Raw genomic sequence first — 55,297 nt, forward strand, 5'->3', positions numbered from 1 at the left:
ACCGCGACCAGATCGGCGTCCAGTCGGTTGATCATGGCGACGATCCGCTCGGTGTGCGCCCGACCGCGCAACGGGCCGAGGTGGATGTCGGACACGGTGGCGATGCGCAGCCCGTCCATGCTGCGGGGGAGCTTCGCCAGCGGGATGCGTACCCGGTCGAGCTGTGGCGGACCCACCGCGGTGCGGACCCCGTACCCGGTGATGCCGGCGGCGGTGAGCCCGGCGAAGATGGCGGCCCCCCGGGCGAGCAGCAACCGCCGGGACTCGTCGTGGTCGGGGCGGTCCACCGCCTCGGCGGCCGGCGGGTCCGCGCTGCCGGCCGCGCCGACCAGCGCCGGTTCCGGGGCGGCGGTGGTCGCCTCGGCGGCGGCGCTGCGACGACGCAGCACCAGCCGGGCCACCGCCATCGGCACCTCCAGCACCAACAGCACGATCAGCAGGTAGAACATCACCGCGAGCCAGAGGTAACCGGGCCAGGCCAGCCAGAACGCCCCGGCGATCTGGGTGCCCGCCATCGTCGCGGGGACGAGCACCGCCAGCACCAGCGCGACGACAGTGCCGACCCGCCGCCACCGGCCCGGCCCGGTGGTGTCCTTGACCAGCCGCTTCCACAGGTAGAAGTGGATCAGGCCGGTGATCAGGCCGATCGTGCCCACGAACCCCAGAATCGCCAACACGGCAGCCCTTCCTCAGCCGCCCGCGAAGGGGGGCAGCACGTCGATCGTGGCCCCGGCCGGCAACGGTGTCTGACGATCATGGCAGGCCACGCCGTCGACCAGGAAACTCGCCACCTGGAGCACCGCGGCCAGCCGGGGGCCGTGCCGGTGTGCGAGTTCACCGAGCAGTTCGTCGAGCGGCCGGCCGGCGGATGCGGTCTCCTCGCTGCGGCCGGCGGCGGCCCGCGCCCCGGCGAAGTACCGGACGGTGAGGTCCACCTCAGCCTCCGATCGCCGACATGGGCCGGACGGGTTGCAGGAACGTCGGGTCGTCGATGCCGTGCCCGGCCCGTTTGACCACCGTGGCGGCCTGCCAGCGGCGGGCGATGTCGGCGTCGTCCGCGCCGGCCCGCAGCGCGCCACGCAGGTCGGACTCCTCGGTGGCGAACAGGCAGTTGCGGAGCTGACCGTCGGCGGTGAGCCGGGTCCGGTCGCAGTCGCCGCAGAACGGCCGGGTCACCGTGCCGATCACGCCGACCCGCGCCGGCCCGCCGCCGACCAGCCAGGTTTCGGCTGGTGCGGCGCCCCGGTGCGCCGGGTCGGGGGTGAGGGCGAACTCGGCGGCCAGCGACGTCAGGATCTCGTCGGCGGTGACCATGGTGGCCCGGTCCCAGCCGTGCTGGGCGTCCAACGGCATCTGCTCGATGAACCGCAGCTCGTAGCCGTGGTCGAGGGCGAACCGCAGCAACGCCGGTGCCTCGTCGTCGTTGACCCCGCGCATCAGCACCGCGTTGACCTTCACCGGGGCGAGCCCGGCGGCGGCGGCGCCGGCCAACCCGGCGAGCACGTCGCCGAGCCGGTCCCGCCGGGTCAACGCGGCGAACCGGGCCGCATCGAGGGTGTCCAGCGACACGTTCACCCGGTCCAGCCCGGCCTCGCGCAGCGCCGGGGCGAGCCGGTCCAGGCCGAGCCCGTTGGTGGTCACCGAGATCCGGGGGCGGGGGGTGAGCGCGGCCACGGCGGCGACGATGCCGACCAGCCCCGGCCGGATCAGCGGCTCGCCCCCGGTGAACCGCACCTCGGTCACCCCCAGCCGCTGCACCGCGACCCGGACCAGCCGCACGATCTCCGCGTCGGTGAGCAGTTGCGGCCCGGCCAGCCAGGGCAGCCCTTCGGCTGGCATGCAGTAGGTGCAGCGCAGGTTGCACTTGTCGGTCAGCGACACGCGTAGGTCCCGGGCGATCCGGCCGTACCGGTCGACGAGGACGCCGGCGGTCGTCGGGGCGGCGGTCATCCGTCGACCGTAGCGCGGCCGACACCCCGCAGCGCCGCTCGGGCGGCACCGACGACCGCATCGCGGTACGCCCCACCGAACAGGGCGGTGTGCACGAGCAGTAGGTGCAGCTGGTGCAGTGGCACCCGTTCCCGCCACCCGTCGGCCAGCGGCCACGCCTCCCGGTAGCCGGCCATGATCCGGTCGTGGTGCGGCGGGCCACCGAACAGCGCGAGCTGGGCCAGGTCGGTCTCCCGGTGCCCGCCGTGCGCCGCCGGGTCGACCAGCCACACCCGCCCGTCCGCGCCCCAGAGCAGGTTGCCCGGCCACAGGTCGCCGTGCAGCCGGGTCGGGGGCTCGTCGCCGCCGAACTCGCCGATCCGCGTCACCACCTGCTCGACCAGCGCGGCGTCCGGGCCGTCGAGGGCACCGCCGTCGACCGACATCCGCAGGTACGGCAGGAGCCGCCGCCGGGCGAACCACTCCGGCCACGGCCCGTCGTCCGGGGTGTTGTCCTGCGTGAGGGTGCCGATGAACCCGGGCCAGGCCGCCCCGAACCGGTCCGCGCCGGCCCGGTGCGTGCCGGCCAGCTCCCGGCCGAACCGCTCGGCCGCCCCGGGCGTCGGCTCGCCGGGGTCGACCCAGTCGAGCGCCAACAGCTCCGGCAGCGCCACCACCACCTCCGGTACGGCCACCGCGCCGGCCTCCCGCAGCCAGCGCAGCCCGGTGGCCTCGGTGTCGAAGAAGCCCGCCGGTACGGGTCGACCGGCCCGCTCCGGCCAGGTCTTGGTGAAGACCGAGTGGCCGTCGTCCAGGGTCAACCGGGAGGCCACGCAGCTGTCCCCGCCCGCCACCGGGGTCTCCCGGATGCGCTGGTGGGTCAGGAAGGTGGGCAGGTGCTCCGGGTGCGCCCGCAGGTACGCCAGGTCCATGAGCGCAAGGTAGCCGCTCGGACCGACCCCGGTGGGCCGCACAACCTTCGGAATCGCGGTGACCTGGGCAAATACTCTCCGTATCTGTGGATAACCCGTGTGTCGTCCACAGGGACTGTCGGCGCTGTGGCCGCCCGCCGCAGGCTGCCGGACATGAACGCGACCGACCGCCCCCGGCTCACCGTCCGCTCACCCGCCGACCTGATCACCGCCGTGCCGTACCTGATCGGCTTCCACCCCGTCGACAGCATCGTGGTGGTGGCGATGCGGGGCCGGCGGATCGTCTTCGCCGCCCGCGCCGACCTGCCCGGACCGGGCACCGACCCGGCCCTGCCGGCGCGACATCTCGGCGACGTGATCGGCCGGCAGGACGCCGAATCCACCACGGTCATCGGCTTCGGCCCGCCCGAACGGGTCACCCCGGCGGTGGACGCCGTCCGGTCGGCGCTGGTCGACCTCGGCCTGCCCGTGCTCGACGCGCTGCGGGTGACCGGTCGCCGCTACTGGTCCTACCTCTGCGAAGCGCCGGACTGCTGCCCACCCGACGGCACCCCGTACGACCCGGACGCCAGCCAGGTCGCTGCCGCCGCGGTCTACGCCGGTCAGGTGGCCCTCCCCGACCGGGCGGCACTCGCCGCGCAGGTCGCCCCTGCCGGGAGCGTCGACCCGGTCGCCCTGCGCCGGGCCGGTGACCGGGCCGAACGCCGCCTGCTGGGCCTGCTGGAGGCGGCCCCGGCCACTGACGAGTCCGGCGAGCGGGCCATCAGCAGGGCCGGCACCACAGCGGTACGCCAGGCGCAACGTCGGCACCGGCGCGGCGACCGGCTCACCGACGATGAGGTGGCCTGGCTGACCCTGCTCCTGACCCACCTGCCGGTACGCGACCACGCGTGGGAACGCACCGACGGCCGGGAGGAGGACATCGCCTTCTGGGGTGAGGTGCTGCGCCGTGCCGAGGAGGAGTTGGTCCCCGCCCCCGCCTGCCTGCTCGCCTTCGCCGCGTGGCGGGCCGGCCAGGGCGCGCTCGCCGCCGTGGCCCTGGAGCGGGCGCTGACCGTCCGCCCCGACTACACCCTCGCCCGGCTCCTCGACGATCTGCTGCGGCGTGGGGTGCCGCCGTCCGACCTGGACGGGTGGCCGGCCGTGACCGAGCCGGAGGTGCTGCGCCGCCGCCGTCGCCGGCCCCGCCGCCCCCGCTGACCAGCCGGCCTCGATGGCCCGGCCGGTAGCGGGGTCACTGCCGGTGAGGATGGTCGGGGCTAGGTGGTCTCGGGGAGAGATATGACTGGCAGTCATATTTATGCCTGACAGGAATACGGCTGTCAGTGGCATGGTGTTGGAGCGGAGACGGTCGACACCTGCTCGGAGTGATAGCCGCCCCATGCTCTCCACCGACCGGGTCGGGCAGTTCAGAGGCGGTATGCCGGGTCCTTCCCTGACGCGAGATGCCTGCCCCGGATCTCGGGGCAGGCATGTCACCGGGCAGGTCGGTCAGGCGCGATCGGCCAGCCCGGCGACGAACGTGCGCCACGAGGTGGGGGCGAACGTCAGGGCCGGCCCGTCCGGGTCCTTGGAGTCCCGTACGGCGACCGCGCCGGGAAGGTTGTCGGCAACCTCGACACAGTTCCCACCGCTGGTGCCACTTCGGGTGGACTTCCGCCACCGTGCATCAGTCAGGTTCATTGGCCTGTAACTCCCATGATCAGGTCTAACGACTGTCGTCGTGGTAGCGCCTCGTTCCGGATGCTCTCCCACCGCTCGAAGAGCGTAGCCAGGTCTGCCGGCTGGCTCAGGACATTGCCGCCCAACTGGCTTTCGAGGTGTCCAACCCAACCGCCATCACCCAGATGCGCGAGCGACAGTGGGCCGGAAAGCCCTGCATAGAAAACAACGTCGGCGGGCACGATGTGGATGCTGATATTCGGTCGTTCCGCACAAGCTACAAGGTGGTCGAGTTGCTCGGCCATCAGTTTCTCGAAGCCCTCACCGGCGCGCTGGACTGCACCTCCGTCGATCACCGCGACGAGCTGGGGTGGGTCAACCCGGTCCAGGACGTGCTGTCGTTCCAGGCGTGCCGCCACTCGACGATCCACTTCGCTGTCGGTCAGACGCGGATCGAGTCTCAGCACCGCGCGGGCGTAGGCCTCGGTTTGTAGTAGGCCGGGAATCAGGTTCGGCTCGAAATACCTGAGTTGGGTCGCGTTGCGTTCGGCGTCGAGCCACGGCAGGAACCACGATGGTGTGCCGAGCTTGCTCACCAGCCGCTCGAAGAGCCCACCGGTGCTGAGCGCCCGGTCAGCTCCCTTGACGAAGTCCAGGGTCAGCGCCCGGGTGCCCCCCTCGACGGCACTGACGTGCGATGCGCTGAATCCGGCGCCCCGCCCGAACGTCTCCTGCGTCATGCCGGCGGCACCCCGGGCACGGCGGATCTCGGCAACGACGAAGTCGGCGAGCGGATCTGGTACGTCAGCCATGCACGGCGCCCCAATCTGAAGATCGACTATTCATGCCGCCACCTGCTCGGCGGTTCCTCATCCGGCTCAGCCCGAACCCCCATCGCACCTTCCGAGACTAGTGGCCTCCACATCAGAGTGTCACCGGGGCGGCGCTGTCGGTAGTGGTCGAGGGCTGGCGGCGGCGTCTGCCGGAGGGGCCGTCCGTGGAAGGGCGGCCGGCCCCTCCTCCACCCGACGCGGACACACCGACGCAGAGGAGACGCCGTGCCCAGGGAGAAGCCGAAACCCGAGCAGAGGCCGAAGCCCGTACCCGACCCGACGCCCGCGCCCGAACCCGGGCCGCCCGCGCGCCCGATCGTGCCGGGACCGATCGGGCCGTTCGTCCCGCCGTACCGGGGGCCGGGGCGGATGACCGGCATCGTGCCGACGCACCGCTGGGCGTTCAGCCGGAACCAGGGGCCCAGGTGACCGCCCCGCAGCTCAGGCCGGGCGAGGTGCTGCACCTGTCGCGTACCGCCAGCGTGCAGTTCATCCGGCCGATCACGGTCCGGGTCATCCGGGTGCTGGCCGACTGGCACACGTACGACGGATGGGTGTGGATCGATGCATACCAGCTGAATGCTGTCGGCGACGCAGTGCGGCGGAGGACCCTGTTCCTGATGCCGGCGGGTGCGCGCCGGCCAGCCCCGCAGTCGGACCGCGCCCCCGCCCGGACTGTCCCGGCTCCCCCGGCCCGGCGGGGTGGGGCGACGGTCTCGCGGCGGGGGACGGCGGTCCCCCGGGACGCGCGGCCCGGTCGGGCACGGGCGTCCCGGTCGGCGGGGACACCGTGACCGGGCCGCTGCCCGGCCGGCACACGCCGCTGCGACCGATCTGGCTGTGCCGGGTCGACGCGAACCCGTGGCCGTGCGGGGAGGCGAAACTCGCTCTCCTCGCCAGGTACGACGGCGACCGGCCCGGACTGCTCGCCCTACTGGCCAGCCTGTCGGTGGAGGCGACCGAACACCTGACGCAGCTCGACAACGGTCGCCGGATCGACGTGACCGACCGCTTCCTCACCTGGGTCCGCCCGCCGGACCGCTGACCCCTTTCCCGGTCGCCGTGCCGCAGCCGGATCGCCGTGCCGCCGCTGGAACCGGCATCCGCCGACCCGTGTCTGAGCCGCCGACCGGGGCAGGAGCTGCGGGTTCAGGGGGTGACGCGGTGGCTGCCGGTGTAGACGTTCATGGTCCGGCCACGGAGGAAGCCGACCAGGGTCAGCCCCGCCTCGTCGGCCAGGTCGGCGGCGAGGGTGCTCGGCGCGGAGACCGCCGCCAGCAGCGGCAGCCCGGCCATCCACGCCTTCTGCGTCAGCTCGAAGCTCGCCCGGCCGGACACCATCAGCAGGTGCCCGGACAGCGGCAGCCGCCGCTGCCGGACCGCCCAGCCGACCACCTTGTCCACCGCGTTGTGCCGCCCGACGTCCTCGCGCAGCACCACCAGTTCGCCGTCGGGAGTGAACAGGCCCGCCGCGTGCAGGCCGCCGGTGCGGTCGAACGCGCGCTGCGCCGCGCGCAGCCGGTCGGGCAGCTCCGCCAGCAGCGTCGCCGGCACGGTGAGCGGGTCGTCGGCGACGGTGAACCGGGAGCGGGTGCGCACCGCGTCGATGCTGGCCTTTCCGCACACCCCGCAGGAGCTGGTGGTGTAGAAGTTGCGCGCCGGGTCCGTCGCCGGTGCCGGCACGCCGGGGGAGAGCACCACGTCGACCACGTTGTACGTGTTGGGTGTTGCCGCCCCGGAGCAGAGCTGGGCGGTGTGCACGTCGGCGTCGCTGCGGATCAGCCCCTCGGTCAGCAGGAAGCCGATGGCCAGGTCGAGGTCGTCACCGGGGGTACGCATGGTCACCGCCAGCGGGCGGCGTCGACCCGGCCCGCCGGGGCCGACCCGGATCTCCAGCGGTTCCTCCACGGCGAGCGTGTCCGGCCGGCGCAGCGCCACCCGGGCGTCGTCCGCCGCGTCGAGGTCGATCCGGAGCACGCTTCGCCGGTCAGTGGCCCGTCCCATCCCGCCATCCTGCCCCGCCCGCCCGGCCCCCCGCACGGTGACCACCCTGGCTGCGGTCCCCACCGCGCCCACCCGGCACTCCCCGGCCGCCGGCACCGCCCGGCAGTCCCCGGCCACCGACACCACCCGGTAGTCCCCGGCCGCCGGCAGCGGGCGTCGGCCCGGCAACCGGGGACGGGACGGAACCGGGAGGCCGCGCGAGCGGAGCACGAAGGCCGGGCCCGGCGGCTACCGTGGCCGGGTGACGGCGTACGCGGCGGTGGTGCTGGCCGGTGGGGCGGCCCGCCGGATGGGTGGGCGGGACAAGCCGGCGGTGCCGGTGCACGGCCGGCCGATGCGGGACCTGGTGCTCGCCGCCGTCGCCGACGCCGTACCCCGGGTGCTGGTCGGGCCGGGTGGTGCGCTGCCGGCCGACGTCCTGGTGACCCGGGAGGAACCGGCCGGTGGGGGGCCGGTGGCCGCCACGTCCGCCGGGCTGGCCCTGCTCGGTCCCGGTCCGGCGGTCGTCGCCCTGCTCGCCGCCGACCTGCCGCTGCTCACCCGCCCGGCCGTCGGCGCGCTGCTCGACACGCTCGCCGCCGAAGCCGGTCCGGCGGCGGCGGACGGTGTCTGCCTGGTCGACGACCGGGGGCGACGCCAGCCGCTGTGCGGGGTGTGGCGGGTGCCGACGCTACGCGCCGCGCTGGACCGGGTCGCCGCCCGCCGTTCCGAGCCCGTCCCCGGGCGGCCCCGGGGAGCCGCCGCGCTCGCCGGGGCGTCCATGCGGGAACTGCTGGGGGAGCTGACGGTACGCGAGTTGGCCTGGTCCGCTGCCGGCCCGCCACCGTGGTTCGACTGCGACACTGACTCCGACGTACGCCGGGCGGAGGAGTGGACGCGATGACCGTGCTGGACGACTGGGTGACGGCAGCCTGCGCCGAGCTGGGTCTCGACCCGGCCGAGGTGCCGGTGCCGACGGTGCTGGACCTGGCCAGGGACGTCGCGCACCAGGTGCTACGGCCGGGTGCGCCGGTCACCGCGTACCTGCTGGGGGTGGCGGTCGGACGCGGCGCGGACCCGGCAGCGGCGGCGGCCCGGCTCACCGGGCTGGCCGCCCAGTGGCCGGTGGAGCTGGGCGGCGAGCGCCCCGCCTCCTGACCGACCGGGCGGACCCCGGCGCACGATCCGGTCCGCCGTGCCTTGGCGAAGGGCGGCGGGCGGCGGTGTCCGATGCCGGTCGCGGTGGATTCGTTCTCCGGCCCGCCTGGGTAGGGTGACCTTGACGGATGGAGGCGATCATGACGGCGGACCACCCCTCGAAGCCGACCGGTGACCAGCCCGGCACCTCGCCGGCGCACCACGACCACCACGAGTCGGTCCTGCTGGACGAGCCGAGCACGGCCGACCTGCGGGCCAAGGTCACCGAGGCGTGGCGGGAGTTCGCCCGGGCGCTCGCCGAACGGCTGCGCGAACTGCCCACCGGGGCGCAGCTCGAAGTGACCCTGGACCCGACCGCCTCCGGCACCGGCGACGCCGTCTACTCGATCAGTGTGGCCGTAGGTGAGCAGGGACGGCTGTCCGCGCGGGCGGTCGGCAACGCCACCCTGCCGCAGGGCTTCCGGCTGGACCGTGCCGCGGTGGCCGACATGATCGCGCTCGGCTGGTCGCCGCCCGGCGTGGTGGCCGGCTCCGGCGAGCGCTTCGGCCTGGACGGGTCGACCGGGGACGCCAGCAAGCTGGCCGGGCTGCTCTCCCGCACCCTGCGCGACGTGTACGGCGCACCGCACCCGGCCTTCCTGGTCTATCTCAGCCAGGACGCCGAGGGGGAGCCGTTGCCGATCGAGGCGCTCGGCACCGCACGCAGCGAGTTCGGCCCCGACCGGGACGTCGAGGCCGACCTGGACGAGGCGCTGGCCGCCGCCGCGAACGCCCAGAGCGAAGATCAGGAGGTGCTGGACCTGCCCGAGCGGGTCCGGACGGTGGTGTCGACGATGCTCAAGTCGACCTCCGAGCACCTCCAGATCGACTCCGACGGGGACATCAACATCCGGGCCGGGTCGGCGATGGTCTTCGTCCGGGTGCGGGACAATCCACCGCTGGTGGACGTCTTCTCGCCGGTGCTGACCGAGGTCGAGCCGACGGAACGGTTGTACGTGAAGCTCTCCGAGCTGACCAACCGGATGCCGATCGGCCGGTTGTACTGCGCCGACGACACGGTGTGGGCGTCCATCCCGGTCTTCGGGCGCAACTTCCAGGCCACCCACCTGATGCTGGCCGTGCAGGTGATGACGGGGCTCGCCGACGAACTCGACGACCGGTTGCACGGCGAGTTCGGCGGCAAGCGGTTCTTCGGCGAGGGCGACAAAGCGAGCCGGGGCGACACCGGGCACCGCACCGGCATGTATCTCTGATCCACCGCCGCGCCGGGCCGCAGGCGCGCCGGTCCGCCGCGCCGGCCGGGTGTCAGGGGGTGGACGGGCCGACGCCTGGCGACTCGACCAGCCGGGACAGCACGATGGTGCTCCGGGTGGAGGTGACGAACGATTCCGCCCGCAGGCGTTCGAGCGCCTCCTCCAGGTGGGAGATGTCGGCGGCCCGCAGGTGCACGAGCGCGTCGGCCTCACCGGAGACGGTGTACGCGCCGACCACCTCGGGGTGCCGGCGGGCGGCCACCCCGAGCTGGGTGGGGGTGGTCCGGCCGGCGCAGAACAGCTCGACGAACGCCTCGGTGGTCCAGCCGACGGCCGCCGGGTCGACCACGGCGGTGAAGCCCCGGATCACCCCGGTGGCCCGCAGCCGGTCCACCCGTCGCTTGACCGCCGGAGCGGAGAGTGACACCCGGGCGCCGATGTCCGCGTACGAGGTTCGGGCGTCCGCCACGAGCAACGCAATGATTCGCTGGTCGACCGCGTCTATCTGCAACGTTCCGCCTCGGGGAAGCAATGGTTCTGGCTGTTACCAAAGTTCTACGCTACCTACCCTTGGTGACCGTGAACCAGCAGCGCGTCCCGCGAAAGCGGACATATCTCATGTGTGCCCCGGAGCACTTCGCGGTCGAGTACGCCATCAACCCGTGGATGGACCTCACCGTCGGCGTCGACGTGGCACTGGCGGTCGATCAGTGGGACCGGCTGCGGCACACCCTGGTGGACCTCGGTCACGACGTGCACGTGCTCACCCCGCAGGCGGGGCTGCCGGACATGGTCTTCGCGGCCAACGGCGCCTTCGTGGTGGACGGGACGGTCTACGGGGCGCAGTTCAAGCACGAGCAGCGGGCCGCCGAGGCCGCCGCGCACCGGGAGTTCTACCAGAAGCACGGCTGGCACTTCATCGCGCCGAGCGAGACCAACGAGGGTGAGGGCGACTTCGCCTACCTGCCCGAGGCGCACGGCGGGCTGATCCTCGCCGGGCACGGGTTCCGCACCGAGCTGCCGGCGCACGCCGAGGCACAGGAGGCGCTGGGGCGTCCGGTGGTGTCGCTGCGCCTGGTCGACCCGCGTTTCTACCACCTGGACGTGGCGCTCGCCTCGATCGACGACGGCAACGTCGCGTACTTCCCGGGGGCGTTCTCGGCGGCCAGCCAGCGGGTGCTCGCCCAGCTCTTCCCCGACGCGGTGCTCGCCGACGACGAGGACGCGCTGGCCTTCGGCCTGAACCTGGTCAGCGACGGGGCGAACGTGGTGCTCAACAGCGACGCGACCCGGCTGGCCGGCAAGCTCAAGGCGGCCGGCTACACCCCGGTCCCGGTGGAGCTGGCCGAGTTGAAGAAGGGCGGCGGCAGCGTCAAGTGCTGCATCGCCGAGCTGCGCCCCTGACCGGCTCCGGCACCACGAGGGGCCGGCCCGACCGGGGCCGGCCGGCTCAGCCCAGGGTGGCGATCTCGTTGATCAGGACGTTGGAGAGCAGCCGGCCGTCGAACTGCACCTTGCGCAGGTACCACTTCTGCTGCGGGGTGCGCGGCTGGTTGAACTGCCACGGGCCGCGCGGGCTGTCGATCTGACCGATCTTGCCCAGCGCCAGGTTGACCTGCTGCGCGGTCGGCTCGGCACCGGCCAGCCGGATCGCCTTGTCGAGCACCTGCGCGGCGTCGTACGAGGCCATCGCGTAGGTGGTGGGCGAGACGTTGTAGGTCTTCCGGTAGGCCGAGGCGAAGATCCGGTTGGCGTTGTTGTTCAGGTCGGCCGAGTAGTTCAGCGCGGTCTGGATGGTGCCGGCCTTGAGGCTCTCGTCCGCGTTGACCAGGGTCGACCGCAGGTCGGTGAGGATGTTGCCCTCGGTCAGGAAGCCGGGCGCGTAGATGTCACCGAACCAGCGGCTGCGACGCAGTTGCCTGATGAACTGCTCACCTGCGGTGCCGGAGTAGAAGCAGAAGATTCCGTCCGGCTGGCGGCTGAGCGCCTCGTCGATCTGCGCGCGGAACTCGTTGTCGCCGGGGGCGGGGTTGGCGGTGGTGAGGATGGGGTCACCGATGATCCGGGGGTCGTCGGTGCCGAAGCCGTCCCGGAAGCCGTTGATCACGTCCTGGCTGGCGGTGCCCTCGGGGGCGACGATGGCGAGCCGGCTTCCGGCGGGAAATGTTCGCCGCAGGTACGACCCGAGCGCCCGGCCGGGCTCGTCCAGCACGTACGACGTCCGCCAGATGTAGACGACGCTCTGCAGGCTGGGCGGGGAGGCGTTGGACCCGATGAGCGGCACCCGGGCCTTCTCCACCGCGTCCCTGATGCCGGACATCACTGTCGAGTTGACCACGCCGGTCATGGCGAGCACGTTCTGGGCGAGCAGGTTGTCGACGGCGGCCTGGCCGCTCTTGGCGTTGTCGCCCTCGTCGACGGCCACCACCGTCGTCGGGTGGCCGCCGAGCTGCTGCCCGTTCATCGCCAGGAAGAGCTGGAAGCCGTTCTCGATGTCGATGCCGATCGTCTTGCCGTCGCCGTTCTCCGGCCGGATCAGCCCGATCTTGATCGGCTTGCCCGGGGCCGGCGTCTCGGTGTCGTCCGTGCCGCAGGCGGCGACGAGTCCGGTCGTGCCGAGCGCGGCCAGCAGTTGAAGGGCCCGCCTGCGGTTCATCTGCGACACCGAAATCCTTCCGGGAGCATTGCCGGGCGTCACCGCCCCTCCGGCGTTCTACCTGGTGGGCGACCCTGCGTCAATGGATCTTGATCTTCAAGCAACGACTGCAACGCAGCCCTTACCTGGGGCCAGGCCGCCGAGAGCGGGTCGATCAACCCGAAGTGCTCGCATTCCGGCAGCTCAATGAGGGTGACCGGGGCGCCGGCGGCCCGTGCGGTGGCAGCATATGACCTGCTCAGGGCGGCCGGTACCTGGCGGTCCCCACCGCCGTGCAGGATCACCGTCCGTGTCCGTTGCGGCACCGAAAGGCAGGGGTCGGCCACCGCGTACCGCTGCGGGTGTTCGGCCGGGCCGCCGCCGAGCAGCGCGGCCACCGCCCCCGAATCCAACCCCAGCCGGTACGCCTCGGCGAGGTCGGCGACCGGGGCCAGCGCCAGCACCCCGGCCACGTCCTGCGGAGCGTGCGCCGCCACGTGCAGCGCGAGCTGCCCACCCGCCGAGTGCCCCAGCAGCAGCGGCGGCCCCGGCGCGACCAGCCCCGGCAGCGCCTGCGCCACCAACCCGGGCAGCGCCGCCACCCCGGCCCGGACGTCGGTCAGCGTGTTCGGCCAACCACCGCCCGGCTGGCCGGTGCGCCGGTACTCCAGCTGAGCCACCGGCCAACCCGCCTCAGCCAGGGCGGCGGCGAGCGGGCCGGTGTGGGTGCGGTCGTACTCGGCCCGCCAGAAGCCCCCGTGCACCACCGCCACCAGCGGCCGGACCGGACCACCACCGGCCGGCCGGCGCAGGTCGACGAGCTGCTCCGGCTGGTCGCCGTAGGCGACGGTCAGGTCCGGCGGCGGGGCGGGCCGGCTGAGCACCGCCCGGGGGTCGTGGGACATGCCGGCGACGGTAGCGCGGCTGGTGGCGGTCCGGGTGGGTGCGACGGGAGCGGGTGGGTAAGGATGGGGCCATGACCGAAGCGCACCCCACTGGACAAGCTGACGAGCCGGGCCGCCCCGACGGGCAGTCGGGCACCCTGGTCGTGGTCGGCCCGGACGGCCGCCCGGTCGGCACCATGCAGACCGACGAGGCCGGCGAGGACCCGACCCGCCTGGTCGAGCAGCCGGCCAAGGTGATGCGGATCGGCAGCATGATCAAGCAGCTGCTGGAGGAGGTCAAGGCCGCCCCGCTCGACGACGCCAGCCGGCACCGGCTGCGGGAGATCCACCAGCGGTCGATCGTCGAGCTGAAGGAGGGCCTCGCCCCCGAGCTGCGCGAGGAGCTGGAACGGCTCTCGCTGCCGTTCGCCGAGGACCAGGCGCCCAGCGAGGGCGAGCTGCGGATCGCCCACGCCCAGCTCGTCGGCTGGCTGGAAGGGCTCTTCCACGGCATCCAGGCCACCCTGGTGGCCCAGCAGATGGCCGCCCGGATGCAGCTTGAGCAGATGCGCTCCGGTGGCCGCCCCGCCCTGCCCAGCGGCCCCGGCGGCGGGATGATCCCCGGCATGCCCGGCATGGGCCAGCCCGGTGGCGAGGGCCACAACACCGGCCAGTACCTCTGAGCTCAGCCCACCCCGAAGACCTTCTCCAGGTACGCCGCCACACCGTCGGCGGTGTTCGCCCCGGTCACCTCGTCGGCGATCTCCAGCACGGCGGGGTGTGCGTTGGCCACCGCCACCGCGCGCCCCGCCCAGGTGAGCATCGGCACGTCGTTGGGCATGTCCCCGAAGGCGAGCACGTCGGCCTGCGCCACCCCGACCCGGGCCGCGTACCAGGCCAGCCCGGCGGCCTTGGTCACCCCGGCGGCGGAGATCTCCACCAGCCCGCTGTACGACGAGTGGGTCGCCTCGGCCAGCCCCTCCAGGGCCCCCGCCACCACCTGCACGAAGGCGTCCGGGTCCTGGGTGCCGGCGCGGGCCAGCAGCTTCACCGCCGGCACCGAGGCCAGCTCCTCCGGCGACTCGACCGCCCGGATGGCCTCGTGGTCGGCGTCCCAGCGCAGCGGGTAGTGCGCCTCGTGCCGCATCTCCCGGCTGTCCACGATCTCCACCGCGAAGCTGACCTCCGGCACCGCCGCCCGCAGCCGGCGGGCCACCTCGGCGAGCAGTTCCGGGGCCAGCGGGTCGGCCCGCAGCACCTGATCGGTGTCCGGGTCGTAGACCACCGCGCCGTTGGCACAGATCGCCGGCAGCGGGGCTGCGAGCTGGTCGTACACCAGTTGGAGCCAGCGGATCGGGCGGCCGGTGACCAGCACGACGGGGGTGCCCGCCGCGGCGATCCGCTCCAGCACCGCCGCCGTACGCGCGCTGAGCCGGCGCTCGTCGCCGAGCAGGGTGCCGTCGATGTCGCTGGCGACCAGCCGTGGTGTCTCTGCCATCACCGGGAGAGTAGCCGGTCGAGATAGACCGCCACCCCGTCGTCGTCGTTGCGCAGGGTCACCTCGTCGGCGGCGGCCCGCACCAGCGGATGCGCGTTGGACACGGCCACCCGGGACCAGCCGGCCCAGGCGAACATCGGCAGATCGTTGGGCATGTCCCCGAAGACCAGCACGTCCGCCGGGTCGACGCCGAGCCGCTCGGCGACCACGGTCAGCCCGCTGGCCTTGTCCACCCCGGCCGGGGTGATCTCGACGAAGCCGAGCCCGGCCTGGGTGAGGGTGGCGACCTGCGGCGGGACGATCCGGCGGGCGGTGGCCAGCAACTCGTCCACGTCATGGTCGGCGGTCCGGACGAACGCCTTGATCACGTCGAGGGCGAGACATTCCGCCCGAGTCCGCGCCTCGAACCGCTCCGGGTAGGGCCAGGCCGGGTGGTAGTCGCCCCAGAGCGGCGCGTCGTGCTCGTCGGACCCCTCGACCATGACGGTCAGCGGGCCGACGGCGGCCTCCAGGTCGGTCAGCAGACCGGCCAGCACCTCGGCGGAGAGGCGCTCGTCGCGCAGCACCACCGGGCCGGTCGGGTCGCTCTGGTCCACCACGCAGCCACCACCGGCCATCACCAGGAAGTCGGCGGCCCGGATGTCGTTGCGGGTGAGTTCCTTCAACCGGGGGCCGCGGCCGGTGGCGCCGACCACCGGGATACCGGCGGCCCGCACCCGGTCGAGCACCCCGTGGGTGTACGCCGAGACGGTGTCGTCGCTGCGCACGAGCGTGCCGTCGAGGTCGGTGGCGATGAGTTTGGGCAGTCCCGGGCGGGTCATCGTTCCTCCTTGCCCGCCGCCGTCCGTACCGGTCGTCCGACCCGGTGTGACGGCGGGCAGCAACCGTACCTCGCCGTCCGGGTCGCAACCATGGCTTCCGGGCGAATCAGCAGGCAACGCCCGGTGACCGCCGCGCGGCCCTCGGCCGGGACGCGGTCACGCTGACCGGATTCGGGCCCGGCGGGTTCAGGGGTGCGGTTCGCGGCGGGCGAACGGGACCGTCGGGGTGACGGTCAGGCCGGCGGGCGCGGCCGGCCGCTCGTCGTCCCCGTCCGGGTCGACCCCGTGCCGGTCCACCGCGTCCGGGTCGGCCCGCGGCCCGACGGCGTCGGCCGGCGGACCGTCCGGCTGCGCGACGGCGGTGAGCAGCGCCGCCCCGACCAGCGCGACCGCGACGAAGGCCATCACCAGGCCCCGGCCGTAGTCGACCCGGAACCCGTCCTCCGGGGAGTAGAACAGTGCCCGCTGGCCCGAGTCGTCCAACGAGAAGGCGGTGACGGTGAGCAGGACCGCCAGGGCGCCCGCCACCGCCAGCCCGGCCACCCGGGCGTCGTGCCGGACCGCCGGCCGCCCGCGCAGGGTCAGCGCCACCGCGACGCTGAGCAGCAGGAGCCCCACCAGGTAGGCGATCCCGAAGCCGCCCACCTCGGCCACGCCACCGGGCACCCGGATGGTGCCGCTGCCCTCCGGACCACCGTTCGGCACGGTCATCACCAGCCACTCCCCGGCCATCGACGCCGTGGCGGCGACCGCGCCGAGCAGTGCCAGCACCGGGGGCAGCCGCCGGTCCCGGCGCAGCGCGGCGGGCCAGTGCCCGAACCGTGCGCCGGCCGGTCGTGCGGGGTCACCCCACTCCAGCACGGGGGTGTCGTCCGAGCGGTCGTCCTGTCTCGGGATGGGGAGATCCTGGGACATCGGCCACCTTCCGCGTCGCGGGCCTGACCCGCATCATCCCACGCCGGTACGCCCCGACCCGGCAGCGCCGACGCCCCGAAACGCCGTACGTCGGCCGCCGCCGGGCCCGCCGGGTCGGTCGCCGCGGGCGGGGCTTTCGACTAGCGTTCGGGTATGCCTATCCGTACCGCATCCGCACGTTGGCAGGGCAACCTCACCGAGGGCGCCGGGACCGTCCGCACCGGCAAGGGTGGCCTGGAGGGGAACTACTCCTTCAAGTCGCGCTTCGAGGAGGGCGAGGGGACCAATCCGGAGGAGCTGATCGGGGCCGCCCACGCGGGCTGCTTCTCGATGGCGCTCTCCAAGCAGCTCGCCGACGCCGGGGTGTCCGGCACCTCGGTGGAGACCACCGCGAAGGTGCACTTCGACAAGACCGACGCGGGCATGACCGTCACCCGGATCGACCTGGAGACCGTCGGCCAGGCCCCGGGCCTGGACGAGGCCCAGTTCACCAAGCTGGCCGAGGCCGCCAAGGAGGGCTGCCCGATCTCCCGGCTGCTCTCCCCCGGCGCGCAGATCAGCCTCACCGCCCGCCTCGCCTGATCCGTCCCGTCCGCGTCCGGCCCGCGGGCCGGACGCGGACGGGGTACCGGCGGCGCGCTACGGGACCGGTGGGCGGCCGGCCGGTCGGGCACAATGGGTGAGGTGCCCGTGGAGATGAGCCGTGAACGCTTCGAGGAGCTGGTCGGCGAGGCCCTCGACGAGGTGCCCGAGGAACTGCTCCGGCTGATGAGCAACGTGGTCATCCTGGTCGAGGACGACCCGCCCCCCGGGGAGGACCTGCTCGGCCTCTACGAGGGGCACGCGCTCACCGAACGAGGCTGGAACTACTCGGGCGTGCTGCCCGACCGGATCTTCATCTACCGCCGGCCGATCCTGCGGATCTGCGCCACCGAGGACGACGTGGTCGACGAGGTGGCGGTGACCGTGGTGCACGAGATCGCCCACCACTTCGGCATCGACGACGAGCGGTTGCACGCGTTGGGCTGGGGCTGAGCCCGCCACTTGCCGCGTCCGGCCGGTCGTCTGCGCGCACCTGACCGGTTCCGTGCGCGGAGCCGGGCTTGCCCGCCGCTCGGCCGATGCAACGGGTTGCGGGGGCTGCCTACCGTGTGGTGAGCACACCCCCAATCAGGAGGAAGACCCAATGCGCAGCGCGCTGTTCTCCGCGGAGAACCTGGAGAAGGAGTCCGCCCAGCCCGGCATGCGGCTGCAGAACTCCAAGATGTTGAAGATCGAACTCAACGGCGAGGCGATGGCCCGGGTCGGGTCGATGGTCGCCTACCAGGGGCAGGTGCAGTTCCAGGCGTTGGGCTCGGGCGGCATCGGCAAGTTCATCAAGCAGCGGCTCACCGGCGAGGGCGTGCCGCTGATGAAGCTCAGCGGCCACGGCGACGTGTTCCTGGCCGAGCTGGCCAAGGACGTGCACATCATCGACCTGGAGCCGGGCGACGCGCTGTCGATCAACGGGTCCAGCGTGCTGGCCTTCGACTCCACCCTGTCGTACGACATCAAGATGGTCGGCGGCGCGGGAATGGCCTCGTCGGGCCTGTTCAACTGCGTGTTCAGCGGCTACGGCCGGATCGCCATCACCACCAAGGGCACCCCGGTCGTGCTCAACGTCGACGCGCCCACCTACGTCGACCCGCAGGCGGCGGTGTGCTGGTCGGCCAACCTCCAGACCGGCTACCACCGGGCCGAGCAGCTCGGCCTGGGCACCCTGCTCGGCCGCAGCACCGGTGAGGCGTTCACCATGAGCTTCGCCGGCCAGGGCTTCGTCGTGGTCCAGCCGTCCGAGGAGCCGCCGGTCCAGGGCAGCGGCGGCCAGCAGCAGCAACAGGGCCTGCTCGGCGGCCTGCTCAGCTGATCTTCGCGACGTGGGGCGGTCCCGGCCGGGACCGCCCCACGGTCGTCTGCGCGGCCGGACCGGTGCGGTCCGCACCCGGTGCCGCACCGCCGCCGGGGCCCCGGTCGCGCGGGCTCAGCTCAGCTCGCCGGCGCGCAGCCGGGCCAGCCAGGCCGCCGCGTCGGTGTAGTCGGTGTCCGAGAGCCCGGCCGGCGCGGGGACCGGCCGGTCACCCGCCGCGTCGGCCCACCGGTGCCGGGGGTACGACCCGAGGAACCGCACCTCGGCACAGACCCGCCGCAGCCCCTGCAACGCCTCACCGAGCCGGGCGTCGGCCACGTGACCGGTGCAGTCGAGGAAGAAGACGTACCGGCCCAGCGCCTCCCCGGTGGGGCGGGACTCGATCCGGGTCAGGTTGACCCCCCGCACGGCCAGCTCCATCAGCACCGACAGCAACGCGCCCACCCGGTCGTGGGCGATGGAGACGGCAAGCGACGTGACGTCGTCGCCGGTGGGCGGCGGGGGCGGGCCGGGGCGGGACAGCAGGGCGAACCGGGTCACCGCGTCCGGGTGATCGGCGATCTTGTCGGCGAGCAGGGTCAGCCGGTGCCGGGCCGCCCCGATCGGGGCGCAGATCGCCGCGTCGTACTCGCCGCCGGCCGCGCCGGCCGCCGCCGCGCCGTTGGACAGCACGTCGATCACGGTGGCGTCGGGCAGGTGCGCGCGCAGCCAGTTGCGGCACTGGGTGGACGCCTGCGGGTGGGCGGCCACGCTGCGCACCCCGACCAGGTCGGTGCCGGGGCGGGCGCCGAGCACGAACTCCACCGGCAGGATCACCTCGCGGGTGATCACCAGCGGGTCCCCCTCGGCCAGCTCGTCCAGGGTCACCCCGACCGCACCGCCGATCGAGTTCTCCATCGGCACCAGCGCCGCGTCCGCCTCACCGGCCCGTACGCTCTCCAGCGCCTCACCGACGCTGCGGGCGGGCGTACGACTGCCGCGCTCGGCGGCCGGGACGGTGCGCAACGCCTGCTCGGCGAAGGTGCCCTCGGGGCCCAGGTAGACGTAGCGGGTAGGCGGTGTTCCGGGCATGCCGCCCAGCCTACGCACCCGGCGGCAGCCCGGTCCCGGTGTCGCAGGCCAACGTCCGGATGGCGGGCGGCGCGACGGCCTTCACCTCGATCGAGCAGACGTCCGTACCGGCGGTGACCAGCCGCAGCGCGCCCGGCTCCCCCCGGCTGACCGCCTGGAGTTCCTCGTGCCCGCTGACCGACAGCACGGTGTACTGCCAGCCGTCGGCGCACAGCGGCCCGTCGACGGCCCGCACCGACACGTCGCGGGGCAGCACGTTCCCGCGGAGCAACCCGATCACCCGGTCGGCCGAGGGACGGCCGGCACAGGCCTCCGCGACCGTCGCGACGGTGGGGCTGGGCAGCGTCGTCGTCGGCGGCAGGGTGGGGGTCACCGGCAGGGCGGGGGGCGGCGTCGTCGGCGGCAGGGTCACGGCCGGCGTGGGTGGGGCGACCGGGGCCGGCAGTCGGGGTTCGGGCGGGGCCGCGCAGCCGGTGAACGGCGACACCGCGAGCAGGGCCACGGCGATCCGGGCGGCGACCGGCCGCCGGTACGGGGGACGGTGGGCGGGGTCAGGCGGCACGGGCCGGTCCTCGGGGGCTTCGGGCGCGGGGGGCGTCGCGACGGGGTCCGGCCTCACGGACCGTGGGAGGGGGCCGGTCGTGTGGCCGGTGGGGTGAGCCCATCGTAGGAAAAACCGCCCGCCCGGTGAAGGCCGGCGCGACGTCCGACGCGGGGCGGGCCGGCGTGGGGCGGTGCCGGTCAGATCGGGGAGAAGAAGGTGAGTGAACCGGTGACCGAGCCGCCGGTGAGCATCGGGGTGGAGACGGCGTCGACGGTGGCGTAGGTGCTGGCGTCGCCGGCGGGCTGCACCCGCAGCAGCCCCCGGGCGAGTCGACCGGAGTGCAGGGCGAGCAGCGGCGGGATCTTGTCGGTCTCCTGCTCGGGCAGCTCGTGCCGGGCGGCGGTGAAGTCGAGCAGCCGCAGCCCTCCTTCGAGCAGCGGCAGGCCGACCACGTCCTCGGGGGCGCCGAGGCAGAGCAGTTCGCAGCCGGCGGCGGAGATGGCCACCACGAGGGTGTCGGCGTCGATCAGCAGGCAGGGCTCCTCGGCGTGCGAGACGCTCGCCGACCACTTCCCGACGTTGTCGCACCCCGGCCCTGTCGGCGTCCGCGCCGCCGGCACGAACACGTCCGGGAGCGAGAGTTCGACGTGGGCCACCGCGCCTCCTAGGTACACCGACGGTCTGTCCACGCTAGCCGGTCTTCGTGACGGTCGCCGACCGCGCGGGAGCCACCGGCCGCCGGTGGATGGATCATGTGCCCTGGTGGGCGGCCGGCGACGGCGCGGACCGGCATGTCGGGGGGACCGGTACCGCGGGGCGTCGCCGGTGACGTTACCGGCGACCTGCCGGCTTGTCAGCGGCCGTTCGGCCCTCGTCGTACCACCGGTAGTCGCCGGTGGGACGGTAAGTGCCGTTGTGCCAGGTCTGCGGGGCCTGGGCGACCCGGGACAGCTTCTCGGCGGTGGCCGGGCTGATCCGGTTGCCTCCGGCGACGAGGAGCCGGTCGAGCTCCCGGTGGGTCGCCATCATGCAGTCCTTCGGCAGGCCGTAGACGCTGATGACGCCGGAGCCGACGAACGTCAGCACCGGCGTCACCGGGATCGGCAGCCCGACCGCCTGGGTGAGCGCCTTGCTGGCCCGCTTGGCGTCCCGCCGGGCCTCGGCCACGTACGGCGGGCGCTTGCCGTTGATCTGCACCACGTCCCCGGCGACCAGCACCCGGGCCCGGCCGTGGTCGGCGATGCTGACCGCGAAGAGCCCGCTGGGGCCGATGGCGAGGAACCCGGCGCGTTCGTCCTGACCGTGCTCGCGCAGGACGTCGGCGACGTCGGTGCGCGGCCACTCGATGACGTGCCAGGCGGGGCCCAGGTGGTCGAGCTGACCGAGCGCCCGCGCACCGGCGGCCTCCAGCCGGCGGGCGCCCCGCTCGGCCCGACGTCGACGTGCCCACTCCAGTGGGGTCGGACGTACCGGGTCGAGAGCCGCGGACCCGTCGGGACGGGGGTGCGGCACCGTCACGGGCGGCAGTGCCCGGGTGGGTACGGCTCGACGAGCGGGAAAGACAGTCATCGCGACCTCCGGCAAAAGGTCCCTCGAAAGTTATGTTCTCACTACCCTACGTCGCCACTGTGGGGGTACGGCAAGTTGGAACGCCGGAATGAGTGCGGATGAATGCCATATTCATCCGCAGTTCTTCCGCTGAAGATCGTTCATCACTGTCCTACGCTGCGGGGGTGACCCACTACGTGGACAGCGAGGTCGGTCGACTCGGCACGGTGCTGTTGCACCGACCGGGCCGGGAACTTGCCCGCCTCACCCCCCGCAACAACGACTCGTTGCTCTTCGACGCTATCCCATGGGTCGGCCGGGCCCAGGAGGAGCACGACGCCTTCGCCGCCGAGCTGCGCGGACGGGGCGTGGAGGTGCTCTACCTCGCCACCCTGCTCGCCGAGACGCTCGCCGTCGCCGAGGCCCGCACCGAACTCACCGAGCAGGTGCTCGCGTCGCCCCGGCTCGGCGACACCCTGCGCCGCCGGGTCGCCGACCACCTCACCTACCTCGACCCCGCCGCGCTCGCCGACGTGCTCATCGCCGGCCTCGCCCACGAGGAGGTGCGGATCAGCGCCGAGCGTCCCGGTGGTCTGGTCTGGACGATGATGGACCGCCACGAGTTCGTCATCGACCCGCTGCCCAACCTGCTCTTCACCCGGGACTCGTCACTGTGGATCGGCGACCGGGTCGGGGTCACCAGCCTCGCCATGCCGGCCCGCCGCCGGGAGACCACGCTGACCGACGCGATCTACCGGCACCATCCCCGTTTCGTCGGCACCAGAACCGTCTACCACCCGGGCCTGGAACACCTCGAAGGCGGCGACGTGCTGCTGCTCGCCCCCGGGGTGCTCGCCGTCGGGGTGGGCGAGCGGACCACCCCGGCCGGTGCCGAACGACTGGCCCGGCAGGTCTTCGCCGCCGGCCTGGCGCACACCATGCTGGTGGTGCCGATCGCCCAGGAACGGGCCACCATGCACCTCGACACCGTGTGCACCATGGTCGACGTCGACGCGGTGCTGATGTACCCCAACGTGGCCAGCACGCTGTCCGCGTACACGGTGATCGCCGGGCCGGACGGCGAGCCCCGGGTGGACGGCCCCGCGCCGTTCCTGCGCGCGGCGGCCGACGCGATGGACCTCGACCAGCTCCGGGTGATCGACACCGGCCTGGACCCGGTGACCGCCGAACGCGAACAGTGGGACGACGGCAACAACACCCTCGCCCTGGCCCCCCGGCTCTGCGTCGGCTACGAACGCAACGTGGAGACCAACGCCCAGCTGGAGCGCGCCGGCATCGAGGTCATCCCGATCGCCGGTTCGGAGCTGGGTTCCGGCCGGGGCGGCCCCCGCTGCATGTCCTGCCCGCTGGTCCGCGAGCCGCTGCACCCGACGGCCGGCTGAACCGCCCCACCCAGGGCGGCCCGGCCGGCGGGCTAGCGGAGGGTGAGCTGGCGGCCGAGCAGGCCCTGACGGGCCCGGCGGCCGGCGGCGTCCAACGGCTCCTTCTCGGCCAGCGCGTCGGCGTACCGCTTGGCGAACGCGGCCACCGGCTCCTCCCACTCGGCGGCCGGGACGTCCTCCGGCAGGTCCCACACGGGTGCCAGCCGGCCGTGCGCCCGGAACATGCCGGCGAACTTCGTGCCCTCGCCGAGGGTGAGCGCACCGGCGGCGGAGAGCCGGGAGAGCGCGTCCAGCGCGGCGTCCTCGTCGTCGCCGAGCACCCAGCGCACGTGCGCCTTCTCCGGCACCTGGCACCAGTAGGCGGCCCGCGCGGCGGCCAGCTTCACGGTCGGGTAGATCGCCGCGTTCGCCCGCTCCAGGGACGCCTGCACGGTCGGGTCGTCGGCCGCGCCCGGGTCGAGCCAGAACTCGAAGCCGTCGTGCATCGTGATCTCCAGCGGACCGTCCACCAGGATGTCCTGCAGGCGCGGGCCGGGACCCGGCAGCGGCGGCACCGTCACCGCCCCGCCCGGCTCGGTACGCAGCGCGCAGAGCAGCGCGTCGGCCAGGTCCCGGGAGACGTCGCCGGACTGCTGGTGCCGCTGCAGGCCGATGAACACCCGACCGTCCGGCTTGGTCATCGCCGGGGCGGCCATCGGCAGCACGGTCGCCAGGACGACCGGGCGGTCGCCGTGCTCCTCCACCAGGTCCGGGGTGAGCCGCAGCGGTGCCGAGGCGGCCGGTACGAGTTCGCGCAGGGCGATCCACTCCGGCTCGTCCACCAGCCCCTCGAACGGACGGGGGACGAAGACGTCCCGGATCTTCTCCCGGCGGGGAGCGGTCTCGGCGCGCTGGTTCTTTCGACGCTTGCTCACGGCGAGACAGCCTAGAGGCCGGCGGGCGGCGGTGGGGGAAGGACCCGCCCCGGTCAGCCGGCGGCGACCAGGTCCGGCCGGCAGTCGGCGGGGTCGAACTCGGCCCAGACGCTCTGCCCCAGACCGTCCCGGTCGACCCCCCAGCGGCTGGCCAGCCCGGCGACGATGTGCAGGCCCCGGCCGTCGACGGCGTCCGTGCCCGCGGACCGCATCCGGGGGCCGGCCCCGGCGCCGCCGTCGGTCACCCGGACGGACAGGCCCGGCCCGGTCCGGGTCGGGCGCAGCCGCCAGGCCACCCGGACCACCCCGCCGGGCAGCGGGTCGGCGTGCCTAACCGCGTTGCCGACCAGTTCGGCCAGGACAGCCACCAGGTCGGCGAGGAGCGGTGGGGGCACCAGGTCGGCGAGTTCGTCGGCGAGCCGGTGCCGGGCCAGCCGCGCGCCGGTGGCGTGGTGGGGGACCACCACACACCACGCACGCTCGGCTCGTCCCGTCGACACTCCGGCTCCTTCTCGGCCCGTGCCCGCGGTGGGTCGTCCGGCCCACCGGGCGGCTCACCCGCGGGGGAGCCGCACCTCTGCGACGGTACCGCCACCGTCGCGTGGACGTAGGGATACCCATCCATTCTGCTGTTCAACGATCCGGCGGACGAGATAGAGGCCGAGCCCGGCACCCGGATAGGCCCGCCGGTCGCCGGACTCGCCCTGCCAGAACCTGTCGAAGGCGCGTTCGACGTGCTCCGGCCGGATGCCCACCCCCCGGTCGGTCACCCGGAACGACACGGTCTGGTTGTCGGCCGACGCGAACACCTCGATCGGGGAGTCCGCCGGCGCCCACTTGCCCGCGTTGGTGCACAGTTCGGTCAGCACGGTGGTCAGGCTGCGTCGGTCCCCGAGGGCCTTGGGCAGGTCGGCCGGCGCGTGCAGGAACAGGCGTCGGCGCAGGTCGCCTGGGAGGTCCAGGACCGCCGCGCGCAGCGCCTCACCGAGGTCGAACGGGACGGCCGGCTCGCCGTCGGAGCGTACGTCGGTGGCCGAGGTGAGCAGCCGGTCGACCAGCCGGGCCAGTTCGTTGGCCCGTTGACCGATCACCCGGGCCGCCTGCCGCCGGTCGTGGTCGGTCAGCGACTCCCAGTGGTCGGTGAGGGTGTCGGCGTATCCCTTGATCACGGTGACCGGGGTGCGCAGCTCGTGGCTGGTGACCGCGACGAAGAGGTCCCGGTCGGACTCCCGGCGTCGCTGGTCGGTGATGTCGCGGAAGGTGATCACCCGCAGCGTGCCCGGCCCGACCAGCTCGCCGGTGGTGATCCGCAGCCACCGCCCGTCCGGGAGTTGGTGGTCGAGCACCTGGCCGGCGGGCGGGAGCGGGAACGGCAGCGGGCGGTTCATCGCGTCACCGGCGCTGCGCCCGGTGACCTGGGTGGCGGCCGGGTTCCACAGCCGGACCCGACCGTCCCGGTCGACCACGGCCAGGCCGTCGGCGAGGGCCGCGACGACCGGGCCGTCGCCGTGCACCGGCAGGCCGCTCTGGTCGCCGTACATGTGGGCGATGCAGGAGGCGAGGTAGCCGAGGGTGGCGTGCTGGACGCGGTCCTCGGTCTCGTCGTCGTCGGCGTAGAGGGCGTGCAGGGTGCCGACGGTGAGCCCGTTGAGTTCGGCGCGGGCGACGATCATGCGGCGCAGGCCGTTGCCGACCAGTTCCGCGGCGAGCGGACCGTCGAGGTGGTCCAGCCGGGCCTGCCGGACCCGGGGCCCGGTGAGCAGGCAGACGGTGGCCGGGTCGGAGGCGGGCAGCGGGCGGCCGACGCTCCACTCGGCGCAGCCGCTGGCGGCGATCACCCGGCCGCCGGTCGGGGCGAACTCGACGAAGGCCACGCAGTCCGCGCCGAGCGTGGGGCGGGCCGCCCGGAGCAGCGAGGTGAGCACCGGCAGTCCGGCCTCACCTGAGTTGATCATCTCGATCACCGCGCCGTGGTCGGCGATGAGGGTGGCGAGATCAGGGCGCTCCGGCATGCCCCGAGTCTGCCCCGTACCGGGCGGTTCGGGCACCCCCCGCAGGTCACCCGGCTCCGGCAGCCGGTGCCGGCCCGAACCACCGGCGTCGGCCGGGGACCGGTGTGAGCCGGGCGTCACCGGCCCAGCCGGGCCAGGGTGTGCGCGGGCCGGTCGGTGATCACCCCGTCCACCCCCGCGTCGAGGACCAGCTCCAGGTCGGTGGGCTCGTTGACCGTCCAGACGTACACCGGGTGGCCGGCGGCGCGCAGTGTGGGCACCAGCTCCGGGCGGGCTCGGACCAGGCCGATGCCCGGCCCGGCGATCCGCGCCCCGAACGGCAGCCGGCCGAGCCGCAGCCAGCGCGGCAGCACCTCCAGCAGCAGCACGGTCGGCAGCGCCGGGGCCAGTTCACGCATCCGGCGTACCGCCAGCGGGGAGAACGACATCACGGTGACCTGCACCGGGTCGTCCGGGCCCGGCTCGGCCAGCCCGTGCCTGCGCAGCATGGTCACCAGCCGGCGCTCGACGTCCCCCCGGTAGCGGGACGGGTGTTTGGTCTCCACCAGCAGCTTCACCGGGCGGCCGGAGTCGCGGACGGCGGTCAGCAGCCGGTCCAGGGTGAGCAGCCGGGTGTGCGTGTCGTCAAGCGCCTCGTCACCGTCGGCCGGGGCGCAGCCGGGATGCCAGGAGCCGAAGTCCAGCGTCTCCAGCTCGGCCAGGGTGCGGGCGCTGACCAGGCCGTCACCGTTGCTGGTCCGGTTCAACCGCCGGTCGTGTACGCAGACCAGGTGCCCGTCGCGGGTCAGCCGGACGTCGCACTCCAACCCGTCGGCGCCCTCGTCGAGGGCCCGCAGGTAGGCCGCCAGGGTGTGCTCGGGCAGGTCCGCCGACGCGCCCCGGTGCGCGAAGACCAGTGGATCAGCCATGCTGCGCCGCTCAGATGACCTGGCCGGGCTGCCCGTCCCCGGTGACGACCGGCCTGCCGACGGCCGCCCACTGCCGCATCCCGCCGTCGGCGTTGCGGACCTGCTCCCAGCCGTTGCCGAGCAGGTAGCCGACGACCTGGGCGGAGCGCCCGCCGGAGCGGCAGATCACCGCGACGTCGCGGTCGGTGGGCACCTCGGCGAGCCGGGCCGGCAGTTCCATCATCGGTACGTGGTGCGCGCCGGGCGCGTGGCCCGCCGCCCACTCGTCGTCCTCGCGGACGTCGAGCAGGTAGGTGTCGTCGTCGATCGCGGTCACGGGGACACTGGGAACCTGGGATCCGAACACGGTCGAAAGCCTAGATCCTCGGTGCCGGCGAGGGCACGTCGGCGCTCGGCGTGGCGACCTGTCGACGGCATGGGGGTCAGAGCCGGTTGACCCAGCGCGGGTTGGCCCGGGACCAGTCGGGCAGCCGGTGGGTGCGGACGGCCTCGAAGAGCCCGCCGCCGCCGTTGTCGAGCACCACGTACGAGACGCCGTCGATGGTCTGCGGGTAGGACGGGAGCTGCACCCCGCGCAGCGCGTCGGCGGGCAGCGACCGCAGGGCGAACAGCAGCTCGTCCAGGGGCACGCCGTTGGTGTCGACGGTGAGCGCGCTGCCGACCGCCCGCAGCACCCGGTCGAGTTGCACCGGGTCGGTGCGCAGGTGGGTCTCGCCGGCGCGGTCCATCATCGCCCGCAGCATCTGCTGCTGGTGGCGCTGCCGGTCGTAGTCGCCGTTGGGCAGGTCGTAGCGTTGCCGGGCGTAGTCCAGCGCCCGTGCGCCGTCCATCTGCTGGCAGCCGACCGGGAAGACGACGCCGGTGTGGATCGAGCGGACCTCGGTGTCGACGCACATCCGGATGCCGCCGAGCAGGTCGATGACGCGTCGGAAGCCGGCGAAGTCGACCAGGGCCGCCCCGTCGAAGCGGATGCCGGTGAGCCGGGTCAGGGTGGCCGAGAGCAGGCGGGTGCCGCCCTCGCCGCCGCCGCCGTGCTCGTACGCTGCGTTGATCTTGTCCTGGCCCCCGGCGTAGCCGGCGCCGTCGGGGGGGATGTCGACCAGCAGGTCCCGGGGGACGGAAATCAGGTACGCCTGCCGCAGGCCGGGCGGTACGTGCACGATCAGGATGGTGTCCGACCGCTGGTCCGGGCCGGGCGCGCCGGGGCGTCGGTCGGAGCCGACGATCAGGTAGTTGAGCCCGGTGTCCAGCTCGGTGCGGGCCTGCCGGGCGTCGGGGGAGAGCAGTTGCTCCTTGCTGACCGTGCGCTCGTAGCGGTGGGCGAGCAGCCGTACCCCGACCACGGCGAGCCCGGCGAGCAGCACCAGGGCGAGGCCGACGCCGAGCAGGGCCCGTGGCCAGTGTGCCCTGCGCCGGCCGGGAGGCGGTGTGCCCCGCCCCCGGTCGGATCGCGCTGACCTGGCCGTGACGTCCTCCCCGTGGCCGCAACGTGAATGTCTCTCACGTCAGGCTACGGTGGGCCGGCCGGCTCCCGGGCCGGTTCGCCGCGACTACCGACCGGTCACTTCCGGGTGGACAGCACGCTCGGGTTGGCGTACACGAACTCGCCGAGCTTGTCTTCCTTGATCGCCTGGAACATGTCCAGGGTCTGCTGGCTGAGCGCCTCGCGGTTGTTGGCGTTGCCGTTGAACGTGCCACCGTTGGTCCGCAGCATGGTCAGCTCGTTGGCGGTGACCCCGCGCATGGTGAAGACCAGGTCGGCCACCGGTACGCCGCCGGTGTCCAGGATGAACGCCTTGCCGGCCGCCTTGATCAGCTGGTTGACCTTGACCGGGTTGGTCATCATGCCCTTGTCGGTGGCCTTACGGGCCATCGCCTTGATCAGCTGCTGCTGGTTCTGCTGCCGGTCGTAGTCGCTGTTCGGCAGGCCGTAGCGCTGCCGCGAGTAGTCGAGCGCCTGGAGGCCGTTCATCTCCCGGCAGCCCTTCTTGTAGACCACCGGGGTCATCGGCCGGCCGGTCTTCTTGGCGTCGGCGTTCCACATCTGCTTGCCGTCGACCATCATCATGTGGTGCGACTTCACCTCGTGGCTGACGCAGATGCGCACCGTGCCGAGGGTGTCGATGACGTTCTTGAAGCCACCGAAGTTGATGATCGCGGCCCCGTCGAAGCTGACCCCGGTCATGTTCTTGATGGTCTGGGCCATCAGCTGGGCGCCGCCCTCCCAGCCGCCGCCGTTGCGCGCGCCGGCCTGGAACGCCGCGTTGATCTTGTCGGTGCCGCCCTTGAACCCGCTCTTCTTGAACGGCGGGATCTGCGCCTCGGTGTCCCGGGGGATCGAGACCAGGTACGCCTGGTCGTGGCTGGCCGGGATGTGCAGCACGATGATGCTGTCCGAGCGGACGTCGTCGGCGGCCCAGCGCTCCCGGGCGTCCACGCCGAGCAGCAGCATGTCGATCGGGCCGTCGAGGTTGGCGCCGCCCTCGGCCTCGGTCTTGCCCGCCCCGCCGAGCAGGTTGCGTTGGGCGATGTTGCCGGTCGCCTGACTGATCAGCGCCTTGCTGCCGACGATCGCCACACCGCTGGTCAGCATCAGCACCGCGCCGAAGACCACGGTCAGCCGCGCCCAGAGCGGGTCCTTGCGCCGGGCGCGCTTGCGGGCCGTGGCGGAGGGCCGACCGCCGCGACCGCCCGTTGACGGGACGGCGGCCGACGCCCGGTAGGGGTCGGCGCTCGGCGGCGATGGGCGGGGGCTGGTCTGAACCGGCATGCGTGCTCCAGCTCGCGTGATCGGGGGGCGGGACCACTTTACGTACCGCTTCCCGGCAAGGCGAGGTCGTCACACGCACAAATCCCAGACAACCTGACCTTTAGCCCCATGATTCATCCGTTCGGGCGAATCGATGCGACCGGATGGCCGTTGGCGTCCGATGATCAAGCGTTCCGGAAATGACCTCTGATGACGTTCGTCGAAATCTGTCGGACACACGGGGGCGGGCCGTGACCGCCCGCCCCCGTCGGGCGACGCCTCAGTTGCCGTTGCCGGCGTCCGCCTTCTTGTCGGCCGCCACCCAGTCCGCCATCGTGTCGGCGGACATCGCCTTGTACATCGCCAGCGCCTTCTCCCGGTCGGAGACCACCACCGACTCCCCGTTGATGGTGTCGCTGCCGCTGTTCGGGCTGGTGAGGAAGGTCAGGTTCTCCCCGCGCAGGTTGCGGAACTGGATGGCCATGTCGCCGAGGGAGAAGTCGTTGTCGACGGTCACCGCGGCGGTCACCGACTGTAGGAACGCGTTCAGCTTCTTGGGGTTGGTCAGCGTGCCCGTGCTGGCCGCCTTGTCCATCAGCGCCCGCAGGAACTCCTGCTGGTGGCGCATCCGGGCGAAGTCGCCCTGGGGGAACTGCTTGCGCTGGCGGATCCAGTCCAGGGCCGTCGCGCCGTCCATGTGCATGGTGCCCTTGGTGAACTTCCGGTACGGCTTGTGGATCGAGGTGATGCTCCGCTCCACCTTCAGGTCGACCCCGCCGAGCGCGTCGGTGACCTCCTTGAAGCCGCCGAAGTCGATCGCCATCACGTTGTCGATCCGGACGTCGGTGAAGCACTCCACGGTGCGTACCGCAAGCGGCAGGCCACCGAAGGCGAACGCAGCGTTGATCTTGGCACGCTGACCGGAGTCGCAGGCCGCGCCCGCGTTCTCGGGGATCGGCACGTACAGGTCACGCGGGACGGAGACCAGGTAGGCCGACTTGTGGTCCGCCGGGATGTGCATGACGATCAGCGTGTCCGCCCGCCACTCGCCGGGCTTGTCGACCGCCGCATCCGGGTCCCGCGAGTCCGTGCCGACCAGCAGGATGTTGAGCGCCCCGTTGACCGCCTTCGCCGGCCGGCCACCGGTGATCTCCGAGAACGGGTCGGTGCGGGCCAGGTCCTCGTTGAGGTTGCGGGTGTAGAACCAGGCCCCGATCCCACCGAGCAGCGCCACCACCAGCACCGTCACACCGGCCACCAGGGCGATCCGCCCCCAGCGCGGGCGCGGTCCACGCCGGCCGTAGTTCCCCGGCCCGCCCGGCCCCGAGGGTGTGCCGGGACCGCCCGGCCCGCCCGACCGGGGCTGACTCTCCTGGTGCGACGGGTACCACTGCGCGTCGGACGCCCGGGCGCGCCCGGTGGGGCCCCGGTCGGTGCCGGGCACCGAGGCCCGGCCCGCGCCGCGGTGCAGGTAAGGGAGCGAGGCGCCGGCTGACGAGGTCGCTGACATGCGTTTCAGCGTACGTAGGCGGGTCGAGCGTTCGCTGAATGTGAAGCCCGCCGGCCGTCCCGCGTGGCGCGGGGGAGCTACCCTAGCCGGTCGCGGAAATGGTCGATGGTGCGTCGCAGGCCCTCCTCGGGCGAGACCTCCGGCTGGTATCCCAGCAGGTCCCGGGCGAGGGTCAGGTCGGGACGGCGCATCTCCGGGTCGTCCGCGCTGCGGGTGACGTAGGTCACCTGTGACGTGCTGCCGGAGAGTGACACGATCGTCTCGGCGAGTTGCCGCATCGACATCTCGTGTTCGGTGCCGCAGTTGATCGGGCCGGTCTGCGTCGAGTCGAGCAGCAGCAGGATGCCGCGCACCAGGTCGTCGACGTAACAGATCGACCGGGTCTGGTCACCGGTGCCGTGCACGGTGATCGGCTCGCCGCGCAGCGCCTGGGAGATGAAGGTGGGGATCGCCCGGCCGTCGTCCGGGCGCATCCGCGGGCCGTACGTGTTGAAGATCCGGACGATCGCCGCGTCCAGCCCCCGACTGCGGTGGTAACCCATGGTGGCCGCCTCGGAGAAGCGCTTCGCCTCGTCGTAGACGCTGCGCACCCCGATCGGGTTGACGTTGCCCCAGTACGTCTCCCGCTGCGGGTGTTCCTTCGGGTCCCCGTACGCCTCGGAGGTGGAGGCCATCAGGAAGCGGGCGTCGTCGGCGACCGCGCGGTCGAGCAGGTGCAGGGTGCCCACCGAACCGACCCGGAGGATCTCCACCGGCAGCTTCTCGAAGTCGGTCGGGCTGGCCGGGGACGCCATGTGCATGATCGCGTCGAACCGCTGCGCCAGGGCCGGGTGGTGGGTGGGCAGGCCGTCGGAGATGTCCGCCTCGACCAGGGTGAACCGGGGATGCTCGGCCAGGTGCGCGACGTTGTCCTTGGAACCGGTGACGAAGTTGTCCAGTGCGACCACCGTGCACCCGCGCTCGACCAGGGCGTCCGCCAGGTGTGACGGCACGAACCCGGCACCGCCGGTGACCAGGACGCGGTGACCGTTTCCGAACCGCTGGGCAACCTTCATGGCGGCCAGCCTACTTCTCCCCGCTGCCCGGGGCCCGGTCGACCCGAGGCCGGGCGCGCCTCGTCCTGCGCCCGTCCCCGCCCGGTGGACGACTCCCCGGGGTGACCGACGGGTGGGCCCCCGACGCGAGCGGTCGCGTCGGGGGCCCGTGGTGCCGGTCGTTCAGTGCGCGCCCGCGCCGGTGAGGGCACGTACCTCCAACTCGGCGTACTTGTCCTCGTCGTGTTCCTTGGAGATCACCGTGCCGAGCCAGCCGCAGAGGAACCCGAACGGGATGGACAGCAGGCCCGGGTTGGACAGCGGGAACCACTGCCAGTCGTGGTCCGGGAACATCGAGGTGGGTGCCCCGGAGACGACAGGCGAGAAGAACACCAGGAACACGGCCGAGACCAGGCCGCCGTAGATCGCCCAGACCGCGCCCGAGGTGTTGAACCGCTTCCAGAACAGGCTGTAGAGGATCGCCGGCAGGTTGCCCGACGCGGCCACCGCGAACGCCAACGCCACCAGGAAGGCCACGTTCAGGCTCTGCGCGTAGATCGACAGGGCGATCGAGACCGCGCCGATGACCAGGGCCGAGATCCGGGCCACCCGGACCTCCTGGCGTTCGGAGGTCTGCCCCTTCTTGACCACGTTGGCGTAGAAGTCGTGCGCCAGGCTGGAGGACGAGGCCAGGGTCAGGCCGGCGACCACCGCCAGGATGGTCGCGAACGCCACCGCCGCGATGATCGCCAACAGCGTCGCCCCACCCAGGTCGCCGCCGAGGAAGGTCTTGCCCAGTTCCTCGGCGAGCTGCGGCGCGGCGGTGTTGCCGGCCTTGTCCTGCGCGATGATCTCCTTGCCGCCGACCAGCGCCGCCGCGCCGAAGCCCAGGGCCAGGGTCAACAGGTAGAAGGTGCCGATGATGCCGATCGCCCAGAGCACGCTCTTGCGGGCCGCCTTGGCGGTCGGCACCGTGTAGAAGCGGATCAGGATGTGCGGCAGGCCGGCGGTGCCGAGCACCAGGGCGATGCCCAGCGACAGCAGGTCCATCTTGTTGTAGAAGGTCTGCGTCGAGTTGCCGGCCACCTCGACGCCGTACCGGAGCCCGGGTTCGAGGAACGCGCTGCCCTTGCCCGACGTGGCGGCGGCGTCACCGAGCAGCGCCGACAGGTTGAAGTTGTACTTCGCCAGCACCAGCACGGTCATCACCAGCGCGCCGGTCATCAGCAGGAACGCCTTGACGATCTGGACGTACGTGGTGCCCTTCATGCCGCCCACGGTCACGTAGATGATCATCAGGGCGCCGACCATGATGATGGTGGCCACCTTGGCGGTGTCGGCGTCCATGCCCAGGAACGTCGTGCCCGGCTTGATCCCCAGCAGCAGCGCGACCAGGGCGCCCGCGCCCACCATCTGGGCCAGCAGGTAGAAGATCGACACGGTGATGGTGGAGACCGCCGCCGCGGTACGCACCGGGCGCTGACGCATCCGGAACGCCAGCACGTCGGCCATCGTGTAGCGGCCCGAGTTGCGCAGCAGCTCCGCCACCAGCAGCAGCGCCACCAGCCAGGCGACCAGGAAGCCGATGGAGTAGAGGAAGCCGTCGTAGCCGTACAGCGCGATGATGCCGGCGATGCCGAGGAACGACGCGGCCGACATGTAGTCGCCGCCGATCGCCATGCCGTTCTGGAAACCGGAGAACGACCGGCCGCCGGCGTAGAAGTCGGTGGCCGTCTTGGTCTGCCGGCTGGCCCAGATCGTGATCGCCAGCGTCACCGCCACGAACACCAGGAACAGGGTGATGGTCAGGTTGCGGGCGGTGCCGCCGCCCGCCTCAACCGCGAGGACCGTGTTCACGGTTCACCTCCCCGATCTCGGCGCGGATGCGGTCGGCCGTCGGGTCGAGCTTGCGGTCGGCGTACCGGGAGTAGAGCCAGGCGATGAGGAACGTCGAGACGAACTGGAGCAGCCCGAAGATCAGCGCCACGTTGATGTTGCTGCCGAAGAGCTTCGTGCCCATGAAGTCCCGCGCGTAGGCGGAGAGGATCACGTAGAGCGCGTACCACAGGAAGAACGCGACGGTCATCGGGAAGACGAAGCTGCGCAGCGCGCGGCGCAACCCGACGAACTCGTCCGACCGTTGTACGGCCAGATAACGCTCCGCCGCCGAGTCGGCCGGGGCGGGCGTGGGTGTGTCCGTGGACATCTGTGGATCACCACCTTCACAGGCATCGGGAGTTTCGCGCACCGTAGAGAGCGGCCCGCCGGCAAGAAAAGGTGCAGATCGATCCCGGCAGTCCCCTGCGCCGAACGGTCCCCCACCTGCGCCCAGTGACCCACGTCACCCCGCTCACCGGCGTGACCGCGTGTTGATCCAGCCTCCTGGGCCGGAGTTGCGGTATCCGCCGGCCAGGATGCCGCTATATCGGTGACATTGCGGCGCCACCTAGCCCCGCACGGGCGGGGCTGGTCAGGGAAGCTGGTGGTAGCGGCCCCGGTGGTGCAGGAGGGGCGGGGTGTCGGCGACGATCTCGACCGTCTCGATGGTCGCCTCGACGAGGAGGGCCCAGCCGTACTCCCGGGCGGTGTCCAGGCGGCAGCCGGCCCAGCTCCCGGCGTCGGCGGGCACCGGCCCGTAGGGCGTGTCGGTCCACGCGTCGGTGGCGAACAGCCCACCCGGCGAGGGGAAGAGCCCGGCGAACCGGTCCGCGAGCTGCCGGTGGGACGGCCCGAGCGGGGCGACCGCGAACCGGCCGGCGTCCTCGATCGCCGTCCACAGGTCGGCCTCGGGGTCGACCAGGCCGAGCAGCCGGTCCGGCTCGCCCTCGGCGACCAGGGTTGACGACACGGTCAGCCCGGCCGGGCCGGGAGCGGTCCAGAGCGTCACCGGCGCGGCGAGCCGCCCCCGCAGCCGACGGGCCGGCGAGCGTTGCCCGGTCGGCACCGCGAACGGGTCGGTGTGGTGGATCTCGGCACCCGGTTCTGGATTCACGTGAAACATTGTGGCCCCCGCCGCCCGGCACGTCCCATGATCGTCCGCACCCGACCGCCCGCGCCACGCCGATCCGGTACCGTCCGGGCCGAGATGGTCACCGGGCCCGGACGAGGTCCGGGCGCGCGCCCAGCCGAGAAAGCGCTCGTGCAGGTCGGCCGGCCGGGCGTGGCCGGTGAGCTGGCCGAGTTGGTCGCCGGCCTCCATCATCAGCGTGCCCAGGTGGACAAGCAGGGCGGTCCGCTGGCCCCGGTACTCGGCCAGCAACGTGAGCCGGGCCGGCTGGCAGGGCCAGGGCGCGCCGCACGCCCGGCAGCGCCACAACGGCCGCATCGCCACATGTGGCACGAACCGCCTCACCACCTGCTCCACCCCTCGCCGCGCCGACATCCCGGATACGCCAGGAGGGATCTTGGAGAGTTCCGGCCTCCCTGGGGGCCGTTTCCCGCCAAGATCCGGGCCGCCTCGCGCGGGGAGTGCGAGTGGCCGTGGCCGGTGCGGTGCGGCGAGCGGCAGGCGGTGCCGAACGGATCGATGGTCTCGACCGGGTGGGCCGGCGACGTGGCTCCGGCACGGAAGTCTCCTTCGCGGGTGTGGGGTCGCCCCGGCCGGAGTCGACCGGGGCGACCCGCGCAGGACCGGTCGCCGGGACGCTGCCTCCACCGACCGGGCCGCGTGCCCTCCACCCTGGACTCGGTGACCGGAGCAGGAGAGGATGCCAGCGGTTACTACGGAGCGCGTTCGCGTACTTACCAGATAGGTGAGTGATGGACTTCGAGATGTGGGTCCGGGCGTTGAAGGCGGCCAGGGCCGGTGCCGGGGTGTCCCAGGAGGCCCTGGCCGGCCTGGTCAAGTGGAGCCCGTCGCTGATCGCCGCGATCGAGACCGGTCGCCGCCGCCCGACCATGGAGTTCGCCGTCGCGACCGACGAAGCCCTCGGCACCGGCGGCCTCCTCACCGACCACGAGGGGGAACGGGCACCATCATGGTTCCTGCCCTGGCAGAGCTACGAGGCCCAGGCGGTCCGGCTGCGAAACTTCGAGCCGTGTCTGGTACCCGGGCTGCTCCAGACCGAGGACTACGCGCGGGCCGTCTTCTCGGCCGGCGGGCTCCAGCGGGACGAGCGGGTGGAGGAACTGCTCGCGCTCCGGATGAGCCGACAGGCGGTGCTGAGCCGGGACGACCCACCCGAGTTCGTCTTCGTCATCGACGAGAGCGCACTGCGGCGGTCGATCGGTGGGCCTGCGGTGATGGACCGGCAGCTCGGACGGCTGCTGGAGGCTGCTGAGCTGCCCCACGTGCGACTCCATGTGCTGCCGCTCGATGCCGGTGCGCACGTCTCGCTGGGCGGTGGCTTCGTGCTGGCGGAGCTGCCCGGGAGCGAGCAGGTCCTGTGTCTGGACAACACCGCCCGGGGGCAGATCGCGGACCATCCGGAATGGATTCGACTGATGCTGCGCAAGTGGGAGAGTCTGTTGGGTGAGGCGCTGGCCGAGCGCGCCTCGCTCGATCTGGTCAACAAGCTGAAGGTGACGCCATGACCTCTGACGGGCCACGCATGACCCCTGACGAGGCACGCTGGCGGACCTCGTCGCGTTCCGACGACTCCGGTAACTGTGTCGAGGTGGCGGACAATCTGCCCGGGGTGGTGCTGGTCCGGGACAGCAAGGACCGCTGTGGCCCGACGCTCCACTTCACCCCCGAGACCTGGCGTTCCTTCGTCACCTCGACGGGAACCGCCGCCGGGCTGGAGGGACGACGGGTATGTCGTTGAGCGCCGATGACCGGCTGGCGATCCACGAACTCGTCGCGCTGCACGGCCACCTGATGGACGACGGGGCGTTCGACCGGTTGTCCGAGCTGTTCACCGACGACTTCGCCTACGACGTCACCGCCTACGGGTTCGGCGTCCTGCGGGGGTACGCGGCGTTCGCCGAGGCGGCGCGGACCCTGGGCGACGGCAACCCGCTCGGCCACCACGTGACCAACGTCGTGGTCAGTGAGGACGCCGACGGCACCGTCCGGGTCCGCTCGAAGGGGCTCGGCGTGCCGGTCGACGGCCCGGTGGGCACCGTGGTCTACGAGGACGTGGTCCGTCGGGTCGAGACGCAGCCCCCGGCAGGGACGGCCGGCGCGCAGCGGCCGGCGACGGGCTGGCGGATCAGCTACCGGAGGGTGGTCCCGCGTCGTCGACCGCTGCATCCCGAGGGGCGGAGTCAGCACCCCGAGGAGCGGGGTCAGCACCCCGAGGGGTGAGGTCCGCCTCCCGGGCCGTGCCGTCCGGCCCGTCGGACAGGGCGGCACGGGCGGCGGCCAGCACCTGCGGGTCGGCGCAGCCGGCCGCGTAACCGGCGATCCGACGACGGATGTCCCGGGTGAGCAGCCAGACGCCGACCCGGTCGGCGACCGGCCGCAGGAACGCCGGCCGGCAGCGGAAGCTGTACCGCCAGGTGGCGACCGTGTGGCCCGGCTCGGGTGCGGGGGCGAACCGCCAGCCACCGGCGAACATCTCGAAGAACCACGGGCCGCGCACCATCTTCATCCCGACGTTCGTCGGCGGGGCGAAGGAGACGTACTCGCTGACCATCGCCAGGCCGTGCCGGGAGCGGGTGAAGGTACGCACCCCCTTGCCGGGCCGGGTGGCCCCGTCGACGAAGTGCTGCTCGCGGACGAACGGGTCCCACCGGTAGCGCACCGGCGCGACGGTCTGCGACACCGCGAACGCCACCTCCGGCGGGACCGCGACGGTGGTGACCGCCTCGACGACCGGCATCAGCGGCGGGGGGTCACGGTCGACAGCAGCTCCGGCATCCGGCGGTCCAGCACGTCCCCGGCCAGGTACGCCCCGAGCAGCGCCGCCCCCACCCCGTACGCCGCGCCGACCGGCAGGGCCAGCCAGAGCCAGACGTCACCGAGCAGCCCGGCGGCCACCACCATCGGTACGGCGGCAGCCGCCGAACCGACCATCGACAGCAGGGTGAGCATGCTCTTGGCGATTCCCGAGCCGCTGTTCATCGCGAACGGGTTACTCGTCTCCGGCAGCGAGTACGCCCCGAGCACCGAGATGAACCCGTTGATCGCCAACCCCACCCCGTACGAGGCGAGCAGCGCGCCCGCCGCCACCCCGAACCACTCCGGCCGGCCGAGCACCCCGCTGATGATCAGGGAGACGACGCCGAGCATCGGCAGCACGTACACGGAGAAGGCGGTCATCCGGGCGCGCAGCTCCAGCCGACCCGGCACCCCGGCCACGACGTTGGCCGCGTAGGCGCTGCCGTCGAAGCCGAACTGGTTGGCCAGGGTCACCGAGGCGAGCACGCCGACGAAGAGCATCGAGATGCTGAGCAGCACCGGCGACGGGTCGCCGGTGGCCTCGAAGCCCTCCTGGCCGACGGCGAACCCGGCGCCACCGAGGTTGACCATCACCGGGACGAAGATCCCGACCACCGCGATGGTGATCAGGTTGGCCCGTCGCCGGGCGTCCCGCCACCAGTAGCGGCACTCGCGGGCCACCAGCGCGCCGAACCGGTCCCGGCGGGCCCAGCCGACCGCCCGGGGGAAGAGTTGGGCGACCGCACCGCCGGTCGGTGCCTGGCGGGCCTTGGCCGGGGCGGCGCTGGCCGCGCCGACCATCGCCGACTCCAGCGACCGGGACCACCACAGCAGCAGCGCCCCGATGGTCACCGCGGTGATCAGCAGCTTGACCGGCACGGCCCAGGCCCGGCCCTCGGCCACGTCCAGGCCGATCGTCCAGGGCGCGCCGAACGGGGTCCAGCCGACGATCCGGGCCACCCCGACGAGCCGGTCCCAGTCGGCGGTGCGTACGGCGGCCAGCACCACGAGCTGCAACGGGCCGAGCAGCGCGGCGACCACGGCGAGCAGCACGGCGGCCAGGTCGCGCACCCGGCGGGACCGCAGCATGGTGGCGAACGCGCTGGTCACCGCGCGGGTGGCGGCGACACAGAGCAGCACCCCGGCGACCACGCCGAGGGCGGCGACGACCCCGGCGACCGCGCCGCCGAGCAGCGCGGCGCTGACCACCAGCCCGGTGACCGCGACCAGCACCGCGAACACCGGGACGCTGACCAGGGCCGCCGCGAACAGCCCGGTGACCAGGGTGCGGCGGGACAGCGGCAGCAGGGCGAACCGGGCCGGGTCGAGGGTCTCGTCGACGCCGAAGAAGACCAGTGGCAGCAGCAGCCAGCCGAGCACCAGCACCCCGCCGCCGAAGGCCGCGGCCATCACCGCGTACCGGGGTTCGTCGGCGAAGCCGGGGGCGGCGAACATGAGGAAACCGCCGGCCGCGAACCAGAGCCCGACCAGCACCCCGACCACGAACAGGGCGACCCGCCAGCCCTGGCCCCGGAAGTTGTTGCCCATCACCCGCAGCTTGAGCCGGACGAAGTGGCGCGGGGAGACCGCGCGGACCGGCGCGGTGGGCACGGGCGCGGTCACCGGGACAGCCACGCCAGCTCCTCACCGGTCGCCGTCCGGCCGCCGACGACCTCGACGAAGACGTCCTCCAGGGACCGGTCGCCGCGTACCTCGGCGAGGGTGCCGACCCGCTTGATGGTGCCCTCGGCGAGGATCGCCACGTGCGAGCAGAGCCGCTCGACGACCTCCATCACGTGACTGGAGAAGACCACCGTCCCGCCGCCGACCACGTACCGGTGCAGGATGTCGCGGATCAGCGCCGCCGACACCGGGTCGACCGCCTCGAACGGCTCGTCGAGCACCAGCAGCCGGGGGCCGTGCAGCAGCGCACAGGCCAGGCCGATCTTCTTCTTCATCCCGGCGGAGTAGTCGACCACCAGGGTCCGGCCGGCGTCGGTGAGGGCCAGCACGTCGAGCAGTTCCGCCGCCCGCTGGTCGACCACCGCCGGGTCCATGCCGCGCAGCAGACCGTGGTACGCCAGCAGCTCCGCGCCGCTGAGCCGGTCGAACAGCCGGACGCCGTCGGGCATGACGCCGAGCAGCCGTTTCGCCTCGACCGGGTCACCCCAGACGTCGTGCCCGAGCACCCAGGCCTGGCCGTGGTCGGGCCGGAGCAGTCCGACGGCCATCGACAGGGTGGTGGTCTTGCCGGCGCCGTTGGGGCCGAGCAGGCCGTAGAACGAGCCGGCGGGGACGGCCAGGTCCACCCCGGCGACCGCCACCTTGCCGTCGAATTGCTTGGCCAGGCCACGGAGTGCCAGCGCAGGGTGTTCACCAGTCATGTCCCGACCGTATCCGGGCCGGGCGAGGAGCCGCTCCCGCCAGGGGACGATCCCGGATCATCCCGCAGGCGGACGACCGGGCGGGGGTGGTTCCGGGAGGACGTCGACCGCGATACCGGCCGACCGGGACGAACCGTCAGGAACGGAGCGACTCGGGCGCGTGCAGGCGGAGCATGGTGGCGCCGACGTCGACCGGGGTGCGGCGTCGGGTCGCCATCGACACCGCGATCATCACGGTGAAGGCGAGCGGCACCGTCCAGGCGGCGGGCTGGGTGGTGAGGGTCGCCGGCCAGCCGGTCAGCGGCGGCCCGAGCACGGTGACCAGCACCGCGCCGATAGCCGCGCCGCCGCCGACCAGCACGCCGGCCGCCGCGCCGAGATCGGTCAGGCCGCGCCACCAGATGCCGAGCACCAGCAGCGGGCAGAAGCTGGACGCGGCGACCGCGAAGGCCAGCCCGACCACCTGGGAGACGTCCAGCCCGGAGACGTTCAGCGCGAGCACCGCCGGCACCCCGCCGGCGATCACCGTGGCCAGCCGGAAGCCGCGAACCGAGCCGTGCCCCAGCACGTCGGTGGAGATCACCCCGGCGACGCTGGTGAGCAGCCCGGACGAGGTGGACAGGAAGGCGGCGAACGCCCCGGCGGCGACCAGGGCGGAGAGCAGCCGCCCGGTGACGCCGTCACCGAGCGCCGCCTCGGGAAGCAGCACCACCACCGCGTCGGTCTGCCCGCTGACCAGCAGTTGCGGGGTGTAGATCCGACCGAGTACGCCGTACAGCGTGGGCAGCAGATAGAAGACGCCGACCATGGCCAGCACCACCAGGGTGGTCCGCCGGGCCGACGCGCCGTCGGGGTTGGTGTAGAAGCGCACCAGCACGTGCGGCAGTCCCATGGTGCCGAGGAAGGTCGCCAGGATCAGCGAGTAGGTGGCGAACAGACCCCGGTCGTCGTCCCCGGCGGCGCTGGGCAGCAGCCAGTCGGTGGCCCCGATGGCGACCCCGGACACCTCGGGCACCGGGTCACCGGCGGCGAAGCTCAGCTCGTCGCCGGGGCGTACCTCACGGATGGTGCCGTCGGGGAAGGTGAGGGCCGCGCGGTGCTCGACCACGACGGTGGTGGCGGTGCGGAACGCCGGCCCGTCGGGCGGGGTCACCGCCGGTCGGGCGTCGGCCTGCCACTGCAGGGCCAGGAAGATCGCGGGTACGGCGAGCGCCGTCAACTTCAGCCAGTACTGGAACGCCTGCACGAAGGTGATCGCCCGCATCCCGCCCAACGCCACGTTGGCGGTGACCACCGCGGCGACCAGCAACGCCCCCACCGGGTACGGCGAGCCGGCCACCGTGGCCAGCGTCAGCCCGGCGCCCTGCAACTGCGGCACCAGGTAGAGCCAGCCGATGAAGATGACGAAGACGGTGGCCAGGGTGCGCAGCCGGCGGGAACCGAGCCGCAGCTCGCAGAAGTCGGGCAGGGTGAACGCCCCGGAGCGGCGCAGCGGCGCGGCGACGAAGAGCAGCAGCGCCAGGTAGCCGGCGGCGAAACCGACCGGGTACCAGAGCACGTCGACGCCGTACTTGAGGACCAGCCCGGCGATGCCGAGGAAGCTCGCCGCCGACAGGTACTCCCCGCCGATGGCGGCGGCGTTCCAGGTCGGACTGACCGTCCGGGAGGCCACCAGGAAGTCGGAGGTGGTCCGGGCCAGGCGCAGTCCGTAGAAGCCGATGCCGACGGTGATCAGGGTGACCGCGACGATCGCCGGTACGACGTACCCGTTGCCCATCTCAGCGTTCCGGTCGCTGGACGAGGTCGACGAAGTCCTGTTCGTTGCGTTCGGCGAGCCGCACGTACGCCCAGCCGACGGCGATGAGGAAGGGGAACGAGACCACCCCGAGCAGCAGCCAGGGCAGGTTGACGCCGAGCACGGTGACCCGGGCGACCGGGGGTGCGATGGCGAACAGCCAGGGCAGCCCGCCCAACCCGATGAGCACCAGCAGGCTCAGCCGCAGGGCGAGGGTGAGCTGTGCCCGGACCAGGCCCCGGACCAGCGCCTCACCGACCCGGGTCTGCTGGGTCAACTCGGTGCGGGTGTGGGCGGCCCGGGTGTCCCGGCGGGAGACGCCGGCCAGCACGATCCGTACCCGTCCGGTCGACCGGACGGCCGGCGGCCCCGGGTCCACCGATGGCGGTTCGGGGTGGTGGTCGGCGGTCACCCGGGCAGTCTCGTCCGCCCCACCCGAATGTCAAGTGTCGTCCACCGGGGGTGTGGACAACCTGTGGACAAGGCGACCGGCCTGTGGATGACGGTGGGCGACCCGGCGACCACCATGGCGTTACGTCTGATTCGTCCTCACCGGAACGTCACCCGGAGATCATCTGTAACGGCCTTGCCGGCATTGACCCAGGCCCCTACGCTGGGGCAGCCAATCCCTTCCTCTTCGAACACGGGGTCTCTATGCGCAAAATTCGCACTCTCCTCGGCGTCGGTCTCGCCGGAGCATGTGCACTCGCCGTGGTGCCGGGTACGGCCTCCGCGGCTCCCGTCTCCGCGCCGCTGCAGAAGGCGGCTGCCCTCGACGACGTGACCGGCGCCTACTACCCGGTCTCCCCGGCCCGGCTGCTGGACACCCGCAACGGCACCGGCGCCCCGGTCGGCAAGATCGGCGCCGGCAAGAAGGTCGACCTCCAGGTCGCCGGCCGTGGTGGCGTACCGGCCAGCGGCGTCGGCGCGGTCGTGCTGAACGTGACCGTCACCGGTCCCAGCGCCGCCAGCTTCCTCACCGCCTACCCGACGGGTGAGTCCCGCCCCACCGCCTCCTCGGTGAACTTCGCCAAGGGCTGGCTGGGCTCCAACAACGTCACCGTGAAGCTCGGCTCCGGTGGCAAGGTCTCGGTCTACAACAACAGCGGCTCGACCGACGTGATCGTCGACGTGGTCGGCTTCTACGCGGGCGACAACAGCCTCACCAACCGGGCCGGCGGCCAGTACGAGTGGTACCTGCCGATGCGGTACTGGGACAGCCGGGAGGACCCGGAGGGCAAGCCCCCGGCCGGTCAGGTGCTGGAATACTCGCTCGACTTCGGGGACTACAACCCGCACGTCAAGTCGTTCGTCCTGAACGTCACCGCGGTGTCGCCGGCCAAGTCCGGCTTCCTCACCGCATGGTCCGGCAAGGGCACCCGGCCGGGCGCCTCGACGGTGAACTACCTCGCCGGCAAGAACGTGCCGAACCTGACCTTCGTGCAGACCACCCCCTGCACCGGCACCGAGCAGAACGAGTGGTGCATCCCGGGTGCGCCGAAGTTCAGCATCTACACGTCGCAGGCGGCGCACGTCCTGGTCGACCTGGTCGGCGTGGTCGACGACGGCGACTCCCCGTACGGCATGCGGTTCGCCCCGCTGAGCCCGACCCGGATCGTGGACAGCCGCTCCAACCTGGGCATCTCCGGTGCCATCCCGGCGGGCGGCACCCGCAAGGTGACCGCCCCGGCCGAGCTGGTCACGCCCGACACCGATGTGCTGGCGATGAACGTCACCGCCGTCACCCCGACCAACAACACGGTCATCACCACCTGGCCGGCCGACTTCGACGGCGTCGGCAAGCCCGACACCAGTAACCTGAACCCGTACGCGGGCCAGGTCGTCTCCAACGGCGTGCTGGGTGTCATCGGCCCGAACTACGCGTTCAACGTCAACAACCTGTCCGGCAGCACGCACCTGGTCGCCGACGTGGTGGGCACGTTCTACTACCCGGAGGCGGCCACGGCCAAGTCGGCCGCGTCGCTGAAGGGCGGCAAGGCCAAGCCGAGCGCGGTTCCGGGCTCGAACCGGAGCTGACCGGCAGCAGCCACGACGGCTGACCGTCAGCCGTCACCGCGGAGCGCCCCGACCACACGGTCGGGGCGCTCTCGCGTTTGCGCGAATGGGACGGTGGTTTCGTCGGAGGCCCGGCTCACGTGCCGGTCGTCGATCCGGTAAGGGCGCAATGCCCTTTCTTGGCATTCCGTCGATACGGCCTTGCCGCTCGTGATCACCGCCCATAGTGTGTGGTCCACAATCACTCTTCCTTCTTCACGGGGTAATGCATGCGCATTTTTCGCGCTCTACTCGGCATGAGCGTTGCCGGGGCCTGTGCGCTGGCCGTACTGCCGGGAATGGCGCTGGCCGCGCCGACCGCGCCGTACACGGTCCTCACCGTCGACGTCGGCGACCAGACCGGCGGCTATCCGATCTACCGGTCCGACGTCTTCGACCGCGACAACTCCACCATCTCCGTGGTCGCGCAGAGCAACGACCGGCTGGCGGTCGATACCAACCGGGCCGGCTCCTACGTGCGGCTCAGGATCCAGCCGCCGGCCGGCGAGCAGTGGACTGCCGGACAGACCTACCAGGCCACCTGGCAGGGCGACGGCGGCACCGCCGCCATGGACCTGGCCTCCGACGGGCGCGGCTGCGGCCACGTCAGCGGGTGGATCAAGGTCCGGCAGGCCGAGCGGGACGGTGACACCGGCCGGGTCAACGCGTTCGCCGCCGCCTACGAGTACAGCTGCCGGGACAGCACCTACTACACCGGCACGGTCAGCGGCGAGCTGCGCTGGAACTCGTCAGTGGACTACGCGGTCGCGCACGGCGAGCCCAACCCGGTGAGCTTCAGCTACCAGGAGCTGGCGGTGCCCAGCGCGGCCCGTACGGTGACCTTCCGGTCCGTCGGCAGCGCCCCGGTCACCTTCGGGGCGGCCAGCCTCGGTGGCCCGACGCCCGAGGCGTTCGCGCTGCTCGACTCGAACTGCACCGGCCGGACGCTGACCCCGGGGCAGACCTGCACGGTCTCGGTCGCGGCCAAGCCGACCAGGGAGGGTGTGCAGCAGGCGAGCCTGCTGCTCGCCGACGACAGCGCCTCCGGCACCCGGCGCGTGCAGTTGGCCGTGGAGGGCTTCCGGGGCGTCACCGGCAGCTACTACCCGCTGTCGCCGAAGCGCCTGATGGACACCCGCTCCGGGTTGGGCGCGCCCAAGGCCAAGATCGGCCCGGGTAAGAAGGTCGACCTCCAGGTCACCGGGCGGGGCGGGGTGCCGAGCAGCGGTGTCGGCTCCGTCGTGCTGAACGTGACGGTCGTCGGCCCGACGGCGGGGAGCTTCCTGACCCTCTACCCCGCCGGCCAGAACCGTCCGACCGCGTCCTCGATCAACTTCGCGAAGTCGTGGCTCGGCTCGAACAGCGTCACCGTCAAGGTGGGCTCGGGCGGCAAGGTGTCGGTCTACAACCACGCCGGGTCGACGGACGTCGTGGTCGACGTGACGGGCGTCTGGGCCGGGAACAACTCGCTCTCCAGCCGGGGGTCGGGCGGCCAGTACCAGTGGATCAAGCCGTTCCGGCTCTACGACACCCGGGACGACGGCGCTCCTCTGTCCGCCAACTACTACATGGAGAGTTGGCTCAGCTTCGGCAGCGTCAACGCCAACGTCAGGGCGCTGGTCGTCAACATCACCGCCGTCTCGCCCCGCAAGGCCGGCTACCTGACGGCCTGGAACGGGCAGGGGGACGTGCCGAGTGCGTCCACGGTCAACTACCCGGCGGGCAAGGTGGTGCCGAACCTCGCCATCGTCGAGACCGTCGAGTGCACCGAGTGCGGCGGCAAGCGGGCACCGCAGTTCGCGATCTACACCTCGCAGACCACCCACCTGGTGGTGGACGTGGTGGGCGTGATCGACGACGGCACCGTCCCGGACGGCCTGCGGTTCACGCCGATGTCGCCGACCCGGATCGCGGACAGCCGGATCGGCCAGGGCCTGCCGAGCGTCCTCGGGCCGACCGCGGTCGGCAAGGTCACCGCACCGGCGAGCATGCTGACCCCCAGCACGCAGGTGCTCGCGATGAACGTCACCGCGGTCACCCCGACCAGCAACACCGTGCTCACGGTGTGGCCGGCCGACTCGGCGATGACCCGGCCGACGGCGAGCAACCTCAACCCGGCCGCCGGGCAGACCGTCTCCAACGCGGTGCTGGGCATCCTCGGCCCCACGCAGGGCTTCAACGTCTACAACCACTCGGGTAACACCCATGTGGTCGCCGACGTCGTCGGCACGCTCTGGGTCTACCCGGGTACGGCTACTCCGCCCACGAGCCGGGCCACGACCCCCGGTAGCAGGCTCAAGGTGACCGACTCCGGCGTGGGCGCCCCCTCCCCGCGCTGACCCGCCACCAAGGCGAAGGGCGTCCCGGCCTCGGCCGGGACGCCCTTCGCCGTTCCCGCGCCAGGGGGCCGATGTTGCGGCATCCGGGGCACTCCGTCACCGCAACACCGCCGATACTGCGACGATCAGCCGCCGGCACTGCGACGATCATGGTCGCAGCCGGGTCAGCGGTTCCAGTCCTGTTTGGCGGCGCGGACCAGCTTGTCCTTCAGCTCCCGGGTGTGCCGGCGGCTCACCGGCAACTCGGCGGCGTCGATCAGCACCACGTACCCCGAGTTGACCAGGCGCAGCTCCGCGATCAGCCGCAACTGCACCAGGTACGACCGGTGGATGCGCACGAAACCCGCGTCCGCCCAACGCTCGGCGAGGGTGGCCAGCGACACCCGGACCAGGTGCGACCCGTCGGCGGTGTGCAGCCGCGCGTAGTCGCCCTGCGCCTCCACCCAGCGCACCGCCGAGCGGGGCAGCATCCGGGTCGTCCCGGCCAGCTCCACCGGGATCGTCGGGTCCTCCTCGGCACGGGCCAGGGCAGCCGGGTGCGACGGCACCACCCGGGAACCCATCACCCGGCGCAGCGACTCGGCGAGCCGTTCGGCGCGTACCGGCTTGCGGACGTAGTCGGTGGCGCCCAGGTCGAACGCGTCGACCGCGCCGTCGTCGTACGCGGTGACGAAGACGATCGCGGGCGGGCGGGCGAACCGGCGCAGCACCCGGGCCAGTTCCATGCCGTCCAGGCCGGGCATCCGGATGTCCAGGAAGACCACGTCCACGTCGGTGTCCCGCAGCACCCGCAGCGCCTCGGTGGCGTCACCGGCCGTGTGCAGCCGGGCCACCCGGGGATCGGCCCGCAGGTGGTACGCCAACTCGTCGAGCGCCGGTGGCTCGTCGTCGACCGCCAGCACCCGCAGGAACCCGGAGGCGTTCACCGCGCCGCCCCGCTCGCTCACGCGCCGGCCCGTACGCCCGGGTGGAACTTCGGAATCCGCAGACTCACCTTCGTACCCGAGCCGGGGCCCGTCTCGACGACCAGGCCGAACCCGTCGCCGAAGACCGAGCGGAGCCGCTCGTCGACGTTGGAGAGGCCGACGTGCTGGCCGGGGTCGTCGGTCGGGTCGCTGCCGGCCCGGGTCAGCTCGGCGATCCCCGCGGTCAGCGTGGCCGGGTCCATCCCCACTCCGTCGTCCTCCACCGTGATGTGACACTCGGCACCCGCGTCCCGGGCCTCGATGCTCACCATGCCGGTACCGGGCTTGCGCGACAACCCGTGTCTTACCGCGTTCTCCACCAACGGTTGCAGGCACAGGAACGGCAGGGTCACCGGCAGCACCTCCGGGGCGATCTGCAACCGCACCTGCAACCGGTCACCGAACCGGGCCCGTTCGATGGTCAGGTAACGATCGATGGAACGCAACTCCTCGGCGAGGGTGGTGAACTCCCCGTGCGCCCGGAACGAGTACCTGGTGAACTCGGCGAACTCCAGGATCAGCTCCCGGGCCCGCTCCGGGTCGGTGCGCACGAACGACCCGATCGCGGTCAACGCGTTGTAGATGAAGTGCGGGCTGATCTGCGCCCGCAACGCCCGGACCTCGGCGCGGGCCAGCCGCTCCCGGGACGAGTCCAGCTCGGCCAGCGAGAGCTGGTTGCCGGCCCAGTGCGCGGTCTCCAGGGTGGCCTGCACCAGGCCCGGCGCGGGCGGCCCGTCGGCCACCGCGACGAGCGCCCCGACCACCCGGCCGTCGGCCGACAGCGGGGCCACCACCGCCCCCCGGACGAGGCAGTCCACCCGGTCGCAGTGCAGCTCCGACTCGCCCAGCACCGTCGACCGGCCGGTCTCGGCCACCCGCCGGGCCGCCGCGAGCAGTTGCCCGCCGTGGTGCCCGCCGCGCCCGTCGAGGGCCAGCAGCGTGTCGGCGTCCGTCAACGCCAGCCCGGCCGCCCCCACCAGGGCCCGCAGATGGCGTACGGCTTTCGCCGCGCCCGCCGGGTGCAGCCCGGTACGCAGCGGCTCGGCGGCCAGCCCTGCGGTGTGCAGCACCTCGTAGGTGGCCCGTTGGGTGGCGGTGGCGATGCCCCGTCGACCGCGCAGCCGCAGCGCCGCCCAGAGCGCGGCGGCGAGCGCGGTCACCAGCGAGACGACGCCGACCACGGCGGAGAGGTTGCCACCCACCCCGCGATCCTGGCCTGTCCGGCCCGCCACGCCAAGGGGTTCAGTACGCGCCCTTGCGGGCCAGCACCACACCGACCGTGCGCCACAGGATGCTCAGGTCGTACGCCAGCGACCAGTTGTCGACGTAGTAGAGGTCGAGCCGGACCGCCTCGTCCCAGGAGAGGTCGGAACGGCCGGACACCTGCCACAGGCCGGTCATCCCGGGACGGACCAGCAGCCGCCGCCGTACGTCGCCGAGGAAGTCGCCGTCGTCGGCGGGCAGCGGACGCGGCCCCACCAGCGACATCTCCCCCCACAGCACGTTGATCAGCTGGGGCAGCTCGTCCAGCGAGGAGGCCCGCAGGAAGCGGCCCACCGGGAACACCCGGGGGTCCTGCTTCATCTTGAACAGCATGCCGTCGGTCTCGTTCTGGTCGACCAGACCGGCAAGCCGCTCCTCGGCGTTGACGTACATGGTGCGGAACTTCCACACCCGGAAGGTCCGCCCCTCGTGGCCCACCCGGGGCTGGCGGAAGAAGACCGGCCCGGGGTCGGAGAGCCGGATGGCCAGCCCGATGGCGAGGAAGACCGGCACGAGCAGCAGCAGGCCCAGCCCGGCGGCGACCCGGTCCATCAGGTTCTTGGCCAGCAGCGCCGGCCCGGACAGGGTCGGCTCCTCCACGTGCAGCAGCGGCAGGCCCTCGATGGGGCGGATGTGCACCCGGGGGCCGGCGATGTCGGTGAGCTGCGGGGCGACCACCAGGTCGACGCCGGAGCCCTCCAGCTGCCAGGCCAACCGGCGCAGCTCACCCGGTTCGGCGCTGGCCGAGCCGCAGACCGCGATGGTGTCCCCGCCGACCTCCCGCACCAGGGCCAGCACGTCCCGCCCGGCGTACACCGGGACGGGGGTCTGGATGCCCCGGGCGGCGGCGTACCCGTCGGTGATGTGGATGGCCACCGGCACCAGGCCGGCGGCCGGGTTGCGAGTGACGGCCGTGTAGACCTCCAGGCACTCCGGCAGGGTGCCCACCAGCACCATCCGGTGCCCGGCGTGCCCGGCCCGACCCCGGATGCGGTGCAACACGAACCGCGCCGTCATCCGCCCGACCAGCACCAGCACCAGCGCACCGAGGAGCGCGAAGCCCACGGTCCACCGGGAGAGCTGCGTGACGGTGGCGAAGGCGAGGAACGAGACCGTCGCGGCGACCGCGACGCCGGCCCGGATGACCCGCTTGTACTCGTCCGGGCCCAGTCCCAGGTAACGCCGGTCGTATGCCCGGTTTCCCCAGAGGATGACCACCCAGCCGAGCGGCAGCAGACCGAACGCGACCGTGTGGAACCAGGTCGGGTTCTCCTTCACGCCGTAGAAGCCGGAGGCCGCCTGGTCGAAGATCTGGATGGCGAGGAAACTCGCCAGGGCCGCCGCGGCGAAGTCGAGCAGCAGCAGCGCGACGATGTACGGGCGGTGCCAGCGGGACACCCGGCGTCGGGCGCGAGCCCATGCCGACCGGGGCACCCCGTTGTGTGACGGTGGTGTCGGCGGCTGGATCTCGAAGCTGTCCACGTGCCGCACGAGTTTGCTCCGGCCTGTGTTGGTTACCGGGCGCTGGAGGCTTGTCGTCACCTCAACCCATGTCCTCCCGCATGACACGCGCCGCTCACTCGCCGTGAGGGGCCCGGGTCGCCCACCGTTCCAGTCTCCCACGCTGGCAGCGGGTCAAACGCGGAGCCGGGGGGCTTTGCGTTTGGCGTTGCCGACGGGGAACCGGCCGACTTCACGTCAGTTTTCGAAGCCGGGGACCGAGCCACTATACCGATGGACGGCCACCGGGGTAGAGCGCGGACGGGGACGTTCCGCGCGCCAGGGACGATACCTCTCCGTAACAATGGCGCGATGTGACTCACCGTACGAGACGGGACAACCGACGGTCAGCGAGTGGTTTGCCCCCGGTCTGGCAGGTCGGGCAGTACTGGAGGCTGGAGTCGGCGAACGAGACTTCGCGCACGGTGTCGCCACAGACCGGGCAGGGCAGTCCGGTGCGGGCGTGCACCTTCAGCCCGGAACGCTTCTCGCCCTTCAGCTCCGCCGCCCGGTGCCCGGCCGAGCGGCGTACCGCGTCGCCGAGCACCGTCCGGGTGGCGGCGTGCAGGGTGGCGAGCTGGTCGTCGGTGAGCCGGTCGGTGATCGCGAACGGGGACAGCTTCGCCGCGTGCAGGATCTCGTCGGAGTACGCGTTGCCGACCCCGGCGAGCACCGACTGATCGGTCAGCACCCCCTTGATCTGCCCCCGGCGGCTGCGCAGCCGTTCGGTGAAGGTGGCCAGGTCGGCGTCGAGCGCGTCCGGCCCGAGCTTGGCGACCCCGGGGACCTGCGCCAGGTCGGTCACCAGGTAGGCGGCGAGCTTCTTCTGGGTGCCCGCCTCGGTGAGGTCGAACCCGGAGCCGTCGTCGAGGCGTATCCGTAGGGCGATCGGGCCCTTGCCGGGGCGCAGCGGGGTGGTGGACGGGAACGCCTCCCGGTAGTGCAGCCAGCCGGCGCGGGCCAGGTGCACCACCAGGTGCAGGTCACCGTCGAAGATCACGTCGAGGAACTTGCCGTGCCGCCGGGCGTCGGCCACCGCCCGGCCCGACACCGCAGTGGGCGCCGGGTCGTACGTCTTCAGGGCGCTGATCGCGGCGACCTCGACCCGGTCGACGCGACGCCCCACGGCACGCTCACGTAGGTAGCCGGCGAGCGCTTCCACCTCCGGTAGTTCGGGCACCCCCTCACGGTAGCCTTCCTTCCCGTGAGAATCGTGGTGGCGCACAACCGGTACCGGGAAGCCCAGCCGTCGGGTGAGAACACGATGGTCGACTCGGAGATCGGGCAGCTCACCGCCGCCGGGGTCGAGGTGCTGCCGTTCATCCGCAGCTCGGACGAGATCCCGTCGATGCCGAAGTCGGCCAAGGCGCTGCTGCCGATCTCACCGATCTACGCCCCGCGCGCCCAGCAGGACCTGTCCCGGCTGCTCACCGAGCACCGCCCGGACGTGTTGCACCTGCACAACCCGTACCCCCTGCTCTCGCCCTGGGTGGTGCGGACGGCGCACACGCACGGCGTGCCGGTGGTGCAGACGGTGCACAACTACCGGCAGGTCTGCTCGTCGGGGATCTACTTCCGCGACGGCGTCATCTGCCAGGACTGCAAGGGCCGGGCGCTGGCGGTGCCGTCGATCGTGCACCGCTGCTACCGGGATTCGCGGGCGCAGAGCGCGTTGATGGCGGCCACCCTGGCCGTGCACCGGGGCACCTGGCGTTCGGTGGACCGGTTCATCGCGCTCACCTCGGCCATCGCCGACCACCTGACCGACTACGGCATCCCGGCCGAGCGGATCGTGGTCAAGCCGAACGCGGTGCCCGACCCGGGTGCGCCTACCCCGCTCGGTGACGGTTTCCTCTATCTGGCCCGGCTGACCCCGGAGAAGGGTGTCGACCTGCTGTTGGACGCCTGGCGGCGGCACCCGGTGGGCAGCCTCGGCACGCTGCGGGTGGCCGGTGACGGCGAGCTGCGCCCGCTGGTCGAGGCCGCCGCCGCCGAGCGCGCCGACGTCGTCTACCTGGGCCAGCTCGACCGGGACGGGGTGCGCGCCGCCGTCGAGGCGAGCGCCGTGGTGATCGCCGCCTCGATGTGGCACGACGTGCTGCCCACGGTGATCATCGAGGCGTTGGCCAGTGGGCGGCCGGTCCTCGGCACCGCGCTCGGCGGCATCCCGTACCTGGTGGGTGCGGACGCCCCGCACGAGCCCGCCGGCACCGGCCCGGCCGCGGTCGCCTCGGCGGTCGCGGGTCACGCCCCGCCGCCGGCCGGTCCGCCGGCGGTCCCGGCCGGCCTGCTGGGCGGCACCGCCGGCTGGGTGGTCCCGCCGGACCCGGCCGCCCTGGCCGCCGCGCTCCCGGTCGCGCGGGCCGGTGCCGCGCTGCTCTCCGCCCCGGCCCGGCTGCGGTACGAGCAGACGTTCCACCCGGACGTGGTCCTCAAACGGCACCTCGCCATCTACGCCTCCCTCACCCGCGCCAACTGACCCCACTGCCCCCGCTGACCCCACTGCCCCCGCTGACCCGCTGCCGGGGGACCCCCGCGAGATCTTGGTAGAAAGTGGCCCCCATGAGGGCCGTTTCCTTCCAAGATCTCTGCGCGCGCCTGTGGGCAGGGGAGGGCGGCCGGGCGTGTCGCGGGCAGGCGACACATCTACTCGAAGTGGTATGCCTGGCAGGCATATTTATGACTGACAGGCATACCACCTATCGCCAGGTACAGCTGCGGCGACCGTGCAGGCGCGACGTCCCGGCTGAGGTGTGGCCTCTCGACCTCCTGCTGGCCGTCCGCGAGGACGACGGGCGGTGAGCTGCTGCGGCCCGGCGGCGTTTCACGCCGGGTGGTAGCGCTGGCAGGCAGCGGCGGCGTCGAGGACGTCGCGGGCGGCGGCCGACACCCGGCAGTCCGCGATCCGGCAGACCCGGCAGCGGCCGTCCGGGTCGGTGCGGTGGCTGCGGAGGACCGCGCGGGCGGTGAGGACCAGCCGGTTGCGGATCTGCGCCAACGACAGGTGCGGCGCGGTCATGGTCAGGTCACCCCGAGGGCGGCGGCGAGAGTGACGATGGTGGCCGGGGCGTGCGGGGTGCGGGCCACCTGGGCGAGCACCTCCCGGGCGGCGGGCCGGTGGCGTACCTCGGCGGGGGCCATCCGCTCGGCGTCGGCCAGCACCCGGCCGGCGTTGGCCGGGTCGTCGGCCTGGAGGTAGGCGCGGGCCGCGTCGACCAGGTGCGCCGCCCGGTGTTCCAACGGCAGCCACCGCCAGGCGTCCCGTCGGGTCGCCCGCTCGTGCCAGGCCACCGCCTCGCCGGCATCGCCCAGGTCAAGGGCGGCGGCGGTACGGGCGAGGTCCACCGCCGTCGGCCCGAACGCCGTCCGGTGGTGGTCGTGGCCCTCGCCGACCTGCGCGGCCATCCCGGCGGCCTCGTCGAGGAGGTCGGCGACGGCGCGGTCGTCGCCCCGGCGGGCCGCCCCCAGCCCGGCCTGCACGAGCAGCGCCCCGCACAGCGACAACTCACCGGGGCCGGCGTCGTCGGGGCTGAGCAGGGCGATCCGGTACGCGGCGGCGAGCGACGCCGACACCGCCGCGCGGGCCCGCCCCGAGGCGCGGAACACCTGGCCGAGTTGCACCGTGGCGGCGGCCACCAGCAGGGGATCGCCGGCCCCGGTGGCCATCGCCCGATCGGCGGCCAGCCAGCCCAGGTCGACCTCACCGAGCTTCACCAGCAGCGAGGCGGTGAGCCGGTACACCTCCACCAACAGCGGCCGGTTCGCCTCGTGATCGTCGGCGGAGGCCCGCTGCACGCCGGCCAGCAAATCCGGCAACACACCGACCACCTGCGGGTACCGGGCATGCTGGAACTGCACCCAGGCGTGCCCGACGTCCCGCACCACCCGGGCCGCCGGCGGCACCGGGCGGGGCGCCGGTCGCCCCAGCGCCATCTCGTACGTCGACAGGGCCGCCCGGATCCGCTCCACCCCTTCGATCCGGGCGGTCGTCGTGGCGGGTCGGGAGTCCCGGCCGAGCAGCACGGCGGTGTCGATCCGCAGCACGGCGGCGATGTCCCGCAACGTCGACACCTTGTCCAGCGACCGGACGCCCCGCTCGATCTTGTCCACCCAGGATTTCGACCGGCCGAGCCGATCGGCGAACACCTGCTGCGACAGTTTCCGCCGCCCCCGCCAGTACGCCACCCGCCGGCCGACCGGCAGCAGCTCACTGCTGTCCACGACGCCACCGCCGGTCCGGCACCGCCCGGGTGGTCTCCTCGGCCGGTATCCGCTCCGCCTCGGCCTGGGCGAGAATCCGTTGCCGCGCCGCCTCACGTTCCGCCGCCTGGATCCGCTCGCCCCGGTCGTCCTGGTCGGGCCCGCGCCGCGCCGTCACGACCAGCACCCCGCCCAGTATTCCCCGGCCAGGGTCAGCAGCGGCCGTTCCGGCAGGTCGGGCACCCGCGCCACCCCTGTCACCAGATACGCCGCGACGCATTCGGCGTGGTTCGTGGCGGGGCGGAGGCGGTCGAGCGGGTTCACCCGCCGCCGGAACGGCCAGCATTTCGCCAGCAGACCAGAGCGCGTCAGGTGCTTCGCATGCCGAGCCATGGGACCTCCCGAGAGTCCACAGACAGGAGCGTCGGCCGTGGGGGTTCGTGGCCTAACGCCTACTTACTGCTACTCAGCAGACCCGATCCCCAACCCTCTGTCAAGTGTGACAGGGGGTATACCTGTTGGCATTAATGCTGCTTCAGCAGCGCTAATAGGTGACTTCGCCCTGTCTTACGAGTTCGTAAGGGGGTCAGCTCAGGATGCTTCGATAGTGAGTTGGCGGCGGAGGCTGTACGGGAGCGCGGAGCTGCAAGAGCGCTTGGGCGTGTCCCGTGTCCGCATCGTCCAGCTCACTACTCGGCCCGACTTCCCCGAGCCCTTCGATCGGTTGGCGGGCGGGGCGGTATGGCTCGTGGAGGACGTGGAAGCCTGGATCGCGGAGCACCAGCCGTGGAAGGCGCGGGGCGCGGATGAGCCGCCCCCGCCGGAGAACTGAACGGCCGGAGCCTGCGGGCTGAATCGCGGTATCCATAC

Annotated in this window: 59 protein-coding genes (1 of these 59 only partly in view); 17 read left to right on the plus strand and 42 right to left on the minus strand. The window is 72.7% G+C overall.

Annotated elements, in window-relative coordinates:
* The 4 genes in view from ACN265_RS31495 to ACN265_RS31510 are tightly spaced (at most 12 nt apart) and all read right to left on the minus strand, a layout consistent with a single transcriptional unit that may run on beyond the window.
* On the minus strand, window positions 1-677 hold the 5' portion of the coding sequence (locus ACN265_RS31495) for a metallophosphoesterase (protein WP_421410981.1). Its footprint begins 571 nt before the window's first position; 677 of the gene's 1,248 nt are visible here — the first part of the coding sequence; the start codon lies at window positions 675-677; its stop codon lies beyond the left edge, outside the window.
* 12 nt (window positions 678-689) lie between these two features.
* Window positions 690-935 carry a MoaD/ThiS family protein gene (locus ACN265_RS31500; RefSeq protein WP_088643614.1) on the minus strand — a complete coding sequence of 82 codons (246 nt, stop codon included), beginning with the start codon at window positions 933-935 and terminating at the stop codon, window positions 690-692.
* A gap of 1 nt (window position 936) precedes the next feature.
* Window positions 937-1,950, minus strand: coding sequence for a GTP 3',8-cyclase MoaA (gene moaA, locus ACN265_RS31505; RefSeq protein WP_204925476.1), 1,014 nt, complete (start codon window positions 1,948-1,950; stop codon window positions 937-939).
* Window positions 1,947-2,861: a fructosamine kinase family protein gene (locus tag ACN265_RS31510; protein WP_421410983.1), complete on the minus strand. Its 915-nt coding sequence runs from the start codon at window positions 2,859-2,861 to the stop codon at window positions 1,947-1,949. The genes moaA and ACN265_RS31510 overlap by 4 nt, the downstream gene beginning before the upstream one ends.
* Before the next feature lie 153 nt (window positions 2,862-3,014).
* Here ACN265_RS31510 and ACN265_RS31515 point away from each other — a divergent pair, with 153 nt between their 5' ends.
* Window positions 3,015-4,061, plus strand: coding sequence for a DUF4192 domain-containing protein (locus ACN265_RS31515; RefSeq protein WP_421410984.1), 1,047 nt, complete (start codon window positions 3,015-3,017; stop codon window positions 4,059-4,061).
* Between the two features lie 291 nt (window positions 4,062-4,352).
* Here the strand turns inward: ACN265_RS31515 and ACN265_RS31520 are convergent, their stop codons facing one another.
* Both ACN265_RS31520 and ACN265_RS31525 read right to left on the minus strand, forming a co-directional pair.
* Window positions 4,353-4,544 carry a DUF397 domain-containing protein gene (locus ACN265_RS31520; RefSeq protein WP_420119613.1) on the minus strand — a complete coding sequence of 64 codons (192 nt, stop codon included), beginning with the start codon at window positions 4,542-4,544 and terminating at the stop codon, window positions 4,353-4,355.
* Entirely contained in the window at window positions 4,541-5,335 is a 795-nt protein-coding gene (locus ACN265_RS31525) for a helix-turn-helix domain-containing protein (protein WP_421410986.1), read from the minus strand. Before ACN265_RS31525 ends, ACN265_RS31520 begins: the two co-directional genes overlap by 4 nt.
* Before the next feature lie 811 nt (window positions 5,336-6,146).
* Here ACN265_RS31525 and ACN265_RS31530 point away from each other — a divergent pair.
* The gene (locus ACN265_RS31530; RefSeq protein ID WP_420119611.1) at window positions 6,147-6,401 is read left to right on the plus strand and encodes a flavin reductase; all 255 of its coding nucleotides are present in this window, start codon (window positions 6,147-6,149) and stop codon (window positions 6,399-6,401) included.
* A gap of 104 nt (window positions 6,402-6,505) precedes the next feature.
* On the opposite strand, the gene fdhD is transcribed toward ACN265_RS31530, so the two are convergent.
* A complete protein-coding gene (fdhD, locus tag ACN265_RS31535) occupies window positions 6,506-7,360 on the minus strand; it encodes a formate dehydrogenase accessory sulfurtransferase FdhD (RefSeq protein ID WP_421411714.1) in 855 nt (284 codons plus the stop codon).
* A 241-nt stretch (window positions 7,361-7,601) separates the two neighbouring features.
* On the opposite strand from fdhD, the gene mobA reads away from it, so the two are divergent.
* From mobA to ACN265_RS31550, 3 genes are all read left to right on the plus strand, one after another.
* Window positions 7,602-8,243: a molybdenum cofactor guanylyltransferase gene (gene mobA, locus ACN265_RS31540; RefSeq protein ID WP_421410988.1), complete on the plus strand. Its 642-nt coding sequence runs from the start codon at window positions 7,602-7,604 to the stop codon at window positions 8,241-8,243.
* On the plus strand, window positions 8,240-8,497 hold the full coding sequence (locus tag ACN265_RS31545) for a DUF6457 domain-containing protein (protein ID WP_088643673.1): 258 nt from the start codon (window positions 8,240-8,242) through the stop codon (window positions 8,495-8,497). The genes mobA and ACN265_RS31545 overlap by 4 nt, the downstream gene beginning before the upstream one ends.
* 140 nt (window positions 8,498-8,637) lie before the next feature.
* Window positions 8,638-9,750 carry a T3SS (YopN, CesT) and YbjN peptide-binding chaperone 1 gene (locus tag ACN265_RS31550; RefSeq protein ID WP_204925469.1) on the plus strand — a complete coding sequence of 371 codons (1,113 nt, stop codon included), beginning with the start codon at window positions 8,638-8,640 and terminating at the stop codon, window positions 9,748-9,750.
* Window positions 9,751-9,802: 52 nt separating this feature from the next.
* On the opposite strand, the gene ACN265_RS31555 is transcribed toward ACN265_RS31550, so the two are convergent.
* Entirely contained in the window at window positions 9,803-10,261 is a 459-nt protein-coding gene (locus tag ACN265_RS31555) for an Lrp/AsnC family transcriptional regulator (protein WP_204925468.1), read from the minus strand.
* A 59-nt stretch (window positions 10,262-10,320) separates the two neighbouring features.
* Here ACN265_RS31555 and ddaH point away from each other — a divergent pair, with 59 nt between their 5' ends.
* A complete protein-coding gene (ddaH, locus tag ACN265_RS31560; RefSeq protein ID WP_420118355.1) occupies window positions 10,321-11,154 on the plus strand; it encodes a dimethylargininase in 834 nt (277 codons plus the stop codon).
* 46 nt (window positions 11,155-11,200) lie between these two features.
* On the opposite strand, the gene ACN265_RS31565 is transcribed toward ddaH, so the two are convergent.
* Both ACN265_RS31565 and ACN265_RS31570 read right to left on the minus strand, forming a co-directional pair.
* Complete coding sequence (locus ACN265_RS31565) at window positions 11,201-12,415, minus strand: ABC transporter substrate-binding protein (RefSeq protein WP_421410990.1); 1,215 nt, start codon at window positions 12,413-12,415, stop codon at window positions 11,201-11,203.
* Between the two features lie 29 nt (window positions 12,416-12,444).
* Complete coding sequence (locus ACN265_RS31570; RefSeq protein WP_421410992.1) at window positions 12,445-13,290, minus strand: alpha/beta hydrolase family protein; 846 nt, start codon at window positions 13,288-13,290, stop codon at window positions 12,445-12,447.
* A 71-nt stretch (window positions 13,291-13,361) separates the two neighbouring features.
* Here ACN265_RS31570 and ACN265_RS31575 point away from each other — a divergent pair, with 71 nt between their 5' ends.
* A complete protein-coding gene (locus tag ACN265_RS31575; protein WP_204925465.1) occupies window positions 13,362-13,952 on the plus strand; it encodes a bacterial proteasome activator family protein in 591 nt (196 codons plus the stop codon).
* Window positions 13,953-13,954: 2 nt separating this feature from the next.
* On the opposite strand, the gene ACN265_RS31580 is transcribed toward ACN265_RS31575, so the two are convergent.
* The 3 genes from ACN265_RS31580 to ACN265_RS31590 form a co-directional block, all read right to left on the minus strand.
* Window positions 13,955-14,767, minus strand: a complete 813-nt coding sequence (locus tag ACN265_RS31580) for an HAD family hydrolase (RefSeq protein ID WP_204925464.1) — start codon at window positions 14,765-14,767, stop codon at window positions 13,955-13,957.
* A complete protein-coding gene (locus ACN265_RS31585) occupies window positions 14,767-15,588 on the minus strand; it encodes an HAD family hydrolase (RefSeq protein ID WP_421410996.1) in 822 nt (273 codons plus the stop codon). Before ACN265_RS31585 ends, ACN265_RS31580 begins: the two co-directional genes overlap by 1 nt.
* Before the next feature lie 186 nt (window positions 15,589-15,774).
* The gene (locus tag ACN265_RS31590) at window positions 15,775-16,503 is read right to left on the minus strand and encodes a hypothetical protein (protein ID WP_357924700.1); all 729 of its coding nucleotides are present in this window, start codon (window positions 16,501-16,503) and stop codon (window positions 15,775-15,777) included.
* A 153-nt stretch (window positions 16,504-16,656) separates the two neighbouring features.
* On the opposite strand from ACN265_RS31590, the gene ACN265_RS31595 reads away from it, so the two are divergent.
* From ACN265_RS31595 to ACN265_RS31605, 3 genes are all read left to right on the plus strand, one after another.
* Window positions 16,657-17,085: an OsmC family protein gene (locus ACN265_RS31595; protein WP_088643598.1), complete on the plus strand. Its 429-nt coding sequence runs from the start codon at window positions 16,657-16,659 to the stop codon at window positions 17,083-17,085.
* Between the two features lie 108 nt (window positions 17,086-17,193).
* Entirely contained in the window at window positions 17,194-17,538 is a 345-nt protein-coding gene (locus ACN265_RS31600; protein ID WP_204925639.1) for a metallopeptidase family protein, read from the plus strand.
* Between the two features lie 151 nt (window positions 17,539-17,689).
* Complete coding sequence (locus tag ACN265_RS31605; RefSeq protein WP_088643597.1) at window positions 17,690-18,409, plus strand: AIM24 family protein; 720 nt, start codon at window positions 17,690-17,692, stop codon at window positions 18,407-18,409.
* 114 nt (window positions 18,410-18,523) lie between these two features.
* Here the strand turns inward: ACN265_RS31605 and pheA are convergent, their stop codons facing one another.
* The 4 genes from pheA to ACN265_RS31625 all read right to left on the minus strand — a co-directional run bounded on the left by pheA (window position 18,524) and on the right by ACN265_RS31625 (window position 21,593).
* Window positions 18,524-19,480: a prephenate dehydratase gene (gene pheA, locus ACN265_RS31610; protein WP_204925461.1), complete on the minus strand. Its 957-nt coding sequence runs from the start codon at window positions 19,478-19,480 to the stop codon at window positions 18,524-18,526.
* 10 nt (window positions 19,481-19,490) lie between these two features.
* Entirely contained in the window at window positions 19,491-20,042 is a 552-nt protein-coding gene (locus tag ACN265_RS31615) for a hypothetical protein (RefSeq protein ID WP_421410999.1), read from the minus strand.
* A gap of 179 nt (window positions 20,043-20,221) precedes the next feature.
* Window positions 20,222-20,680 carry a hypothetical protein gene (locus ACN265_RS31620; protein WP_204925460.1) on the minus strand — a complete coding sequence of 153 codons (459 nt, stop codon included), beginning with the start codon at window positions 20,678-20,680 and terminating at the stop codon, window positions 20,222-20,224.
* Between the two features lie 175 nt (window positions 20,681-20,855).
* Window positions 20,856-21,593 carry a hypothetical protein gene (locus ACN265_RS31625; protein WP_204925459.1) on the minus strand — a complete coding sequence of 246 codons (738 nt, stop codon included), beginning with the start codon at window positions 21,591-21,593 and terminating at the stop codon, window positions 20,856-20,858.
* Between the two features lie 164 nt (window positions 21,594-21,757).
* Between ACN265_RS31625 and ACN265_RS31630 the strand changes: the two genes are divergently transcribed.
* On the plus strand, window positions 21,758-22,975 hold the full coding sequence (locus ACN265_RS31630; protein ID WP_204925458.1) for an arginine deiminase: 1,218 nt from the start codon (window positions 21,758-21,760) through the stop codon (window positions 22,973-22,975).
* A 32-nt stretch (window positions 22,976-23,007) separates the two neighbouring features.
* On the opposite strand, the gene ACN265_RS31635 is transcribed toward ACN265_RS31630, so the two are convergent.
* From ACN265_RS31635 to ACN265_RS31690, 12 genes are all read right to left on the minus strand, one after another.
* The gene (locus ACN265_RS31635) at window positions 23,008-23,889 is read right to left on the minus strand and encodes a DUF5926 family protein (protein ID WP_204925457.1); all 882 of its coding nucleotides are present in this window, start codon (window positions 23,887-23,889) and stop codon (window positions 23,008-23,010) included.
* 53 nt (window positions 23,890-23,942) lie between these two features.
* Window positions 23,943-24,389 carry an ATP-binding protein gene (locus ACN265_RS31640; protein ID WP_372444587.1) on the minus strand — a complete coding sequence of 149 codons (447 nt, stop codon included), beginning with the start codon at window positions 24,387-24,389 and terminating at the stop codon, window positions 23,943-23,945.
* A 54-nt stretch (window positions 24,390-24,443) separates the two neighbouring features.
* Entirely contained in the window at window positions 24,444-25,901 is a 1,458-nt protein-coding gene (locus ACN265_RS31645) for an ATP-binding protein (protein WP_204925456.1), read from the minus strand.
* A gap of 116 nt (window positions 25,902-26,017) precedes the next feature.
* Window positions 26,018-26,809 carry a glycerophosphodiester phosphodiesterase gene (locus ACN265_RS31650; RefSeq protein WP_421411002.1) on the minus strand — a complete coding sequence of 264 codons (792 nt, stop codon included), beginning with the start codon at window positions 26,807-26,809 and terminating at the stop codon, window positions 26,018-26,020.
* A gap of 10 nt (window positions 26,810-26,819) precedes the next feature.
* Entirely contained in the window at window positions 26,820-27,155 is a 336-nt protein-coding gene (locus tag ACN265_RS31655) for a rhodanese-like domain-containing protein (RefSeq protein ID WP_088643589.1), read from the minus strand.
* Window positions 27,156-27,231: 76 nt separating this feature from the next.
* Window positions 27,232-28,173, minus strand: coding sequence for an LCP family protein (locus tag ACN265_RS31660; RefSeq protein ID WP_421411004.1), 942 nt, complete (start codon window positions 28,171-28,173; stop codon window positions 27,232-27,234).
* Window positions 28,174-28,370: 197 nt separating this feature from the next.
* Window positions 28,371-29,579, minus strand: a complete 1,209-nt coding sequence (locus ACN265_RS31665; protein ID WP_357924687.1) for an LCP family protein — start codon at window positions 29,577-29,579, stop codon at window positions 28,371-28,373.
* Between the two features lie 259 nt (window positions 29,580-29,838).
* Window positions 29,839-31,068, minus strand: a complete 1,230-nt coding sequence (locus ACN265_RS31670; RefSeq protein WP_420116368.1) for an LCP family protein — start codon at window positions 31,066-31,068, stop codon at window positions 29,839-29,841.
* Window positions 31,069-31,145: 77 nt separating this feature from the next.
* On the minus strand, window positions 31,146-32,123 hold the full coding sequence (locus tag ACN265_RS31675) for a GDP-mannose 4,6-dehydratase (protein WP_421411007.1): 978 nt from the start codon (window positions 32,121-32,123) through the stop codon (window positions 31,146-31,148).
* Between the two features lie 162 nt (window positions 32,124-32,285).
* A complete protein-coding gene (locus ACN265_RS31680) occupies window positions 32,286-33,959 on the minus strand; it encodes a cation acetate symporter (protein WP_421411009.1) in 1,674 nt (557 codons plus the stop codon).
* Window positions 33,937-34,308, minus strand: a complete 372-nt coding sequence (locus ACN265_RS31685) for a DUF485 domain-containing protein (RefSeq protein ID WP_088643583.1) — start codon at window positions 34,306-34,308, stop codon at window positions 33,937-33,939. Before ACN265_RS31685 ends, ACN265_RS31680 begins: the two co-directional genes overlap by 23 nt.
* Before the next feature lie 264 nt (window positions 34,309-34,572).
* On the minus strand, window positions 34,573-35,427 hold the full coding sequence (locus ACN265_RS31690) for a flavin reductase family protein (RefSeq protein ID WP_421411716.1): 855 nt from the start codon (window positions 35,425-35,427) through the stop codon (window positions 34,573-34,575).
* A gap of 434 nt (window positions 35,428-35,861) precedes the next feature.
* Between ACN265_RS31690 and ACN265_RS31695 the strand changes: the two genes are divergently transcribed.
* Genes ACN265_RS31695 through ACN265_RS31705 form a run of 3 tightly spaced genes read left to right on the plus strand, consistent with a single transcriptional unit; the run spans window position 35,862 to window position 37,350 of the window.
* Window positions 35,862-36,635 carry a helix-turn-helix domain-containing protein gene (locus ACN265_RS31695; protein ID WP_421411011.1) on the plus strand — a complete coding sequence of 258 codons (774 nt, stop codon included), beginning with the start codon at window positions 35,862-35,864 and terminating at the stop codon, window positions 36,633-36,635.
* A gap of 17 nt (window positions 36,636-36,652) precedes the next feature.
* Window positions 36,653-36,868, plus strand: a complete 216-nt coding sequence (locus tag ACN265_RS31700) for a DUF397 domain-containing protein (protein ID WP_420116373.1) — start codon at window positions 36,653-36,655, stop codon at window positions 36,866-36,868.
* Complete coding sequence (locus tag ACN265_RS31705; protein WP_420116364.1) at window positions 36,859-37,350, plus strand: nuclear transport factor 2 family protein; 492 nt, start codon at window positions 36,859-36,861, stop codon at window positions 37,348-37,350. The genes ACN265_RS31700 and ACN265_RS31705 overlap by 10 nt, the downstream gene beginning before the upstream one ends.
* On the opposite strand, the gene ACN265_RS31710 is transcribed toward ACN265_RS31705, so the two are convergent.
* From ACN265_RS31710 to ACN265_RS31730, 5 genes are all read right to left on the minus strand, one after another.
* Window positions 37,256-37,867 carry an SRPBCC family protein gene (locus ACN265_RS31710; RefSeq protein ID WP_420116363.1) on the minus strand — a complete coding sequence of 204 codons (612 nt, stop codon included), beginning with the start codon at window positions 37,865-37,867 and terminating at the stop codon, window positions 37,256-37,258. The genes ACN265_RS31705 and ACN265_RS31710 overlap by 95 nt on opposite strands.
* A complete protein-coding gene (locus ACN265_RS31715) occupies window positions 37,867-39,561 on the minus strand; it encodes an ABC transporter permease (RefSeq protein ID WP_421411013.1) in 1,695 nt (564 codons plus the stop codon). Before ACN265_RS31715 ends, ACN265_RS31710 begins: the two co-directional genes overlap by 1 nt.
* Complete coding sequence (locus tag ACN265_RS31720; protein ID WP_204925445.1) at window positions 39,546-40,310, minus strand: ABC transporter ATP-binding protein; 765 nt, start codon at window positions 40,308-40,310, stop codon at window positions 39,546-39,548. Before ACN265_RS31720 ends, ACN265_RS31715 begins: the two co-directional genes overlap by 16 nt.
* A gap of 136 nt (window positions 40,311-40,446) precedes the next feature.
* A complete protein-coding gene (locus tag ACN265_RS31725) occupies window positions 40,447-42,087 on the minus strand; it encodes a cation acetate symporter (protein WP_420116361.1) in 1,641 nt (546 codons plus the stop codon).
* A 1-nt stretch (window position 42,088) separates the two neighbouring features.
* Window positions 42,089-42,484, minus strand: a complete 396-nt coding sequence (locus ACN265_RS31730; RefSeq protein WP_204925635.1) for a hypothetical protein — start codon at window positions 42,482-42,484, stop codon at window positions 42,089-42,091.
* Window positions 42,485-42,819: 335 nt separating this feature from the next.
* Here ACN265_RS31730 and ACN265_RS31735 point away from each other — a divergent pair, with 335 nt between their 5' ends.
* Both ACN265_RS31735 and ACN265_RS31740 read left to right on the plus strand, forming a co-directional pair.
* Window positions 42,820-44,142, plus strand: a complete 1,323-nt coding sequence (locus tag ACN265_RS31735; protein WP_421411015.1) for a hypothetical protein — start codon at window positions 42,820-42,822, stop codon at window positions 44,140-44,142.
* Window positions 44,143-44,417: 275 nt separating this feature from the next.
* Window positions 44,418-46,499: a choice-of-anchor D domain-containing protein gene (locus tag ACN265_RS31740; protein ID WP_421411017.1), complete on the plus strand. Its 2,082-nt coding sequence runs from the start codon at window positions 44,418-44,420 to the stop codon at window positions 46,497-46,499.
* 164 nt (window positions 46,500-46,663) lie between these two features.
* Here ACN265_RS31740 and ACN265_RS31745 read toward each other — a convergent pair whose 3' ends face one another.
* From ACN265_RS31745 to ACN265_RS31760, 4 genes are all read right to left on the minus strand, one after another.
* On the minus strand, window positions 46,664-47,425 hold the full coding sequence (locus ACN265_RS31745) for a LytR/AlgR family response regulator transcription factor (RefSeq protein WP_088643667.1): 762 nt from the start codon (window positions 47,423-47,425) through the stop codon (window positions 46,664-46,666).
* Window positions 47,426-47,442: 17 nt separating this feature from the next.
* The gene (locus tag ACN265_RS31750) at window positions 47,443-48,666 is read right to left on the minus strand and encodes a sensor histidine kinase (RefSeq protein WP_204925441.1); all 1,224 of its coding nucleotides are present in this window, start codon (window positions 48,664-48,666) and stop codon (window positions 47,443-47,445) included.
* Window positions 48,667-48,706: 40 nt separating this feature from the next.
* Window positions 48,707-50,218 carry a sugar transferase gene (locus ACN265_RS31755; RefSeq protein ID WP_421411019.1) on the minus strand — a complete coding sequence of 504 codons (1,512 nt, stop codon included), beginning with the start codon at window positions 50,216-50,218 and terminating at the stop codon, window positions 48,707-48,709.
* Between the two features lie 328 nt (window positions 50,219-50,546).
* A complete protein-coding gene (locus ACN265_RS31760) occupies window positions 50,547-51,407 on the minus strand; it encodes an Fpg/Nei family DNA glycosylase (protein ID WP_421411021.1) in 861 nt (286 codons plus the stop codon).
* A 24-nt stretch (window positions 51,408-51,431) separates the two neighbouring features.
* Between ACN265_RS31760 and ACN265_RS31765 the strand changes: the two genes are divergently transcribed.
* Window positions 51,432-52,706 (plus strand): glycosyltransferase, encoded by a 1,275-nt coding sequence (locus tag ACN265_RS31765; RefSeq protein WP_421411022.1) that lies wholly within the window; start codon window positions 51,432-51,434, stop codon window positions 52,704-52,706.
* 345 nt (window positions 52,707-53,051) lie between these two features.
* Here ACN265_RS31765 and ACN265_RS31770 read toward each other — a convergent pair whose 3' ends face one another.
* Genes ACN265_RS31770 through ACN265_RS31785 form a run of 4 tightly spaced genes read right to left on the minus strand, consistent with a single transcriptional unit; the run spans window position 53,052 to window position 54,820 of the window.
* On the minus strand, window positions 53,052-53,246 hold the full coding sequence (locus ACN265_RS31770; RefSeq protein ID WP_421411024.1) for a hypothetical protein: 195 nt from the start codon (window positions 53,244-53,246) through the stop codon (window positions 53,052-53,054).
* A gap of 2 nt (window positions 53,247-53,248) precedes the next feature.
* Window positions 53,249-54,448, minus strand: coding sequence for a helix-turn-helix domain-containing protein (locus ACN265_RS31775; protein ID WP_421411026.1), 1,200 nt, complete (start codon window positions 54,446-54,448; stop codon window positions 53,249-53,251).
* A complete protein-coding gene (locus ACN265_RS31780; RefSeq protein ID WP_421411028.1) occupies window positions 54,435-54,614 on the minus strand; it encodes a hypothetical protein in 180 nt (59 codons plus the stop codon). The genes ACN265_RS31775 and ACN265_RS31780 overlap by 14 nt, the downstream gene beginning before the upstream one ends.
* On the minus strand, window positions 54,602-54,820 hold the full coding sequence (locus ACN265_RS31785; RefSeq protein WP_421411030.1) for a hypothetical protein: 219 nt from the start codon (window positions 54,818-54,820) through the stop codon (window positions 54,602-54,604). The genes ACN265_RS31780 and ACN265_RS31785 overlap by 13 nt, the downstream gene beginning before the upstream one ends.
* Window positions 54,821-55,297: the final 477 nt, after the last annotated feature.

Origin of the sequence: Micromonospora sp. WMMD730 (assembly GCF_049178955.1) — a bacterium.
Classification (GTDB): domain Bacteria; phylum Actinomycetota; class Actinomycetes; order Mycobacteriales; family Micromonosporaceae; genus Micromonospora; species Micromonospora wenchangensis.

Excerpts from the sequence above, each read along its gene's own strand:
- ACN265_RS31720 (WP_204925445.1), bottom strand. The coding sequence starts at position 40,310 with ATGACTGGTGAACACCCTGCGCTGGCACTCCGTGGCCTGGCCAAGCAA.
- ACN265_RS31550 (WP_204925469.1), top strand. The coding sequence starts at position 8,638 with ATGACGGCGGACCACCCCTCGAAGCCGACCGGTGACCAGCCCGGCACC.
- ACN265_RS31650 (WP_421411002.1), bottom strand. The coding sequence starts at position 26,809 with ATGGCTGATCCACTGGTCTTCGCGCACCGGGGCGCGTCGGCGGACCTG.
- pheA (WP_204925461.1), bottom strand. The coding sequence starts at position 19,480 with ATGCCCGGAACACCGCCTACCCGCTACGTCTACCTGGGCCCCGAGGGC.
- ACN265_RS31525 (WP_421410986.1), bottom strand. The coding sequence starts at position 5,335 with ATGGCTGACGTACCAGATCCGCTCGCCGACTTCGTCGTTGCCGAGATC.
- ACN265_RS31725 (WP_420116361.1), bottom strand. The coding sequence starts at position 42,087 with ATGGGCAACGGGTACGTCGTACCGGCGATCGTCGCGGTCACCCTGATC.
- ACN265_RS31670 (WP_420116368.1), bottom strand. The coding sequence starts at position 31,068 with ATGTCAGCGACCTCGTCAGCCGGCGCCTCGCTCCCTTACCTGCACCGC.
- ACN265_RS31580 (WP_204925464.1), bottom strand. The coding sequence starts at position 14,767 with ATGGCAGAGACACCACGGCTGGTCGCCAGCGACATCGACGGCACCCTG.
- ACN265_RS31675 (WP_421411007.1), bottom strand. The coding sequence starts at position 32,123 with ATGAAGGTTGCCCAGCGGTTCGGAAACGGTCACCGCGTCCTGGTCACC.
- ACN265_RS31740 (WP_421411017.1), top strand. The coding sequence starts at position 44,418 with ATGAGCGTTGCCGGGGCCTGTGCGCTGGCCGTACTGCCGGGAATGGCG.
- ACN265_RS31695 (WP_421411011.1), top strand. The coding sequence starts at position 35,862 with ATGGACTTCGAGATGTGGGTCCGGGCGTTGAAGGCGGCCAGGGCCGGT.
- ACN265_RS31510 (WP_421410983.1), bottom strand. The coding sequence starts at position 2,861 with ATGGACCTGGCGTACCTGCGGGCGCACCCGGAGCACCTGCCCACCTTC.
- ACN265_RS31570 (WP_421410992.1), bottom strand. The coding sequence starts at position 13,290 with ATGTCCCACGACCCCCGGGCGGTGCTCAGCCGGCCCGCCCCGCCGCCG.
- ACN265_RS31700 (WP_420116373.1), top strand. The coding sequence starts at position 36,653 with ATGACCCCTGACGAGGCACGCTGGCGGACCTCGTCGCGTTCCGACGAC.
- ACN265_RS31625 (WP_204925459.1), bottom strand. The coding sequence starts at position 21,593 with ATGACTGTCTTTCCCGCTCGTCGAGCCGTACCCACCCGGGCACTGCCG.
- ACN265_RS31595 (WP_088643598.1), top strand. The coding sequence starts at position 16,657 with ATGCCTATCCGTACCGCATCCGCACGTTGGCAGGGCAACCTCACCGAG.
- ACN265_RS31705 (WP_420116364.1), top strand. The coding sequence starts at position 36,859 with ATGTCGTTGAGCGCCGATGACCGGCTGGCGATCCACGAACTCGTCGCG.
- ACN265_RS31785 (WP_421411030.1), bottom strand. The coding sequence starts at position 54,820 with ATGGCTCGGCATGCGAAGCACCTGACGCGCTCTGGTCTGCTGGCGAAA.
- ACN265_RS31585 (WP_421410996.1), bottom strand. The coding sequence starts at position 15,588 with ATGACCCGCCCGGGACTGCCCAAACTCATCGCCACCGACCTCGACGGC.
- ACN265_RS31665 (WP_357924687.1), bottom strand. The coding sequence starts at position 29,579 with ATGCCGGTTCAGACCAGCCCCCGCCCATCGCCGCCGAGCGCCGACCCC.
- ACN265_RS31690 (WP_421411716.1), bottom strand. The coding sequence starts at position 35,427 with ATGCGGCCGTTGTGGCGCTGCCGGGCGTGCGGCGCGCCCTGGCCCTGC.
- ACN265_RS31575 (WP_204925465.1), top strand. The coding sequence starts at position 13,362 with ATGACCGAAGCGCACCCCACTGGACAAGCTGACGAGCCGGGCCGCCCC.
- ACN265_RS31645 (WP_204925456.1), bottom strand. The coding sequence starts at position 25,901 with ATGCCGGAGCGCCCTGATCTCGCCACCCTCATCGCCGACCACGGCGCG.
- ACN265_RS31545 (WP_088643673.1), top strand. The coding sequence starts at position 8,240 with ATGACCGTGCTGGACGACTGGGTGACGGCAGCCTGCGCCGAGCTGGGT.
- ACN265_RS31515 (WP_421410984.1), top strand. The coding sequence starts at position 3,015 with ATGAACGCGACCGACCGCCCCCGGCTCACCGTCCGCTCACCCGCCGAC.
- ACN265_RS31770 (WP_421411024.1), bottom strand. The coding sequence starts at position 53,246 with ATGACCGCGCCGCACCTGTCGTTGGCGCAGATCCGCAACCGGCTGGTC.
- ACN265_RS31590 (WP_357924700.1), bottom strand. The coding sequence starts at position 16,503 with ATGTCCCAGGATCTCCCCATCCCGAGACAGGACGACCGCTCGGACGAC.
- ACN265_RS31685 (WP_088643583.1), bottom strand. The coding sequence starts at position 34,308 with ATGTCCACGGACACACCCACGCCCGCCCCGGCCGACTCGGCGGCGGAG.
- ACN265_RS31520 (WP_420119613.1), bottom strand. The coding sequence starts at position 4,544 with ATGAACCTGACTGATGCACGGTGGCGGAAGTCCACCCGAAGTGGCACC.
- moaA (WP_204925476.1), bottom strand. The coding sequence starts at position 1,950 with ATGACCGCCGCCCCGACGACCGCCGGCGTCCTCGTCGACCGGTACGGC.
- fdhD (WP_421411714.1), bottom strand. The coding sequence starts at position 7,360 with ATGGGACGGGCCACTGACCGGCGAAGCGTGCTCCGGATCGACCTCGAC.
- ACN265_RS31605 (WP_088643597.1), top strand. The coding sequence starts at position 17,690 with ATGCGCAGCGCGCTGTTCTCCGCGGAGAACCTGGAGAAGGAGTCCGCC.
- ACN265_RS31710 (WP_420116363.1), bottom strand. The coding sequence starts at position 37,867 with ATGCCGGTCGTCGAGGCGGTCACCACCGTCGCGGTCCCGCCGGAGGTG.